The organism is Bordetella sp. 2513F2, from assembly GCF_054642735.1.
In genome coordinates, this window is sequence record NZ_CM137755.1 from 3117298 (window position 1) to 3173669 (window position 56372).

General features: G+C 69.1%; 49 protein-coding genes and 1 tRNA gene (1 of these 50 running past the window's edge). 19 read left to right on the forward strand and 31 right to left on the reverse strand.

The genetic code is table 11. The annotated features are described in order from the left end of the window. The 6 genes from ACYBYQ_RS14770 to ACYBYQ_RS14795 form a co-directional block, all read right to left on the reverse strand. Positions 1-551: the 5' portion of a mechanosensitive ion channel family protein gene (locus ACYBYQ_RS14770; RefSeq protein ID WP_459614988.1), read on the reverse strand. The gene continues 295 nt to the left of window position 1, outside the view; only the first 551 of its 846 coding nucleotides appear in the window; it begins with the start codon at positions 549-551; its stop codon lies off the left edge, out of view. Positions 552-669: 118 nt separating this feature from the next. Continuing rightward, a complete protein-coding gene (locus tag ACYBYQ_RS14775) occupies positions 670-1794 on the reverse strand; it encodes a DUF1513 domain-containing protein (RefSeq protein WP_459614989.1) in 1125 nt (374 codons plus the stop codon). Further along, positions 1784-2857 (reverse strand): imelysin family protein, encoded by a 1074-nt coding sequence (locus tag ACYBYQ_RS14780; RefSeq protein WP_459614991.1) that lies wholly within the window; start codon positions 2855-2857, stop codon positions 1784-1786. Before ACYBYQ_RS14780 ends, ACYBYQ_RS14775 begins: the two co-directional genes overlap by 11 nt. A gap of 41 nt (positions 2858-2898) precedes the next feature. After that, the gene (locus ACYBYQ_RS14785) at positions 2899-4245 is read right to left on the reverse strand and encodes a di-heme oxidoreductase family protein (protein WP_459618797.1); all 1347 of its coding nucleotides are present in this window, start codon (positions 4243-4245) and stop codon (positions 2899-2901) included. Positions 4246-4400: 155 nt separating this feature from the next. After that, positions 4401-5699, reverse strand: a complete 1299-nt coding sequence (locus ACYBYQ_RS14790; RefSeq protein WP_459614992.1) for an imelysin family protein — start codon at positions 5697-5699, stop codon at positions 4401-4403. A gap of 454 nt (positions 5700-6153) precedes the next feature. Continuing rightward, positions 6154-6729 (reverse strand): antibiotic biosynthesis monooxygenase, encoded by a 576-nt coding sequence (locus ACYBYQ_RS14795; RefSeq protein WP_459614993.1) that lies wholly within the window; start codon positions 6727-6729, stop codon positions 6154-6156. A 274-nt stretch (positions 6730-7003) separates the two neighbouring features. Here ACYBYQ_RS14795 and ACYBYQ_RS14800 point away from each other — a divergent pair, with 274 nt between their 5' ends. Next, complete coding sequence (locus ACYBYQ_RS14800) at positions 7004-7558, forward strand: NADPH-dependent FMN reductase (protein WP_459614994.1); 555 nt, start codon at positions 7004-7006, stop codon at positions 7556-7558. A 427-nt stretch (positions 7559-7985) separates the two neighbouring features. Here the strand turns inward: ACYBYQ_RS14800 and ACYBYQ_RS14805 are convergent, their stop codons facing one another. Together ACYBYQ_RS14805 and ACYBYQ_RS14810 are read right to left on the reverse strand one after the other, a co-directional pair. Then, on the reverse strand, positions 7986-8195 hold the full coding sequence (locus ACYBYQ_RS14805; protein ID WP_459614996.1) for a dodecin: 210 nt from the start codon (positions 8193-8195) through the stop codon (positions 7986-7988). A gap of 132 nt (positions 8196-8327) precedes the next feature. After that, the gene (locus tag ACYBYQ_RS14810) at positions 8328-9362 is read right to left on the reverse strand and encodes an endonuclease/exonuclease/phosphatase family protein (protein ID WP_459614997.1); all 1035 of its coding nucleotides are present in this window, start codon (positions 9360-9362) and stop codon (positions 8328-8330) included. Between the two features lie 205 nt (positions 9363-9567). Between ACYBYQ_RS14810 and ACYBYQ_RS14815 the strand changes: the two genes are divergently transcribed. Together ACYBYQ_RS14815 and ACYBYQ_RS14820 are read left to right on the forward strand one after the other, a co-directional pair. Then, positions 9568-9936, forward strand: a complete 369-nt coding sequence (locus ACYBYQ_RS14815; RefSeq protein ID WP_459614999.1) for an EF-hand domain-containing protein — start codon at positions 9568-9570, stop codon at positions 9934-9936. A 244-nt stretch (positions 9937-10180) separates the two neighbouring features. Continuing rightward, complete coding sequence (locus tag ACYBYQ_RS14820) at positions 10181-12067, forward strand: PhoX family protein (RefSeq protein WP_459615001.1); 1887 nt, start codon at positions 10181-10183, stop codon at positions 12065-12067. Between the two features lie 109 nt (positions 12068-12176). Here the strand turns inward: ACYBYQ_RS14820 and ACYBYQ_RS14825 are convergent, their stop codons facing one another. Genes ACYBYQ_RS14825 through ACYBYQ_RS14835 form a run of 3 tightly spaced genes read right to left on the reverse strand, consistent with a single transcriptional unit; the run spans position 12177 to position 16648 of the window. Further along, positions 12177-13139 carry a tripartite tricarboxylate transporter substrate binding protein gene (locus ACYBYQ_RS14825; RefSeq protein ID WP_459615002.1) on the reverse strand — a complete coding sequence of 321 codons (963 nt, stop codon included), beginning with the start codon at positions 13137-13139 and terminating at the stop codon, positions 12177-12179. Positions 13140-13167: 28 nt separating this feature from the next. Beyond that, positions 13168-14547 (reverse strand): MmgE/PrpD family protein, encoded by a 1380-nt coding sequence (locus ACYBYQ_RS14830; RefSeq protein ID WP_459615004.1) that lies wholly within the window; start codon positions 14545-14547, stop codon positions 13168-13170. A gap of 7 nt (positions 14548-14554) precedes the next feature. After that, positions 14555-16648, reverse strand: a complete 2094-nt coding sequence (locus ACYBYQ_RS14835; RefSeq protein WP_459615005.1) for a TRAP transporter large permease — start codon at positions 16646-16648, stop codon at positions 14555-14557. Positions 16649-16811: 163 nt separating this feature from the next. Here ACYBYQ_RS14835 and ACYBYQ_RS14840 point away from each other — a divergent pair, with 163 nt between their 5' ends. Both ACYBYQ_RS14840 and ACYBYQ_RS14845 read left to right on the forward strand, forming a co-directional pair. Next, complete coding sequence (locus tag ACYBYQ_RS14840; protein ID WP_459615007.1) at positions 16812-17861, forward strand: TRAP transporter substrate-binding protein; 1050 nt, start codon at positions 16812-16814, stop codon at positions 17859-17861. A gap of 75 nt (positions 17862-17936) precedes the next feature. Then, entirely contained in the window at positions 17937-18650 is a 714-nt protein-coding gene (locus tag ACYBYQ_RS14845) for a GntR family transcriptional regulator (RefSeq protein WP_459615008.1), read from the forward strand. 42 nt (positions 18651-18692) lie between these two features. On the opposite strand, the gene yihU is transcribed toward ACYBYQ_RS14845, so the two are convergent. Together yihU and ACYBYQ_RS14855 are read right to left on the reverse strand one after the other, a co-directional pair. After that, positions 18693-19640 carry a sulfolactaldehyde 3-reductase gene (gene yihU / locus ACYBYQ_RS14850; protein WP_459615009.1) on the reverse strand — a complete coding sequence of 316 codons (948 nt, stop codon included), beginning with the start codon at positions 19638-19640 and terminating at the stop codon, positions 18693-18695. Positions 19641-19702: 62 nt separating this feature from the next. Then, complete coding sequence (locus ACYBYQ_RS14855) at positions 19703-20113, reverse strand: carboxymuconolactone decarboxylase family protein (RefSeq protein WP_459615010.1); 411 nt, start codon at positions 20111-20113, stop codon at positions 19703-19705. Between the two features lie 121 nt (positions 20114-20234). Here ACYBYQ_RS14855 and ACYBYQ_RS14860 point away from each other — a divergent pair, with 121 nt between their 5' ends. The 6 genes from ACYBYQ_RS14860 to ACYBYQ_RS14885 all read left to right on the forward strand — a co-directional run bounded on the left by ACYBYQ_RS14860 (position 20235) and on the right by ACYBYQ_RS14885 (position 29441). Next, positions 20235-21032 (forward strand): SDR family oxidoreductase, encoded by a 798-nt coding sequence (locus tag ACYBYQ_RS14860; protein ID WP_459615012.1) that lies wholly within the window; start codon positions 20235-20237, stop codon positions 21030-21032. Positions 21033-21075: 43 nt separating this feature from the next. Beyond that, positions 21076-22002: an NAD(P)-dependent oxidoreductase gene (locus ACYBYQ_RS14865; protein ID WP_459615014.1), complete on the forward strand. Its 927-nt coding sequence runs from the start codon at positions 21076-21078 to the stop codon at positions 22000-22002. 32 nt (positions 22003-22034) lie between these two features. Then, entirely contained in the window at positions 22035-23036 is a 1002-nt protein-coding gene (locus ACYBYQ_RS14870; protein WP_459615015.1) for a tripartite tricarboxylate transporter substrate binding protein, read from the forward strand. Between the two features lie 178 nt (positions 23037-23214). Further along, the gene (locus ACYBYQ_RS14875; RefSeq protein ID WP_459615017.1) at positions 23215-25209 is read left to right on the forward strand and encodes a bifunctional metallophosphatase/5'-nucleotidase; all 1995 of its coding nucleotides are present in this window, start codon (positions 23215-23217) and stop codon (positions 25207-25209) included. Between the two features lie 441 nt (positions 25210-25650). Continuing rightward, positions 25651-28254, forward strand: a complete 2604-nt coding sequence (gene mutS, locus ACYBYQ_RS14880) for a DNA mismatch repair protein MutS (RefSeq protein WP_459618798.1) — start codon at positions 25651-25653, stop codon at positions 28252-28254. Next, a complete protein-coding gene (locus tag ACYBYQ_RS14885) occupies positions 28251-29441 on the forward strand; it encodes a ribosomal protein uL16 3-hydroxylase (RefSeq protein ID WP_459615018.1) in 1191 nt (396 codons plus the stop codon). The genes mutS and ACYBYQ_RS14885 overlap by 4 nt, the downstream gene beginning before the upstream one ends. Before the next feature lie 232 nt (positions 29442-29673). Here ACYBYQ_RS14885 and ACYBYQ_RS14890 read toward each other — a convergent pair whose 3' ends face one another. From ACYBYQ_RS14890 to ACYBYQ_RS14910, 5 genes are all read right to left on the reverse strand, one after another. Further along, a complete protein-coding gene (locus tag ACYBYQ_RS14890) occupies positions 29674-29988 on the reverse strand; it encodes a hypothetical protein (RefSeq protein ID WP_459615020.1) in 315 nt (104 codons plus the stop codon). 163 nt (positions 29989-30151) lie between these two features. Further along, positions 30152-31276: an NlpB/DapX family lipoprotein gene (bamC, locus tag ACYBYQ_RS14895; protein WP_459615021.1), complete on the reverse strand. Its 1125-nt coding sequence runs from the start codon at positions 31274-31276 to the stop codon at positions 30152-30154. A 16-nt stretch (positions 31277-31292) separates the two neighbouring features. Beyond that, positions 31293-32198 (reverse strand): 4-hydroxy-tetrahydrodipicolinate synthase, encoded by a 906-nt coding sequence (gene dapA, locus ACYBYQ_RS14900; RefSeq protein WP_459615023.1) that lies wholly within the window; start codon positions 32196-32198, stop codon positions 31293-31295. Positions 32199-32285: 87 nt separating this feature from the next. Further along, positions 32286-32933, reverse strand: a complete 648-nt coding sequence (locus ACYBYQ_RS14905) for a site-2 protease family protein (protein WP_459615024.1) — start codon at positions 32931-32933, stop codon at positions 32286-32288. A gap of 50 nt (positions 32934-32983) precedes the next feature. Then, positions 32984-33610, reverse strand: coding sequence for an L-threonylcarbamoyladenylate synthase (locus ACYBYQ_RS14910; RefSeq protein ID WP_459615025.1), 627 nt, complete (start codon positions 33608-33610; stop codon positions 32984-32986). 51 nt (positions 33611-33661) lie between these two features. Between ACYBYQ_RS14910 and ypfJ the strand changes: the two genes are divergently transcribed. The 3 genes from ypfJ (at position 33662) to ACYBYQ_RS14925 (ending at position 35909) form a co-directional block, all read left to right on the forward strand. After that, positions 33662-34516 carry a KPN_02809 family neutral zinc metallopeptidase gene (gene ypfJ, locus ACYBYQ_RS14915; RefSeq protein WP_459615026.1) on the forward strand — a complete coding sequence of 285 codons (855 nt, stop codon included), beginning with the start codon at positions 33662-33664 and terminating at the stop codon, positions 34514-34516. A gap of 95 nt (positions 34517-34611) precedes the next feature. After that, complete coding sequence (locus tag ACYBYQ_RS14920; RefSeq protein WP_459615028.1) at positions 34612-35148, forward strand: hypothetical protein; 537 nt, start codon at positions 34612-34614, stop codon at positions 35146-35148. Next, positions 35145-35909: a DUF1828 domain-containing protein gene (locus ACYBYQ_RS14925; protein ID WP_459615029.1), complete on the forward strand. Its 765-nt coding sequence runs from the start codon at positions 35145-35147 to the stop codon at positions 35907-35909. The genes ACYBYQ_RS14920 and ACYBYQ_RS14925 overlap by 4 nt, the downstream gene beginning before the upstream one ends. 10 nt (positions 35910-35919) lie before the next feature. Here ACYBYQ_RS14925 and ACYBYQ_RS14930 read toward each other — a convergent pair whose 3' ends face one another. The 5 genes from ACYBYQ_RS14930 to ACYBYQ_RS14950 all read right to left on the reverse strand — a co-directional run bounded on the left by ACYBYQ_RS14930 (position 35920) and on the right by ACYBYQ_RS14950 (position 42392). Further along, complete coding sequence (locus tag ACYBYQ_RS14930) at positions 35920-36198, reverse strand: hypothetical protein (protein ID WP_459615030.1); 279 nt, start codon at positions 36196-36198, stop codon at positions 35920-35922. 63 nt (positions 36199-36261) lie between these two features. Continuing rightward, positions 36262-38094, reverse strand: coding sequence for an ABC transporter ATP-binding protein (locus ACYBYQ_RS14935; RefSeq protein WP_459615032.1), 1833 nt, complete (start codon positions 38092-38094; stop codon positions 36262-36264). A 3-nt stretch (positions 38095-38097) separates the two neighbouring features. Further along, positions 38098-39261: a beta-glucosidase gene (locus ACYBYQ_RS14940; RefSeq protein WP_459615033.1), complete on the reverse strand. Its 1164-nt coding sequence runs from the start codon at positions 39259-39261 to the stop codon at positions 38098-38100. Positions 39262-39273: 12 nt separating this feature from the next. Beyond that, positions 39274-41634, reverse strand: coding sequence for a UDP-galactopyranose mutase (gene glf, locus ACYBYQ_RS14945; RefSeq protein WP_459615034.1), 2361 nt, complete (start codon positions 41632-41634; stop codon positions 39274-39276). A 682-nt stretch (positions 41635-42316) separates the two neighbouring features. Then, positions 42317-42392: transfer RNA gene (locus ACYBYQ_RS14950), tRNA-His, on the reverse strand. Positions 42393-42541: 149 nt separating this feature from the next. On the opposite strand from ACYBYQ_RS14950, the gene ACYBYQ_RS14955 reads away from it, so the two are divergent. Both ACYBYQ_RS14955 and ACYBYQ_RS14960 read left to right on the forward strand, forming a co-directional pair. Next, the gene (locus ACYBYQ_RS14955; protein WP_459615035.1) at positions 42542-43804 is read left to right on the forward strand and encodes a DDE-type integrase/transposase/recombinase; all 1263 of its coding nucleotides are present in this window, start codon (positions 42542-42544) and stop codon (positions 43802-43804) included. A gap of 143 nt (positions 43805-43947) precedes the next feature. Next, a complete protein-coding gene (locus ACYBYQ_RS14960) occupies positions 43948-45405 on the forward strand; it encodes a phospholipase D-like domain-containing protein (protein ID WP_459615037.1) in 1458 nt (485 codons plus the stop codon). Here the strand turns inward: ACYBYQ_RS14960 and ACYBYQ_RS14965 are convergent. Beyond that, entirely contained in the window at positions 45402-46028 is a 627-nt protein-coding gene (locus ACYBYQ_RS14965) for a HutD/Ves family protein (RefSeq protein ID WP_459615038.1), read from the reverse strand. The two genes, ACYBYQ_RS14960 and ACYBYQ_RS14965, sit on opposite strands and share 4 nt — an antisense overlap. A 248-nt stretch (positions 46029-46276) precedes the next feature. On the opposite strand from ACYBYQ_RS14965, the gene ACYBYQ_RS14970 reads away from it, so the two are divergent. Then, complete coding sequence (locus ACYBYQ_RS14970; RefSeq protein WP_459615039.1) at positions 46277-46969, forward strand: class I SAM-dependent methyltransferase; 693 nt, start codon at positions 46277-46279, stop codon at positions 46967-46969. Between the two features lie 29 nt (positions 46970-46998). Here ACYBYQ_RS14970 and ACYBYQ_RS14975 read toward each other — a convergent pair whose 3' ends face one another. The 7 genes from ACYBYQ_RS14975 to ACYBYQ_RS15005 all read right to left on the reverse strand — a co-directional run bounded on the left by ACYBYQ_RS14975 (position 46999) and on the right by ACYBYQ_RS15005 (position 53720). Further along, positions 46999-47997: a Bug family tripartite tricarboxylate transporter substrate binding protein gene (locus tag ACYBYQ_RS14975; protein ID WP_459615040.1), complete on the reverse strand. Its 999-nt coding sequence runs from the start codon at positions 47995-47997 to the stop codon at positions 46999-47001. Between the two features lie 91 nt (positions 47998-48088). Beyond that, complete coding sequence (locus ACYBYQ_RS14980) at positions 48089-48508, reverse strand: carboxymuconolactone decarboxylase family protein (RefSeq protein WP_459615041.1); 420 nt, start codon at positions 48506-48508, stop codon at positions 48089-48091. 26 nt (positions 48509-48534) lie between these two features. Next, the gene (locus tag ACYBYQ_RS14985; protein WP_459615043.1) at positions 48535-50145 is read right to left on the reverse strand and encodes a GMC family oxidoreductase; all 1611 of its coding nucleotides are present in this window, start codon (positions 50143-50145) and stop codon (positions 48535-48537) included. Positions 50146-50154: 9 nt separating this feature from the next. Next, on the reverse strand, positions 50155-50961 hold the full coding sequence (locus ACYBYQ_RS14990) for an SDR family NAD(P)-dependent oxidoreductase (RefSeq protein ID WP_459615044.1): 807 nt from the start codon (positions 50959-50961) through the stop codon (positions 50155-50157). Further along, entirely contained in the window at positions 50958-51782 is an 825-nt protein-coding gene (locus tag ACYBYQ_RS14995; protein ID WP_459615045.1) for a shikimate dehydrogenase family protein, read from the reverse strand. Before ACYBYQ_RS14995 ends, ACYBYQ_RS14990 begins: the two co-directional genes overlap by 4 nt. Beyond that, the gene (locus tag ACYBYQ_RS15000; protein WP_459615047.1) at positions 51779-52717 is read right to left on the reverse strand and encodes an NAD(P)-dependent oxidoreductase; all 939 of its coding nucleotides are present in this window, start codon (positions 52715-52717) and stop codon (positions 51779-51781) included. Before ACYBYQ_RS15000 ends, ACYBYQ_RS14995 begins: the two co-directional genes overlap by 4 nt. 37 nt (positions 52718-52754) lie before the next feature. Continuing rightward, the gene (locus ACYBYQ_RS15005; protein ID WP_459615048.1) at positions 52755-53720 is read right to left on the reverse strand and encodes a Bug family tripartite tricarboxylate transporter substrate binding protein; all 966 of its coding nucleotides are present in this window, start codon (positions 53718-53720) and stop codon (positions 52755-52757) included. A 136-nt stretch (positions 53721-53856) separates the two neighbouring features. Between ACYBYQ_RS15005 and ACYBYQ_RS15010 the strand changes: the two genes are divergently transcribed. Then, positions 53857-54807, forward strand: coding sequence for a LysR family transcriptional regulator (locus ACYBYQ_RS15010; RefSeq protein WP_459615049.1), 951 nt, complete (start codon positions 53857-53859; stop codon positions 54805-54807). Between the two features lie 106 nt (positions 54808-54913). Then, entirely contained in the window at positions 54914-56359 is a 1446-nt protein-coding gene (locus ACYBYQ_RS15015) for an aldehyde dehydrogenase family protein (protein WP_459615051.1), read from the forward strand. Positions 56360-56372 lie beyond the last annotated feature (13 nt).

The window sequence follows — 56372 nt, forward strand, 5'->3', positions numbered from 1 at the left end:
GTGACCGGCAGGTCCAGGCGCCGCGTCCGGTTGCGGCTGTAGTTGATGATGGTCGCGTTCCAGACGGTGCTGTTGGGCAGCGTCTGCACGATGCCGTCGAACTTCACCAGCCGGGTCAGGAACAGGCCGACCTCGTCCACCGTGCCCTCGGATCCCGAGCTCAGCGCCACGTATTCGCCGGCGCGCAGCGGACGCAGGATGATCAGCATGATGCCGGCGGCGATGTTCTGCAGCGTGCCCTGCAGCGCCAGGCCCACGGCCAGGCCGGCCGCGCCCAGCACCGCGATCAGGCTCGCGGTCTGGACGCCGAAGCGGGCCAGCACCGCGATCACGGTGAACACGCGCACCGCCCAGACCACGGTGGTCTGGAACATCGGCACGATGGTCGGATCCACGCGGGACGATCGCTGGGCCGCCCGCCGCACCCAGCGGCCCAGCAGCGCCGATACCCACCAGCCTATGACCAGGATCAGCAGGGCAACCAGCAGGTTCACCCCCATGTCGAAAAAGCGCGGCATCAGCTCCGCCACGCCGTTCCAGGCTGCGTCCATGGAATCTCCTCGTAGAAATGCCGCCGCGCAGGATGCGTGGCCGTCGCCGCGACTCTAGCAGATGCGCGTTGCCCGCCGTAAGGCAACGCCCCGCGCCGGAGGCCGACGGACGCGCGCATCAGGCCTTGCCGGCCGGCGCCGCAACCAGGCGGAAATGATTGTCCCAGGCCAGGCCCGGATCGGCGGCGAGCAGCGGGTGCGGCGCCTGGCCGGGCGCGGCCGCGATCATGGCGCCCGTGCCGCTGCTGGCCAGGAAGCCCGGCTGCGACGACCGCGCCGCCACGCCGCAGCCGTCGGGCAGCGGCGTGCGGCCCAGGCAGGCGCCGCTGCCGGCATCCCAGTACGCCACCTGGCCGCCCACGGGGCTGGAGGTGGCGATCACGCCGCCGCTGCGGTCGGCCGCCACGGAGCCCACGTAATTGCCGAAGCCGCGCAGCACTTCGGCCGGCCCTGTGTACATCTCCATGGGCCTGCCGCGGCGGTGCCGGCCCACCAGCGGCGGGCGCTCGGACGCCGGCCCCATGTGCTGGCAGCCGAACCAGACCGCGCCGTCGCCCGCCACGGCCAGGTGGCGGATGGAGAGCTGGTGCAGGGCGGGGTCGAGCGACACGCGATCCAGGAGCCGGCCGTCATGCGCATCGATGTAGGCCAGCGAGGGTTGCATCGAGTCCAGGTTGAGCTCGAGCTTGCCGTAGTCGGGGTGCGTGAGTATGCCGCCATTGGCTACGCACAGGGTGCGGCCGTCGGGCATCAGCACCACCTCGTGCGGCCCGATGCCGGCGCAGTCGTACTCGCCCAGCCGTCGGTAGCCGCCGCCCGGAGAGGCGTCATAGACGCCGAGCACGCCGCGGCCGCCTTCGTAGTCGTTCTCGGTGGCGATCAGGCGCCTGCCGTCCGGCAGGAACACGCCGTGTCCGAAGAAATGGCGGCCCGGCGCGACGGCCAGCGGCTCGGGCGCACGCCGGCCCTGCAGGTCGAAGGCCACGGCGAAGAAGCCCGGCTGGCGCCCGAACGCCACGGCCCGGCCGCGTTCCGGGTCCAGCGCAAAACTGTGGCCCCGGTCGGGCATGGGCACGACCAGCAGGTCGCGCCCGCGCTCGTCGAGCACCACGGCCTCGTAGGTCCGGCCGCGGCGGCGCGCCGTGAGATAGCGCGGCGCATCGGCGGCCATGGCCATCGCCGCCCCCGGCGCCAGGCCGAGCGCGGCCGCCAGGGCGAGGAAACGGCGGCGATCAATCTCCATCGAGCGCATTGAATCCTATGGTGACGCCCAGCGCGGGCGCGAGATCCTGGTCGACGATGTCCTTGGCGTTCTTGAGGATGAGGGCAAGCAGCTCGAGCTGGCCGCGCGGCGCCGGCTCGACCGCCGCGGTCTCGATGGTTCCGGACGCCGCCGCAACGGCCTGGCGCGCACGCGCGAGTTCGCCCGACACCGACTCGCCGGCCCAGCGCCCATCCTCGGGCAGGGCCGTGGCGGCGATCTGCTGGAACGCGGCCATGCCCTGCAGGCCCGCCTCCAGCGTGGGCAGCGTCTGGCCGCTGCGCCAGAATGCGGCCCGCCGCGGCTTTGCGTCCTGGGCCGACGCGCCCAGCACCGGCAGCAGCTTCACGTCGCGGGCGAACTGCAGGCCCGTGGACAGAGCCTTCATCGCTTCGGCGGCCACTTCCTGGCTGTTGCGATACAGGTCGTTGGCCTCGCGCGGCTGGGCAAACTGCCGCCCGAAATCGCCCTGGGCGCTCCAGGCCTGCACCAGCTCCCCGGCCACCGCGCGCACGTTGGCGGCCACCGCGCGGGCGTAGCCGCACTCGTAGACGAACCCCGCGCCGGCCGGCCGGGCCAGCACGCCGTCGTCGCGATACAGAACGAACTCCAGCGCGGGCAGGCCCTGCAGCGCCACGCTGCGCGCGGCCAGCGCGCCCTCGGCCAGCAGCTCCGGATCGCGCTGGGCCAGCGCAGCCTGCACCTGGCGCAGCACCACGCCGCGCGGATCGGGCCAGAACGCCAGCCGCTCGTAGCGATTGCCGGATACCAGCGGGCCGAAGCGCAGGAACTCCACGCCGGCCCAGGCCTGCGCCAGCTGGCCGTAGGCTTTGCGCACCTGCAGGGCGCCATCGGGCGCGTCCCGCTCGCACCAGCGCGCCACGGCCGACTCGAGCCTGCCGGCCGTGTCGAGCAGCCTGCCGAAGGCCGGCCTGGCGTACTGCTCGGCCAGGCGCTGGCCCAGGTCGGGCGGCAGCGCGGCATGGGCGGACCAGCCCGCCGCGGCCAGCAAGACCAATGAGAACCACTTGCTCAAGGTGCGCATCGAGAGAAACTCCTGGAACGGCTGCCGCGCAGCGGCGCCGGCTACAACGATTCGAGGAAGCGGACCAGGTCGGCCCGCTCTTCAGGGGTCATGGCCACGACCCGGTCGCGCGCGGCCTGCGCCTCGCCGCCGTGCCACAGAATGGCCTCCAGCAGCGTGCGTGCGCGGCCGTCGTGCAGGTACGTGGCATTGGGATTGACGGTTTTCGTCAGGCCTATGCCCCACAACGGCGGGGTACGCCATTCGCGGCCGCTGGCATCGCCTTCGGCCACGCCATCGGCCAGGCCGTCTCCCATATCGTGCACCAGCAGGTCGGTGTAGGGCCAGATCAGCTGGAAGCGGTGCTCCGGCCGGGCCGCGTCGCGCCGGGTCACGTACTTGGGCACGTGGCAGGCCACGCAATTGGCCTCGTAGAACAGCTTCTTGCCGGCCAGCACGCGCGCATCGTCGGCATCGCGCCGCTGCGGCACCGCCAGGTTGGTGGAATAGTCGCCCACGAAATCCATCAGCTCGGCCGGGACTTCGTGCTCTCCCAGGTGCGGCTGCGCGCCGTGCGGCATGTCGAAGCAGCCCCGCTGCGCCGGCGTGCACTCGCCGTGGTGGCCGGGAAACATCGGCGTGGACAGCCCCATGTCGTTGGAAAACGCCACGGAACTCTGGTGCACCACCGAGGGCTGGCTGGCCTTCCAGTTGAAGCGCCCCAGCACCGTCTTGCCGGTGACCGGATCGCGCACCCAGTTGGGCTTGCCGCTGATCCCGTCGGCCTTGTCCACCGCATGCGCCAGGATGTCGGCCTCATGGATGGCCTCCAGCAGGCCCAGGCCTATCATCGGCTGCGCCAGGCGCGGGGAAATCTGCACGTCCTCGCGCATGGGGCCGTAGCCCAGGTCCGCCACGCGATAGGTGGGGCGCATCAGGGTGGCCGTCTCACCGCCATTGAGCGCCACCGTCACGGGCTCGTACTCGATCTCCATGCGGCCTTCCGCCGGCAGGCCGGGTACCGCGAAGTTCTGCAGCTGGGAGCCATATACCGGGTCGGGGAGCAGCGGCAGCTCGCGCGAGTCGAGCCTGGCGCGCTCCGCCTCGTTGCGGGGCGGCACCGACAGACGCAGCAACAGGGCCACGGCATCGGTGCGTTCCATGGGATCGAAGCCCGGCACCGTGCCGCGCCCGTCCTTCACGTGGCAGGCCTGGCAGGAACGCGCGTTGAAGAGCGGCCCCAATCCGTCGGACGCCTGGGTGGACGAAGGCGCCGACACCCAGTCCTTGCGGAACAGGCCGTTGCCCACCAGGAAACGCTGGCGTCCCTCGAACGTGAGGTTGGCCGAGGGATGCGAAAAGATGTCGGCGTTGATCAGCTTCTTGACCGTGGCCGCCCCCGCCTGCATGGTCTCGAAGGGCTCGGCGGCCGAAAAGGCCCCGGCCGGCTTCGTGACCTCCCGTACCCGCGCCAGGTCCTCGGGCGACAGGTCGCTGCGCTGGGGCCCGGCGGCGGCGGCACATTGCGCCAGCGCCGCCAGCGCCAGGGTCAAGACGACTTGCTTCACTGGAACACGGATTCGGGATTGTCCAGGCTGTCGGAGCCTTCGAGCTGGATGTCGCCCAGGTCGAGCGCGGTGATCACGCGCTCCAGGCTGCGGGTCTGGTCGACCAGCGCGTCGATGGCCGCCTGCACCACGGCATTGCCCTCGGCGTTGCCGCTGGCGATCATCTGGTCGTAGGTTTCGACGGTTTCGGCCCGCTGCTTCATGGCCTGCATGGCCTTCAGGGTGGCGTCGAGCTTGGCGCGCATCTCGGCATCGAGCGCCGGATCCCTGGCCTTGACGAGGTCGGACAGGCTGGCGCCGGCAACCTTGCTGCCGTCCACGCGGGTGTACTCGCCCAGGTAGACATTGCGTATGCCCATCTGGTTGTAGAGGTGCGAATTGTGCGTGTTGTCGGAGAAGCAATCGTGCTCTTCCTCGGGATCGTTCAGCATCAGGCCGAGCTTCATGCGCTCGCCGGCCAGCTCGCCATAGGAGAGGCTGCCCAGGCCGGTGAGCATGGCGGCCAGGCCCGCCTTGGGATCCTGCTCGATGGCCTGGCGCGCGGCGCCCTTGGGCTGCCAGTTGCCCGACATCTCCTCGAGATCGGCCACCAGCAGGTCGGTCACGGCCTTGAGGAAGGCCACGCGGCGCTCGCAATTGCCGCCGGTGCAATGGGCCGGATCGAAGTCGGTATGCGGGCGATTGCCCGAATGGCGTTCCTGGGGCGTGCCGGTACGCCCCTCGGGCGCCGGGCCGGTGCCGTTCAGGTCCTGGCCCCACAGCATGAATTCGATGGCGTGGTAGCCGGTGGCGACATTGGCCTCGTTGCCGTCGGCCTCGTGCAGCACCTCGGACAGCAGTTCGGGCGTGATGCGCGACGCATCGATGGTCTTGCCGCCCACCGAGATCCTGGAATTGGCGATCAGGTTGACGGCATAGTAGGCGTTCTCGTCGTTTTCGGTGCCGTACGAGGCGTCGACGTAGTCGATCAGGCCTTCGTCCAGCGGCCAGGCGTTCACGCGGCCCTCCCAGTCGTCGACGATGGGATTGCCGAAGCGGAAGGCCTCCGTCTGCTGGTAGGGCACGCGGGCGGCCAGCCAGGCCTCGCGGGCGGCCTTCAGCGTGTCGGGGCCGGGCTGGGCGACGAGGGCCTCGACCGATTTCTGCAGCAGGCGCGCCGATTGCAGGGCATCTTCGTAGCCGGCCTGCGCGACGTCGGAATAAGTGCGCGCCACGGCGGCGGGCTCCACGGCGGCATTGGCCGCGACTCCGCCCAACGCGGTGAAAAGCACGGCGCCCTGCAGCAATTTACGCATCGACTCTCTCCCTATATCGGAGCTGCCCCCGCGGCAGCCCTGGTGCATGAACCATGAGGATGCAAGTGTAAACAATTTTCGTTTGTTATTCAGATAACCGTCAGGCAGGCAGGCGGGCACCGCGGCGGAGAGTGAGTGCACCACTCCGGTGCAAGTCGCCCTGCCGGAGGGCAGCGATCAGCCATGCTGGGCCGGCGTGGGCCCTGCTTGCCGGAGGGTGCCCCGGGGAAATGGAATATGGCACGGGTTTTGCTTGATGAATCGCGGACCACCGCGAATTCCGCAGCCCAAGGGGAAAAAAGGTCGGCCGCCCTGGCGCTTCGGCAGCCAGTCCGCGAAGCCGGCCACCAAGCTGAGCGCCTCGGCGCAACCGCGGCAGCCCCCATGCCTCCCGGCATGGGGGCTGCGGGTCAGCCGCGCGCCCGGGTGGAAACGCCAGGGCCTGTCAACAGACCTAGCCGCGCGCAGTGCGCAGGCCCGTGCGCGATGACGCCGGATGCAGCCAGCGGCGCAGCAGGCGGGTGATGACGGGAATGCACACGAACGACAGCACCGGGGTCATGCAGGCCGTGGTGACCAGCACGCGCCAGAACAACGGCATCGCGCTGAGCTGTTCGTTCAGCAGGCTGCTGAAGAGCAGCAGCATGGGAAAGTAGGCCAGCCAGATGCTCACCGCCTGCTTCCAGCGAGGCGGGGCGCTTTGCGCAGACCCGAACCAGCTGTCCAGCCCCTGCACCCGGCGCTCGTGGCTGGCGCGCACCAGCGATGCACCGCGCTCCAGCCACATGCGGCGCGGCAGCGAATTTTCCCAGCGCGCCAGCGACGCCTCGTCGGTAAAGCGCAGCACGATCTGGTATTGGTCGCCGCCGTCGGGGGGCTGCAGCACGCCCGAACCCAGGAACCCCGGGAAACCCGCCGCGAGGATCTCGCCCTGTCGCATCCAGGCCAGGAAGTCGCCATAGCGCTCGGGCGCGATGTGGCGCGTGACCAGCATGGTGACGGGTGCGGGAACGGGGGTGTCGGCGGACATGATGGGACTCCTGTGCAGCAGTGGACCTGGCCTGAAACTCGCCGCGATGGCGGCTCAGTACTTACCCTAGCAAGCCGCATGCCAACCTTGCAGCGCAACATCTCCCCGTCGCGAGGGCGCAATCGCCTGCAGCGCCGCAATTTTCTGCACCGCACAAAACCCCAACTTGGTGATTACCCTTAGACCAGGCACCGTAACGGTGCGCGCCGCGGACGATTGAGGCGGTAGAAGACGAGGTCTACACTGGGTCTCCCGTCACGATGGAGCATGTGCCATGAGTTCCTGCAAAATCGCCGTGTTCGTGGGCAGCCTGCGCGCCGCCTCGATCAACCTGCGCCTGGCCCGCGCCATGGAAAAGCTCGCGCCCGCCGATTTCCGGTTCGAATACGCCAATCTGGGCGACGTCCCGCTGTTCAACCAGGACCTCGAGAACGACATGCCGCCCGCCGCCGCCCGGCTCAAGCAGCTGGTCGGGGAATCCCAGGGCCTGCTGTTCGTCACGCCCGAGCACAACCGCTCCGTGCCGGCGGCGCTGAAGAACGCCATCGACTGGGGCACCCGCCCCTGGGGCACCAACGTATGGATGGGCAAGGCCGGCGGCATCGTGGGCACATCGCCCAGCGCTGCCGGCACGGCGATGGCCCAGCAGCACCTGCGCAACATCCTGGCTGCCGAAGGCGCCAACATCCTCACCACGCCCGAGGTGTTCCTGCAGATGCGCGACGGCCTCATCGACGACCAGTACGCCATCACCAGCGAGGACACCCGCAAGTTCCTCCAGGGCTGGATGGACCGCTACGCAGAGTGGGTGCGCAAGCTGGGCGCCTGACGCGCAGGTGCCGGCTGCCCGGCTTATCCCCGGCGCATGTGGAAAACGCTGAGGACAGCCTGAGGGCAGCCGGGAATTTCCCTTACCACACGGGCACTTGCGACCTGTGCTCAGGAAACGCGCAGCCCCGGCGCGGATCGTCCGAGGTTGTCCCCGTCCGATGTGGATAAGCTTGAGGACAGCCTGCGGGCATGTATAAAAAAGCCTTGCGCCTCAAGCGCTTGGCGGGGGCGGGCAGAAAAGGCGCATGCCCGTGCGGTCTAGCCCGGCCCACGGCACGGCGCGGCCGGGCAGCGCGCTCTCCGCCACCTTATCCCCCGCGGCTGTGGACAAGGCTCTGCACAGCTGCCGGACAAACGGAAAAAAAGCTTGGCCGACAATCACTTGCATGCTGCGGTCAAATCTTGGGCGCTCACTGCCTGGGGGCTCACTGCTCGAGCCGCATGCCGAGCTTGAGCCCGACCTGCCAGTGCGCCACCTTGCCGTCCTGGATATGGCCGCGCACTTCGGTGACCTCGAACCAGTCCAGGTTGCGCAAGGTCTCCGACGCCCGCGCAATGGCCCGGGCAATGGCGTCGTCCGACGACACGGTGGACGAGCCCACCAGCTCGATCTGCTTGTACACATGATCAGACATGGCACACCTCCTCTGCGATGGTTCGTGCGGAATCCTGCACGACCATTTCAGCACGGATGGACGATGCCACGGGTTGCAGCACACCACGGGGTGTTACCAGGCGCACCGCCGGCGGGCCTGCGCCGGCGGCGTTCAGTCGCGCGATGCCGGCCTGTACCGGAACGACGCCCGCACGATGCCGTGGTCGCTGGTGCCCTGGCCCTTGTGGTCCTCGAAGTTGAGGTGGTCGTTGTTGATGAGCAGACCGTCGAACATCCACAGGCGCTTGCGGCTGTGGTCGTAGAACTCCTGGCTCACCAGGATGTGGTCCAGCGATTCGCGTATGTCCTGGTGGATGTAGGTGTAGTAGACATCGCGCGTGTCGCGGTATTCCTGCAGCGTCTGCGCCGTATAGAGCGCGGTATCGCCGCCGCCCTGCGCCCCGCCCACCAGATAGCGGGGCTGGCCGGTGAGCACGTTCGCCGTGTTGCTGTGCAGGCCGTCGTTGATGTCGCCCAGCACGATCACCGGCGTGTCGTTGCCCTTCATTCTTTCATTGAGGAGGAACCGCAGCGCCGCCGCCTCGGCCGTGCGGCGTATCGTGGACAGCGCCGAGCCCAGCGCGGCGGCATGCCGGCTGTAGGTGGACTTGCGGCGCTTGTACCAGTCCTCGTCGTAGACCTGCGTCGGCGCCTTCGACTTCAGGTGGCATACGTAGACGTGCACCGCGGGATGATCCTCGCGCGGCCGGATCTTGAAGTGCAGCACCGGGCGCGAGAAGCCGCGGATGTTCACCTCGATCTCCGGCGTCTGGGGATCGTCACCCTGCGAGTGCAGGATGAACGCATCGGGGAAATCGGCCAGCCACGTGGCCCTGCCTTCCAGCAAGCCCTTGCGGACCACGGCCCCGCACACGATGCGGGACCCGTCGGCTTCCGGCGGCACGAGCATGTCGTACCGGTCCGCCAGTCCGCTGGCATCCAGAGCCCTGGCCAGGGAATCGGCGTGCCAGAGTTCCTGGAATCCGCATACGTCGGGCGCGAGCAGCCCCAGCTGTCCCGCTATCCAGTCGATCTTGATCTCGTATTCCTGCTCGCTCCAGCCGGCCTGGTCCCGGTACATGGCCCGGCCCGGCTCGTTGAGGTTGTACAGGTTGAATGTCGCGATGCTGAAGGTGGAAAGCTTCATGGGCGCCTCTCCCGCAAATATGCCGACGCTAGCCGCCTTCCATGACCGCCAGGCGTACCGCACGCGGCCATGTCGCTTCAAGTCGAACCCAGACGCTACAGACTTTTTCGGCCCCGGCCTTCCTCCCGCAAACGATGGTAGGCTCATCGAGCCCTTGCATCGCGCCGGCCGCCGCCGGCCTGCACCCGGAAACAGGAGAATCGCCATGAAAAAAACGATCACTTCCCTGGCCATCGGCTCGATGCTGTGTGCCGCGGGCGCCCAGGCGCAACAGGCTTCCGCGCCGGATACCGACGTCACGCGCCGCGCCCACATGGAACGCATGGACACCGACAGGAACGGCGCCGTCAGCCGCTCCGAATACCAGGTCTTCATGGACGACGCCTTCGTCAGGCTGGACCAGACCCGCGACGGCTACCTCGCCCAGGACGAAATGGCCAAGGTGGTCACGGCCGAGCAGTTCTCCGTCACCGATGCCAACGGTGACGGCAGGATCAGCAAGGCCGAGTTCAGCGATCGCGTGATGAGCGACTTCGCCGCATCCGATACCGACGGCGACGGCTTGCTCAGGTAAGCGCCGCCGCAGCAGGCAGGCTGTCCTGCGCGGGCGGCCTGCACCCCGCGGCCTGCCGCGCCGCCCTATCCGCCGCGCATGTCAATCTCATGACGCGCCGGGCGGCCGAAATCTTCGTTTTTCCCCCGCCAGCAATTACTTCGTCACATCGAGCTTCTATCCTCGCGGTCGGTTTTGCTGAAAAGCAACTTAAAAATTGCTTATCCGCAGCTTAACGACCGAATCCCAACATCCAGAGGCTCGAATGTCCTACCTGACAGACAAATTGCGCGCTCCGTCCCGCGAAGCGCAGGGTGAAGTTACCGTTCCCGGCCAGATGCTCGACGAGATCGTCGCGGCCAATCCCGCCCGGCGCACCGTGCTGCGAAACACCTTCGGCTTGTCGATGCTGTCCGTGTTCGGCGCAACGCTGGCGGCCTGTGGCGGCGACGACGATGACGACGACGATACGGCGCCCGGCACCGGCGGCGGCGATACCGGCGGCGGCGAGGACGGCGGCACGCCGGACCCCGTGCAGCCCGACTACTCGGTGACGTTCGAGCCCCTGGAAGACAAGATCACGGCCGACATGGTCAGCGTGCCCAACGGCTATGTGGCCGAAGTGCTGTACTCGGCGGGCGACAAGTGCATGATCGGCTCGGTTGGCTACACGGGCATCCCCCAGTCGTATCCCGCCACCGAAACCCAGGCCGGCGGCCAGCACGACGGCATGCACTATTACCCCCTGGAGGGCGTGGACCCCAACAAGGGCGGCCTGCTGGTGCTGAACCACGAGAACCTGGACAACGCCACCCTGGACCAGGACGTCGAAGGCCTGAAGACCCGCCTGTCCAACGTCGGCGTCTCGGTCATCGAGATCCAGCGCGGCGACGACGGCAAGTGGTCGGTCAAGACGGACTCGACCTACAACAAGCGCTACACCGGCAACACGGTCTACAACGTCAGCGGCCCGGCCAAGTCGGTGGTGGGCGACACGGTGGTCGGCACCCTGAACAACTGCGCCAGCGGCGACACGCCGTGGGGCACCTACCTCACGTGCGAGGAAACCACCGACAACTACCACTACACCGCTGCCGACGCCGGCAAGCCGGCCGACGAGGGCTACGGCTGGGTGGTGGAGATCGACCCCTACTCGCCCGACTCGACTGCCGTCAAGCGCACCGCCATGGGACGCTTCAGCCACGAGAACACGGCCTACATGGTGGACGAGAACAACCGCCTCGCGTTCTACATGGGCGACGACACGACTCCCGGCTGCATCTACAAGTTCGTGCCGTCCAAGGCCTACGATCCCAGCAACCGCGCCAACAACATGGGGCTGCTCGACGAAGGCACGCTGTATGTCGCGCGCTTCAACGACGACGGCAGCGGCAACTGGCTCGAGCTGACCGTGGGCAAGAACAACCTGACGGTGGGCGCCACCGATCCGGGCAACTTCACCCAGGTTGCCACCGGCGAAGTGGTCACCGGCACGATCGTCGACTTCAACACCCAGGCTGACGTGCTGATCAACGCCGCCGCCGCCGCCCGCGTGGCCGGCGCCACGCTGATGGACCGCCCCGAGTGGATCACGGTGGGCCTGGACAAGACGGTGTACTGCACCCTGACCAACAACGGCAGCCGCCAGCGCACCAGCGCGGCCAATCCCCGTCCCAACAATTCGAACGGCCACATCATCCGCTGGAAGGAGCGCAACGATTCGCCCCTGGCCACCACGTTCGAATGGGAACTGCTGCTGCTGGCCGGCCAGGACCCGGCCGACGGCGCCGCTGCCAACCTCACCGGCAACATCAACGGCGACGAGTTCTCGAGCCCCGACGGCATCCGCGTCGATCCCCAGGGCCGCCTGTGGGTGCAGACCGATGCGGGCACCGGCTCGAGCACCACCAGCATCTTCGGCAACAACTCGATGTACTACATCGACCAGGAGACCGGCGAGTCCAAGCGCTTCCTGGTGGGCCCGGTGGGCTGCGAGATCACCGGCATCGCCTACACGCCGGACCTCACCACGTTCTTCATCAACATCCAGCACCCGAACGGCGCCTGGAACACCGTGCGCGCGGGAGGCGGCGACGCCCGCTCCGCCACGGTGGTGGTGCGCCGCACCGACGGCAAGCCCGTGGGGGCCTGAACCCTGCGAGACGGCCGGGAACCCTGCCCAGGGATTTCCCGGCCAGCCAGACCGGCCCGGACGGCTTTGCCCGTCCGGGTTTTTCTTTGCACGCCCGATGCAAGCCGCATCACGGCCGCAGGTTCTGGCGCTCCACCATGCCGCCCCACTTGTCCATCTCTGCACGCAGGAAGCTGCCCGCCTGCGCCGGCGTGCCGGCCACCACGTCGACGCCGTCGTGCGCCAGCATCTCGCGCATGGCGGCCGTCTGCAACGCCTGCCCCGCGGCCTGGTTCAGGCGCTCGACGACCGGCGCCGGCGTCCCCGCGGGCGCGGCGAGCACGAACCAGTTGTGGGCCTCGAAGCCCGGCAGCGTCTCGCTGACGGTGGGCACGTCGGGCAATATGGCCATGCGGCGCGCGCCGGTGGTTGCCAGCACGCGCAGCTTGCCCGCCCTCACATGCACCAGCGAGGAAGCCGGATTGTCTATCATCAGGTCGACCTCGCCGCCGATCAGGTCCACGAAGGCCGCGCCGGCGCCCTTGTAGGGAATCCGCGCGAAGGAAACGCCGCCCTGCTCGGCCAGCATGGCGGTTGCCAGCGCCTGTATCCCGGTGCTGGCGCTGAGGGCAAAGTTGATGCTGTCGGACTGCCTGGCACGGTCGAGCACGGCGCGTACGGAATCCGCCTCGAAGTTGTTGCTCGCAACGAGTATCTGCGGCGCCGCTGCCATGATCATGACGGGCGCGAAGTCCTTCAGCGGGTCATAGGGCACCTCGGGGTAGAAGGCCGGGGTCGTCGCAAAGGCGGCGGAGCTCAGCAGCAGCGTATAGCCATCGGGAGCCGCCCGCGCGACCTCCATGGCGCCGATCTGGCCCGTGTTGCTGGGCTTGTTCTCCACCACCACGCTCTGGCCCAGTATCTGCCCCAGCTCCCTGGCGAACGGCCGGGCCAGGGCATCCACGCCGCCGCCGGGCGCGAACGGCACCACGATGCGCACCGCCCTGTCGGGGAAATCCGCCCGCGCAGCGCCGCCGGCGAACGCTGCGCACAGCAGCCACAGCAGCGCACGCCAGATTTTGTGCTTCTGCATTGTTTCCTCTCCTCGAAGTCTTGCCGTTTCAGGTCTTTCCGGTTGCGGGCGCCGCGAGCCGGACCACGGCGGCCGCATCGCCGGCATGCTCCAGCGCCCACACAGCCTCGATCAGCGGCTCCGCCCGCACGGTGCTGCCGCCATGCCGGCACAGGGCACGCAGCTTGTCCTCCAGTTCCCGGTCGCTCAGCGGCCGTGCGCGCGAACCGCGGGCCGCGTCGACGGTGTGCGCCAGCACCTTTCCGTCATCCAGCACGACGTGCAGCGCAACGCCGTCCACCGAGCGGCCGGGGTCGTCGCGGAATTGCACTTTCCCGCCCAACGCGCGCAGTGCCGGGTCGGCCACGGCCGCGTCGGAGAACTCCTCCAGGCCGGCGCGACCGCGGGTCAGGGCCACAGCCACGGCATGCTGCGCACTGACCTGCGACTGCCGCCCCGTGGCGATGCCGCGCCGGTCGGTGCGCTGGCGCAGCAAGGGGTGGCCGGACAGCTCGATGCGCGCGATGCGTGCGGCATCCAGTCGCGCCTCGGCATGCAGGGCCAGGCAGGCATCGATGACGGGATTGAGCACGACGCCGCACGGATACGGCTTGTAGGTGTTGTTGAGCAGCTCCCAGCTTTCGCCCAGCGAGGCCGCCGCCAGGCCGGGAACGGGGCTGTCCGCAGCAACGCGCAGGTAGCCGCGCTCGCCTTCCAGCGGAGCCGGCGGCCCGTCGAATCCCTCTGCGGCCAGCAGCGCGGCCAGCAGGCCATTGCGTGCCGCGTTGCCCACGCTCACGCTCTTGGCCATGGTGCCCAGCGCCTCGACCAGGCCGCCCGCCTGCACCGCGGCCGAGCCCAGCGCCCACACCATGGCCCGCGCATCCAGGCCCAGCCGCCGTCCGGCAGCGGCGGCGGCGCCGAACACCCCGCAGGTCGAGGTGATGTGCCAGCCCCGCGCATAGTGCTCCGGCGACATCGCATTGCCGATGCGGCAGGCCACTTCCACGCCGATCACAAAGGCGTGCAGCAGCTCGGCGCCGGTCATGGGCTGCGTTTCCGCCAGCGCGAAGAGCGCCGGCGCCACCGGCGCAGTGGGATGGATGATGGTGGGATGGTGGGTGTCGTCGAAATCGTAGACATTCGCCGCCATCGCATTGAGCGCGGCGGCGTTGAGCATGTCCACGCGCCCGGCGCGCCCGATTAGCGTGGCCTGCGGCCCCGCCGAATGGCGCGCGTAGGTCCGGACGGCGATGTCCAGCGTGCGGTCCCGCGCCGCGGCCAGGGCCACGGCGAAGAAGTTCAGCAGCGAGCGGCAGGCTTCGTGGCGGACGGCCGCGGGCACGTCCTCCCAGCGGCTGGCCGCCGCGAAGCCGGCCAGCGCGGCGCTGACGTCCGGCGATGCATGCGGGTAACGGTCTACGCTCATGATGCGTTCACACTTGTCGGGGAAGCCACGTGACGATCTGCGGGAACACGTAGATCAGGCACAGGAACAGCAGGATGATGAGGACGAACGGCAGCGCGCCGCGCATGATGTCCGGGAAGCGCGCCGCCGGGCTCATGCTGCGCAGCACGAACAGCACCATGCCCACCGGCGGCGTAATCAGGCCGACTTCGATCATCAGGACCAGGAACACGCCGAACCAGACGGGATCGAGGCCCAGCGAAACGGCGATCGGGTAGGTCACCGGCAGCGTCATGAGCATCATGGCGATCGACTCCACGAACATGCCCAGGACCAGGTACGCCAGCACCATGGACGCGATGACCAGTTCCGGCGCCAGGTCGGCAGCCTGGAGCAGGTTGACCATCTCGCGCGGAACGCGCAGGTAGTCGAAGACCCAGCTGAATATGCCGGCCCCCACCACGATGAGCAGCAGCAGCGCCGTCACCCGGGCAGAGTCGTAGGCAATCTCCGCCAGCGCCTTCCACGTGAGCTTGCGGCGCGCCAGGCAGAGCACGAAGGCGCTGACGGCGCCTATCGCCGCCGCCTCGGTGGGCGTGGCGATGCCTGCATACATGGAGCCCAGCACAGCCCCGATGATGGCCACGAAGGGCACCATGCCCCGGGAAGCGCGCATCTTCTCGCGCAGGGGATAGGCGCGCGCCGCGGGCGCCGCGCCCGGAACCGCCAGCGACCAGATCAGGGCGCCGAGCATGAAGCTGGCCATCAGCAGCACGCCGGGAATGATCCCCGCCAGGAACAAGTGGGTGACCGCGGCGCCTACGGTGGTGCCGTAGATGATCATCGGGATGCTGGGCGGGATCAGCACGCCCAGCGTGGCGCCCGCCGCAGCCACGCCATAGGTGAGGCGCGGACTGTAGCCGCGCCCGATCATGTCGGGACACGCCACCTTGCCCAGCGTGGCCGCCGTGGCCAGGCTGGAGCCCGACACCGCGGCAAAGACCGCCGAGGCGCCTGCCGACGCATGCGCCAGCCCCCCGGGCGCCCGGCCGAACCAGCGCACCAGGGCGTCGAACATGCCGGTGGTGATGCCGCTGCGCAGCAACAGCCCGCCCATGAAGATGAACATGGGCACGGCCGTGAGCGTGAAGGTGTTGGTGCTGCTCCACGCGCGCTCCGCCAGGAGCGAAAGCTGCGGGCGCGGCAGCAGGAAATAGACCCCGAACAAGCCCACCAGGCCCAGGGCCACGCCGATGCGCACGCCGATGAACAGCAACAGCATCAGGCTGGCCACCAGCAGGGTGGCCACCCAGCCCAGCGGCTGGCCGCGCGCCAATGCATACAGCACGGCGCAGGCGCCCACGATCGCCGCCAGCGCCGCCAGCGTCCGGGTCCCGCTCCAGGCCCAGACGCTCACTGCCAGCACCGCCGCCACGGCCGCCATGCCCCAGTCGAACCGGCTGCCGCCCAGGGCCACCGTGTTCGGTCCCAGCAGGACCAGGACGACCGCCAGGCCCGCCAGCGAGACCGGCGTCAGCCAGCGCCGCCACGCAGCGGCTGGCGGTCCGAGACGATAGATGTCGACCAGGATCGACATGCAGAAGACCACCATCCCGAGCGACGCCGGCACCTGGGGCAGCCACTGCGGCGTCGAAAGCAGGCCCCAGTCGCGCGTGTCGTTGACATACTCGCGCACGTTGAAGCTGGCCATCTGCCAGGCCAGCACGATGGCGAACGCCAGCGCCAGCCATTGGCAGACCCGTTCCACGCTGCGGCGCGGATCCGCCCCCAGGCGGTCGATCCAGATCTCCACCTGCACGTGGGCATTCGAAGCCTGCGCGGCGGCCAGGCCGAAGAACACGGTGGCCACCAGCAGGTAGCCGGAGATCTCGGTGGCCCAGGCCGTGGGGGCATTGAATACGTAGCGCGAAAAAATCTCGTAGCACATGGACAGCGCCATGCCGAGCAGGGCGGCGGTGGCCAGGGCTCCCGAGAGACGGCATGCCCGGGCCATGCCGCGGATCACGACGAAGTCCTGTGCGTCGGACAGGGGATAGGGAGAATCGGGCGATGGGCCGGGCTCGGCCGGCCCTGCCCTTCCCGGCAATCCGATGCTGCTCATGAAACGTCTCCTCGACAGCCGGCGCGGCCGCGCGATGCTGTGGTTGTTCCGATGCCGCTCTGCCGGCGGGTTTCGGAGTGCTACGACGATAATATGTGCATATTGTATTATTGAATGCTCGATTTTTCACCCGCGACATGCAACAACACCAAGGAGGAGCATCATGTCCCAGCAATCCAATGCGTTGCCACGCGCCGGGGGGCCGCGCGCCGTCCTGGCCGCCGCCCTGTGCGCCTTCGGCTGCATGAACGCCGCATCCGCCCAGACGTATGACCTGACCATGGCAGTGATCGTGTCCCCGGGGGATGGCTACTCCATCCTCACCGCTTCGGTCCCGGAACGGGTCGCCAAGGCCACCGGCGGCAAGGTCAAGGTCACCGTGAGCGATTCCCTCGTGCCGCCGGCGCAGATGGCCACGGCGGTCCGCGAAGGCCGTGTCGACCTGAGCGCGGCCCTGCACACCTACCTGGCCGCCGACGAGCCCCGCATGGGCATCTTCAACCTGCCCGGCCTGATCAACGACATCAAGGAATACAAGCAGGTATGCGATGCCTTCTGGTGCGAAGACACGCGCCGGATCTGGAAGGAGAAATGGAACGCCGTGGTGCTGGCCGAGGGAGCCTGGTGCACCCAGCAGCTGTTCTCCAAGGACCCGATACACCGGATCGAGGATTTCAAGGGCAAGCGGCTGCGCGTGCACAATCCCCAGACCGCCGAGGTGGTGAACGCACTCGGCGGCAAGCCGGTGGCTATGCCCACCACGGAGATCTTCCCCGCGCTCGAACGCGGGGTCATCGACGGCCTGTTCATCTCCACCTGCGTGGGCGGCGCACTGGAATTCTGGCGCATCGCCAGGAACGTGCAGAACTGGAGCCTCGGCCCGATCAACGGCTGGGCCATACTGGCCAATCCGGACAGCTGGGAGAAGCTGCCGGCCGACGTGCGGTCGCAGGTCCAGGGCGCCATGGACGAACTCCAGAAGGAGGCCTTCGGCAACTACGAGCAGTTCGTCGACAACGCCAGGCAGAACATGATCCGCAACGGCGTAACCTTCTGGGTCGCGCCGCAAGAGGAACGGGCTAAACTAATGCAGCAGCAGTACATCGGGCCTTCCTATGCCGCCTGGAACCGGCGCGCCAAGGAAGTCGGGTTCGATGGGCCGGCGTATCTCGAGCGCGTGCGCAAGGTACTCGGCAAGGCCGACCCCAGCTGATCCAGCGGCTGCTCCAACGGTGTCCGGGGCGCCGCCCCGCACCGGACACCTTCTACCCTCCACAATATGAACCGCATGGCTACTCCCGCTGAACTGACCGGTGATTTCAAGGTTCAACGTGTCGCCTCGGTACTGCGGCACAGCGTGACCGAAAGCATACGCAACGCCATCCTGGTCGGCCGCTTCCGCCCCGGCGAGCGCCTGCCCGAACGCGAATTGTGCGAAATGACCGGGGTCAGCCGCACGCTGGTGCGCGAAGCGCTGCGTCAGCTGGAATCCGAAGGGCTGATACACGTGATCCCGCATCGCGGCCCCGTGGTGGAGCGCCTGTCGCCGGAGCAGGCCCGCGGGATCTACCAGGTGCGCGAGGAACTCGAAGGCCTGGCCTGTCAGCTGTTCGCCGAGCACGCCACCGACCAACAACTGGCCGAGCTGCAGGAATCGTTCCAGGCGCTCAAGCGCGCACTGGCACGCGGCACGGCGCTCGAGCAGCTTACGGCCAAGAACGCCTTTTATCAGCACCTGCTCGATGGCGCGGGCAACGAGGCACTGACCACCACGCTGCGCCTGCTGAATTCGCGCGTGATGCTATTGCGCTCGACCTCGATGCAGGCGCCGGGCAGGGCCCGGCAAAGCGTGGCCGAGCTGTCGGAACTGCTGCAGGCGCTGGTTGCGCGCGATGGCAAGGCGGCGCGCAAGGCCGGCAGCCTGCACGTGCGCAATGCCGCGCGCGTCGCGATCAAGATACTCCAGGGCTCCGAAGACCCGGCGCCCGTGGCGGCCGACTAGCCGCCGGCCCAAGGGGCCCGTGCCCGGCGGCCCGGCGCAGCCTTATCGCCCGCCGCCGAACGGGTCGGCGTTCAGCGGGCCTTCCTCCCGGTAGGGCAATGCCTCGGGCAACCCCGAAAGCGCGCGCATCACCGGATATATGGCGCTGTAGTCCTGCGCGCCGCGCCCCTGCGAGCGTGCCACCGTGTACGCCTGGAAGGCGGCGGCGCCCATGGGCACGCAGGCGCGGCTGCGCGCGGCGAGCTCCAGGGCCAGCCCCAGATCCTTGTGGGCCAGGTCGACCTGGAAGCCGGGCGACAGATCGCCGCGCAGCACCTTGTTGGGATAGGTGATGTTCATGTGCCCGAGTCCGGCGATCGTTCCGCGCATGACCTGCAGCGCCAGCCCCACGCTCAGCCCGCAGGCCTCGGCCAGCGTGAGCGCCTCCGCGGTCAGGGCGTTGAGCGAAATGCCCATGAAGTTGTTCACCACCTTCACCCGCGAACCGCCGCCCACCTCGCCGCAATCGACGATTTCGTTGCCCATGCAGCGCAGCGCGTCGCGGGCGCGTGCCTTGTCTGCGGCCGTGCCGCTGGCCAGGATCAGCAAGGCGCCACGCTCTGCCTCCATGGCCGAGCGGCCTACCGGGGAATCCAGCATGCGCAGGCCCCGCTCGCGCAGGCGCCCGGCGATCTCATCGGTTTCCTGGGGCAGGATGGTCGACATGTTGATGAACAGCGCCTGATCGTCCATCGACTGCAATGCGCCCTGCGGCCCCTCCAGGACCGCACGGACGTGCGCGGCGGCGGGCAGCATGGCGATGACGAGCTCGGCGCCCGCCGCCGCCTCGCCGGGGCTCGCGGCGCCCCGGCCGCCGGCCCGGCACAACGCCTCGACCGCCTGCGGGTTCAGGTCGCAGCCCGTCACGGCGTGCCCTCCCCTGACCAGGTTGCGCGCCATGGGCAGGCCCATGGCGCCGAGCCCGATGAAACCGATCCTGTATGTCTGCATGATGTCTCCGTCGCTCTGCCGGCCGGCCGCGCCGCGGCCATGCCGGCGCGCACGCCCTGCGCTCAGGCGGGCTTGCCGTGGTTTTCGAATTCCGCCAGCACTTCGCGGACGGCTTTCATGGAATCGAGCGCCGCGGGCACGCCGCAATAGATCGCGGCCTGCAGCACCACCTCCACCAGCTCGTCCCGGGTGACGCCATTGTTCAGGGCCCCGCGTATGTGCAGGCGCAGTTCGTGCGGACGGTTCAGGGCAATGAGCATCGCCAGGTTGAGGAAGCTGCGGGTCTTGCGCTCCAGGCCGGGCCGGGTCCAGACCTCCCCCCAGCAATACTCGGTGACCAGTTTCTGCAATGGCGCCGTCAGGTCGTCCGCGCCATCGAGCGACTTGTCCACGTAGGTGTCGCCCACCACTGCGCGACGGACCGCCAGGCCCTTCTGAAACTGCTCGGTTTGAAACTCAGGCCGCAATGCCATGGTGATGTCTCCGGTGAAAAGCGGGAGGGGTGGAATATCCACTTGATGCCGCAACACGTATTACTATAATACAATCCTATTGTATTCATAAGATCACGAACTCCCGCCACGGAGGAGACACTTGGACCTCACGCCACAATTGCGCGGCAGGAACGCCCTCGTCACCGGCGCCACGGCCGGCCTGGGCCATGCCATTGCCGACGCGCTGGCCGGCGCGGGCGCCACGGTGGTCCTGCACAGCCAGCATGCCGACGATGCGGCGCGCGCGGCCCAACGCGCCCTTGCGCAGAAACATGGCGCACGCGTGCTCCTGCTGCAGGCCGACCTGCGCGACGCGGACCAGATCGAGACCCTGGTCGGGCAGGCGCTGAACGAGTTGCCCCGGCTCGACATCCTGGTGAACAACGCGGTGATACGCCATTTCGAACCTGCGCACGAATTGCCGCGGGCGCACTGGGACGAGTCCCTGGCCGTCAACCTGTCGGCGGCCTTCCATCTGGCGCGCCTGGCCCTGCCCGGCATGCTGGCCCAGCAGTGGGGGCGCATCGTGAATCTCTCATCGGTATACGGCTCGGGCGCCACGGCCAACAGGGTCGGGTATGTCACCACCAAGACCGCGCTGCTCGGGCTCACCCGGGCGCTCGCCATCGAGACGGCAGCCCGTGGCGTCACCTGCAATGCCGTTGCGCCCGGCACCGCGCCGACGCCCGCCATACTCGCGCGCATCGGCGAGATCGCGCGCCGGCAGGGCATCCCCATGGAACAGGCGGAACACGGCTACCTCGCAGCGCGCCAGCCCACGGGGCGCTTCGTGGCCATGGAGAACGTGGCCGCGCTGATCCTGTTCCTGTGCAGCGAGGCCGGGCGCGACATCACCGGCGCGGCCCTGCCCATCGACGGAGGCTGGACCGCCGCCTAGCGGCCCGCCCCCCGTTCCCATTCCAACCAGCGAGAGACGAATCATGACCAGAGAACACGACAGGCATCTGGGCTTCGTAGGCATAGGCCGCATGGGCGCACCCATGGCCGAGCGCCTGCTCGAAGCCGGCTATGCGCTGACGATCCACGATGCGCAGCCCTCCGCGCTCCAGGCATTGGCCGCCAGGGGGGCGCACATCGCCGATACGCCCAGGGCCGTGGCCGACAGGGCCGGCACGGTGTTGGTGTCCCTGCCGACCCCCGACATCGTGCTGTCGGTGGCGCTGGGCGAGCACGGGCTGGCCGCGGGCAGCGCCGTGCATACGGTGGTAGACCTCTCGACCAGCGGGTCGGCGGCCGCCCGCGAACTCGCCGCAGGCCTGGCGGACCACGGCATCGAGAGCCTGGACTGCCCCGTCAGCGGCGGCGTGACGGGCGCCAGGCGCGGCACGCTGGCCCTCATGGTTTCAGGGCCCCGAGCACGCCACGACGCGCTGCAGGACGTGTTCGCGGTACTCGGCCGCGCCACGTACGTGGGCGAACGCGCCGGCATGGCCCAGACCATGAAGGTCATCAACAACCTGATCTCGGTCACCGCGCTGAGCATCACGTCGGAACTCATGGTGATGGGCGTGAAGGCAGGCCTGGACCCGGACACCATGCTGCAGGTCATCAACTCGGGATCGGGCCGCACCAATGCCTCCGAAGACAAGATTCCCCGCTTCGTGCTGAGCCGCAGCTTCGACTTCGGCTTCGCGATCGGCCTGTCGGCCAAGGACGTCAGGCTGTGCCTGGAAGAAAGCGAGCAGCTGGGCGTACCCCTGCGGGTGGGCGACGCAGCGCGCCGGCTGGTCGACGACGTGCGCGACAGGTTCGGCGACGGCGCCGACCTGACGGAGATCATCCGCTACATCGAAGCGGACGCAGGCGTGCAGGTGCGCGGCCGGGCCGCGGATGCGGGGGCGCCATGAAGCCATCTCCTTCCCCCGCCCGTCGATACCCCATGCCCCGGTCTCCCCGCCCGGCTGCGGCGCTGGCCCGCCGCGTGGCGGCCCTGGCTGTCGCGCTGTCCGGTCTGGCGCTGGCCGGCGCGCCAGCCGCAGCAGCCTACCCCGAGCGGCCCGTGCGCGTCATCGTGCCCTTTGCCGCCGGAGGCGGCGCCGACATCGTGGCCCGCCTGGTTTTCAAGGGGGTCGCCGAGCGGCTCGGCCAGCCCTTCATCATCGACAACCGAGGCGGCGCGGGCGGCATCATCGGCACGGACGCCGTGGCCAAGTCCGCGCCCGACGGCTATACCCTGCTGCTGGGGCAGAGCGGCCCCAACGCCATCAATCCTGCCACCTACAAGAACCTGCCCTACGACGCACGCCGGGATTTCGTGCCCGTCACGCAGCTCACCCGCTACCCTTATGTGGTGGCGGTCAAGCGGGATCTCCCCGTTGACAGCCTGCAGGCGCTGCTCCAGCTTGCCCGGCGCGAGCCGGGCAAGCTGAGCCTCTCCACGGCAGGCCATGGAAGTTCCGCGCACCTCGCCGTGGTGCTGTTCATGCGCCAGACCGGCGTCGTCGTGACGCCCGTGCCATACAAGGGCGCCGGCCCTGCGCTGATGGACGTCGTGGGCGGCGTGGTCGACATGACGTTCGGCGACGCCGCCTCCGCGTCCAAGCAGGCGCAGGCGGGCAGCGTCAAGGCGCTGGCCGTCACCGGGGCCGCGCGTTCCCCCCTGCTGCCCGAGGTGCCGACAGTCCAGGAAGCCGGCGTGCCGGGCTACGAGGCCTCCGCCTGGCACGCCGTGCTGGCGCCCCGCGGCACGCCGCGACCCGTCATCGACGCCCTGCATGAAGCCATCTCCGGCGTCCTGGCAGACCCGCAGCTGCAGCAGCGCCTGGCCCAGGACGGCATAGAGGTGGTCGCCAGCCGGCCCGAGGCTTTCGAGCAGGCCCTGCAGGCGGAAATCGCCAAGTGGCAGAAGCTCGTGGAAGAAGCCGGCATCCGCCTGGATTGAAGAAGCGCGCAGGCGTCGGTCCGCCGCGGCTCGTGGCGGACCGGCAGGGCAGGCCGGATGACCCGGCCGGTCCTGCGTCAGGATTCATAAAAAATTCATCGGCCGCCATCGGACTGTCACGGCGCTGTTACCGTTGGTGAACAACATGACGCCTTCCTGAATGAATCCGGGAGGGATCATGCACACCAAGACAGAACAAGGCGGCGAGGCGCGCCGTTTCTCGCGCTCGCGGCTGTTTGCCGCCACGCTGCTGGCGGCCACGATGCTGGCCGCCTGCGGCGGCGACGACGATGACGACGACCACGCCGGCACGCCGCCGGAAACGCCGGAGGAGCCCAGCCCCGCCGCGCCGCTGGATGTGACGCTGCTGCACATCAACGACCATCACTCCAATCTCGACAGCAAGACGCTCGCGCTGAACCTCGCCAACGCGGCAGGGCAGACCGTGGAGGCCGAAGTGGAGTCGGCCGGATTCGCCCGGGTCACCGCCGCCATGCGCGAACTTTCCCAGGGCAGCGACAACGTCATCAAGCTGCACGCGGGCGACGCGCTGACCGGCACGCTGTACTTCAACCGCGCGGGCGAGATCGGCGAGGCCGATGCCGCGATGATGAACACGGTCTGCTTCGATGCGTTCACGCTGGGCAACCACGAGTTCGACAAGGGCGACACCGAGCTGAAGAACTTCATCGACCGGCTGCATGCCGGCGACTGCAAGACCCCGGTGATCAGCGCCAACGTGCACTTCGGCGCCGGCTCGGCGCTGAACCCCGCCACTGCCGCCGGCTACGTGCAACCCTACACCGTGGTCGAGCGCGGCGGGCAGAAGCTCGGCATCGTCGGCCTGACGGTGGCCGGCAAGACCAAGCAGTCTTCGAGCCCCGACCCCGACACCACCTTCGAGGACGAGGCCGCCGCGGCACAGCGGGCCATCGACGCGCTCCAGGCGGAGGGCATCAACAAGATCATCGTGAGCAGCCACATCGGCTACCAGCTCGACCGCCAGATCATTCCCCTGCTGAGCGGCGTGGACGTCGTCATCGGCGGCGACTCGCACACCCTGCTGGGCCCCGACGCCATGGCGGACGTGGGCGTGGGCAGCCCGGCCGGTCCGTATGCCGAACAGCTGACCAACCGCGACGGCCAGCCCGTGTGCCTGGGCCAGGCCTGGGAGTATTCCCAGGTGGTCGGTGAAATGAAGGTGAGCTTCGACGCAGAAGGCGTGGTCACCGCCTGCGCCGGCACGCCGCACGTGCTGATCGGCGACAGCTTCACCGTGGCGGATGCCGACGGCAACGCTGCGCCGGCGTCTGCCGCCGACAATGCCGCGCTGCTGGCCAGCGCCGCGGCCACCGGCTTCCTGCGGCCCACGACGCCGGACGCCGAGGCGCTCGAGGTGCTGGCCCCGTTCAAGGAGAAGGTGGCGGAGTACAGCCGGCAGGTCGTCGCAACCGCGCCCGACGAGATCTGCTCGCGCCGCGTGCCGGGCGGCCCGGGCAGCGTCGACTACAGCCGTTCCAGCGCGGCCTGCAACGCGCTCGGCCAGGTGGACGAGCGCGGCGGCGACATCCAGCAGCTGGTGGCCCAGGCCTATCTCGAGGTGGCCAACGCCAGCTATGGCGGCGCCGACATCACGCTGCAGAGCGGCGGCGGCGTGCGCGTTCCGCTGCAGGGAGAGGTTACCGCCGCGAACGTGATCGAAGTCCTGCCATTCGGCAACATGCTCTGGCGCCTCGACATCACGGGCGCCGAAGCCAAGGCCATGGTGGAGGACGGACTGGAGGCGGTGTTCGGACCGGGCGGTTCCACGGGGCCCTATCCCTACACGGGCGGCCTGCGCTTCGACGTCGACGCGACCCAGCCGGCAGGCAGTCGCGCCACCAACCTGGAAGTGCTGGACCAGGCCACCGGCAACTGGAATCCGATCGACCCCGCGGCCACGTATCGCCTCTTCGTGCTGAGCTTCAACGCGACCGGCGGCGACGGCTACGAGACGCTGGCCAATGTGCCGGCAGAGCGGCGCACCGACATCGGCGTGCTGGACGCCGACGTGTTCCAGGCCTACATCGATGCCCTGCCGACGCGTGACGCCGTGACCGGCCTGCCCATCATCCAGAAGCTGGACGGCGTCTACTACAGCACCAAGAGCTTCGTCGGCCCGGTCACCCCCTGAGCCACCGCGTGCGGGGCGGGCCCCTCCGGCCCGTCCCCGCATGTTCCTGCACTCGCCGGCCTGCATGCATGCAGGCGCCCACCGGCGACGCCCCGGCAGCGGCCCGTTGGCCGCTGCCGATCCGCACCCGTCCCCCTGCTCTTCCACGCGCCATCAGGACCCCGGACCGCCTTCAATGTTAAGGTGCTCGCCTCTGCCCCGATGGCGATGCGCCCTGGTCTGCCGCGCCCGCGATGCGCCGGCGCCCGACCCGCCGGTCCGTGCCGGCTGCCTCGCAGGCCCGCGCCCGCCCTCGTCCGCGCGCAGGTATAAACCCGTGTTTTGTCAGGTCCGGAAGTGTCGATGAGCAAGTCCCCTATGTCCAAGAACAGCGAGAACGATCAGCAGGCCGGCGCGGAAGGCCGCGCCGCCCCGGCAGGCGGCCTTGCCGGCCACACGCCCATGATGCAGCAGTATCTGCGCCTCAAGGCGGAGGCCGGGCCGCTGCTGCTTTTCTACCGCATGGGCGACTTCTACGAGATGTTCTATGAAGATGCCGAGCGGGCCGCGCGGCTGCTGAACCTCACGCTGACCAAGCGCGGCGCCTCCAATGGCACGCCCATCCCCATGGCGGGCGTGCCGGTGCATGCGATGGAGCAGTACCTGGCCCGGCTGGTGGCCCAGGGGGAATCGGTGGCCATCTGCGAACAGACCGGCGATCCGGCCGCCGCCAAGGGGCCGGTGGAACGCCGCATCGTGCGCATCGTCACGCCCGGCACCCTGACCGACGACGCGCTGCTGCCCGCCAAGGCGGACCGCGCGCTGGCCGCCGTGCACATCGGCGGCAAGGCGCGCGAGCCCCGCATCGGCCTCGCCTGGCTCAACCTCGCCAGCGGCGAGTTCCGCCTCACCGAGTGCGCGCCGGCCCAGCTCGAATCCGAGCTGCACCGCATCGCGCCGGCCGAGCTCGTGCACGCCGAAGGCGCGGCGCTGCCGCCGTCGTTCGACGGCGCGCGCGCCGGCGTGCCGGACTGGCACTTCGAGGGCGACGGCGCGCGCGGCCAGCTGCTGGCCCACTTCAAGACCGACACCCTGGCGGGCTTCGACGTGGAAGACATGCCGGCCGCCGTGTGCGCTGCGGGCGCGCTGCTGCGCTACGCCGCCCGCACGCAGTCGCAGACCCTGGCACACGTGCAGCAACTCACCGCCGAGCGCCCCGGCCAATACGTGCTGCTGGACCCCGTGACGCGCCGCAACCTGGAACTCACCCAGACGCTGTCTGGCGAAGACGCGCCCACCCTGTTCTCGCTGCTGGACGGCTGCGGCACGCCCATGGGCAGCCGCCTGCTGCGCCGCTGGCTGCACCATCCGCTGCGCGACAACGCGCCGGCCCAGGCACGCCAGCAGGCCATTGCCACGCTGCTCGGGGCCCAGGCGCCGTCGGCCTCGGCCTTCGCCCCCACGGACATGCTGGACGACCTGCGCCAGGCCCTGTCCCGCCTGCCGGATATCGAGCGCATCGCCGCGCGCCTGGCGCTGCGCTCGGTGCGCCCGCGCGAGCTGGCCAGCCTGCGCGATGCCCTGGCCGAACTGCCCGCGCTGCAGGCGCTGCTTTCCGGCATGGCGGGCGGCAGCGCCCGCCTGGCGGAGCTGGCCGCGCTCATGCGGCCCGATCCGGAGATCGGGGCGCTGCTGGCACGCGCCATCGCCGAAGAGCCCGCGATTGCGATACGCGACGGCGGCGTCATCGCCCCCGGCTACGATGCCGAGCTCGACGAACTGCGGGCCCTGGCTGCCGATGGCGGCGACTTCCTCGTGCAGCTCGAGGCGCGCGAACGCGAACGCACCGGCATCGCCAACCTGCGCGTGGAATTCAACCGGGTGCACGGGTTCTACATCGAAGTCACCAAGGGCCAGGCCGGCAAGGTGCCCGACGACTACCGGCGCCGGCAGACCCTGAAGAATGCCGAACGCTACATCACGCCCGAGCTCAAGTCGTGGGAAGATCGCGTGCTCTCCGCACAGGACCGCTCGCTGGCGCGCGAGAAGTGGCTGTACGAGCAAGTGCTGGACGCGCTGGGCGGGCATGTGCGCCCGCTGTCGAACTGCGCCGCCGCGCTGGCGGAACTGGACACGCTGGCCGCGCTGGCCGACCATGCCCGCCGCCACGACTGGACGGCGCCCGAACTCAGCGAAGCGCCGGAGATCGACATCGAGGCCGGGCGCCATCCGGTGGTGGAACGCGCCATCGAACGTTTCACGCCCAACGGCTGCCGCCTCGACGCGATGCGGCGCATGCTGCTGATCACCGGCCCCAACATGGGCGGCAAATCCACCTACATGCGCCAGACGGCGCTCATCGCCCTGCTCGCGCGCGTCGGCAGCTTCGTGCCGGCAGCGCGTGCACGGATCGGCACGCTGGACCGCATCTTCACCCGCATCGGCGCCGCCGACGACCTGGCCGGCGGACGCTCCACCTTCATGATGGAGATGACGGAGGCCGCCGCCATCCTGGCGGCCAGCACGCCCCACAGCCTGGTGCTGATGGACGAGATCGGCCGCGGCACTTCCACCTACGACGGACTGGCCCTGGCGTGGGCCATCGCCTGCCGGCTGCTGACCCACAACCGGGCGCTCACGCTGTTCGCCACGCACTACTTCGAGCTCACCCGGCTGCCGGCGGAGCAGCCCACGGCGGCCAACGTGCACCTGGCCGCCGCCGAGTCGGCCGGCGGCATCGTATTCCTGCACGAAGTGCGTGACGGCCCCGCCAGCCGCAGCTACGGCATCCAGGTCGCCCAGCGCGCCGGCGTGCCGCCCGCGGTGATCCGCCAGGCCACCCGCGAGCTCGAGCGCCTCGAAGCGCAGGGCGCGCCCACCCCGCAGCTGGGCCTGTTCGCCGCCGCCATCGACGCCGAGGCGCAGGCCCAGCAGGCCGCCGAACGCGGCGCCGCCGACGAAGCCCTGGCCGCCCTGCGCGACGAACTCGTCGCCATCGACCCCGACAGCCTGGCCCCGCGCGAAGCGCTGGATGCCCTCTACCGACTCAAGGCCCTGCTGGCATGATCCCCGCTCCCGATCTCCCCACGCCGCTGTTGGGCGGCCTCACACCGGCGGCGTTCATGCGCCGGCACTGGCAGCGCAAGCCGCTGCTGGTCCGCCAGGCCATCCCGGGCCTGCGCCCGCCCCTGTCCGTGGCGGCGCTCAAGCGCCTGGCGCGCCGCGACGACGTGGAGTCGCGCCTGATCTGGCGCGAACACGGGCAATGGCAGATGGAAACCGGCCCCTTCTCCCGCCTGCCGCGTGCCGGCGAGCCCGACTGGACGGTGCTGGTGCAGAGCGTGGACCTGCACGACGACGCCGCCGCCGAGCTGATGCAGCGTTTCCGCTTCGTACCCGACGCGCGCCTGGACGACATCATGATCAGCGTTGCCTCGCGCGGCGGCGGCGTGGGCGCCCATTTCGACAGCTACGACGTCTTTCTCCTGCAGGCCTGCGGCCGGCGCCGGTGGCGCTATGGCCGCCAGCGCGACCTGAGCCTGCAACCGGACCTGCCGCTGAAGATCCTGCAGCGCTTCGAACCCGAGGAAGAGCACGTGCTGGAGCCGGGCGACATGCTGTACCTGCCTCCGCAGGCCGCGCACGATGGCGTGGCCCTGGACGACGACTGCATGACGATCTCCGTGGGATTCCGCTCCCCGAGCCGCGCGGCCCTGCTGCGCGGGCTGCTCGAGGCCGCGTCGGACCAGGCGCTGGCGCGGCTCGGCCAGCCGTCGGGCCCCTACGGCGAACCGCCGCTGCCGGGCCCGCGGCCCGCAGGCCTGTACCGCGATCCGGGCCAGCCGGCGGTGGACCGGCCTGCCGCCCTGCCGGAGAGCCTCGTGCAGGCCACCCTGGATACGCTGCGCGAGGTACGCTTCGACGCCAGCCTCGCGGCACGCTTCCTGGGCTGCTGGCTGACCGAGCCCAATGCGCTGAGCGTATTCAGCGCCGAGTCGGACCTGGACCTGGAAGACGAATGGCCCGCACAGGGCCGGCTGGTGCTGGATCGCCGCACCCGCATGCTGTATCGCGACCGGGCCTTGTTCATCAACGGCGAAGCCGCTCCCGTTCCTGCCGGCACAGCCTTGCGTGCGCTGGCCGACGAGCGCAGCCTGGATTGCGCCGACCCGCGCTGCCGGCGCCTATCAGGACAAGCCCGGGCTTGCCTGGCCGACTGGCTGCTGGCAGGCTGGTTGCATTATCGCAACTGAGGCGGTACGGCGCGGGGCCGCGCCGTACCATCCCGACACCTGCATGTGTCGAGATCGCACAGAACGCTAGCAACTCTGTGCGCCTTGTCACAACCCGACATCGAAAACACGGTTGGGCAAAGTTTGTTGCGCCTGGGATGCGACCGCTTTAACTTCCACACGCCAGCATCTGACGGATTCCTGTAGCCTGACTCATGGTTTCCCCTAGTAGGAAGAGGGGTCCATACATTCATCAGTCAAAGAGGAGTCTCGCCATGATGAGCAAATCGCTGATTCTCGCCTCCATGCTTGCCGTCGCCCTGACCGCGTGCAACAAGAGCGAAGAAGCGGAAGCCCCCGCCGACAGCACCACGCCGTCGACGACCGAACCGGCGCCTGCCGCTCCCAGCTCGCCCGCGCCCACCACCCCGGCGCCCTCGAGCCCCAGCACGCCGTCGGATACTGCTCCCGGCACCACTCCGGGTGGCGGTTCCACCACCCCTGGCGGCGGCGCGACGACCCCGTCCTCGTAAAACCGGCAGCCGCCCCCGCAGGGCGGTTCCAGCATCCCCGAAAGCCCTCCCGGGCAGCGCCGCAGCCGCGGCCTCCCGAGGGGGCTTCGCTTTTTCCGGGGCCGGGAAGTCCCGGTCCGCAAAACAGAAAGCAGAAAGGCCGGCCCCAGGGGCCGGCCTTTCTGCGTGCGCGCCGCCTGCCGGGCGGCGCGGTGCGCCTTACATCTTGTCCTTCAGGACGCCGAGCAGGCGCTGGGCGGTGGTGCTGTTGTCGCGCACCCCGTTGGCATCGAGCACCGTGACCTGGCTCTGCCCGGCGCTCTCGGCCACGTGCACGCGGTACTGCGGCGCCGAGGCGGGCTTGCTGCCGAAGAGCCGACCGAAGAAGCCAGGCTGGTCCCGCTTGGCGCCGGTGTCGGTGTCCACGTAGCGCACGTAGTAGTCGCCGGCGCTGCGGTCGCGATCGTCCACCGCGAAGCCGCCGGAATCCAGGGCCACCCCGACGCGACGCCAGGCGCGGTCGAAGGACTCGTCGATGACCAGCATGGCGCCTTCGGCGCGCACGCTCTGCTGCGCCACCGGCGATTGCGGATTGGCTTCGGCCTGGGCCACCAGCTGGCGGGCGCGATCGGTGTCGGTGCCCAGGTAGACCATGAGGCGCGCCAGCATCGCAGCGTTCAGGCCGGGATCTTCCCGGCCGTGCTGCCATTCGACCTGGCCCTCGTCCTCGCCGTAGCGCTTCTCGATCATCTGCTGGTGGCTGATGTAGACCTCGGTGTGGTTGCCCACCCGTTCCACCCGCGTGCGGAATTTCTCGCGCTCGCCGCTGTCCCAGGCCTGGTCGATCACCGTGCCCAGCAGCTGACGCAGCCAGCTCTCGGGAATCTTGGCGCGGTTCTCGGCCCAGGCGGTCTCGATCAGGCCCGCCTGCGGCGTGTTGACCGCCACGGTGAAGCCGGTGTCGGTCCAGAAGTCGACGATCTTGGGAAAGACCTCTTCGGGGGGGCGCTCGACCACCAGCCAGCGCAGGTCGCCATCGCGCTCGACCCGCATGTCGTCGCGCTGCGGCAGCACGTTGCTGCCGCGCGCCGTTGCCGCCGCGGCCTGCTGCGCCTGCCCCTGCTGCTGGAACTCAGAGTAGGTGGTGGTGCCCGAAGCCGGCGCGCGGTAGCGCGGGTCGGACGCCGCCTGGGTCAGGTCCGGCGGGATGCTCAGGGGCTCGCCGCGGCGCGTGCTCTTGTAGTCGATGGAATCCTCGTTGCCCAGGAAGTCATTGACCTGGCTGCAACCAGACAACAGCGTCAAAGCGATCACTGCCGACAAACCGGCATGACGTTTGTTCATACACGTCCTCACGTAATTAGATCAGGCCCACTTCCTGGAGAGCCTGGCGCACCGTGTCGTGATGCGCCTGGCCCAGCTCCACCAGGGGTAGCCGGTAGCCCAGCGCGGTGCGGCCCATTTGCGCCAGCGCCCACTTGACCGGGATGGGATTGGCCTCGACGAACAAGGCCTTGTTGAGACGGGCGAGACGGGTATTGAGTTCACGGACCCGCGGCAGGTCGCCAGCCGTTGCGGCAACGCACAAGTCGTGCATCAGCCGGGGCGCCACGTTGGCGGTGACGGAAATATTGCCGCGCGCGCCCAGCAGCATCAGGGCCGCGGCCGTGGGATCGTCGCCGCTGAACACCTGGAAGCCCTGCGGCGCCTCGCGCATCAGCAGCACGCCGCGCCCGATGTCGCCGGTGGCATCCTTGATGCCGATGATGCCGGGCACTTCGGCCAGGCGCAGCACGGTTTCGTTGGACATGTCGGCCACCGTGCGGCCGGGCACGTTGTAGAGCAGCGTGGGGAGGTCGACCGCCTCGGCCACCGCCCGGAAATGGCGATAGAGGCCTTCCTGGGACGGCTTGTTGTAGTACGGAACCACCGACAGGCCAGCCGTGGCCCCCACGGCCCGCGCGTGGCGCGCCAGGTGGATGGCTTCGTCGGTGGAGTTGGCGCCGACGCCGGCGATCACGGGGATCCGGCCGGCCGCGTGCTCGACGGCCACGCGGATCAGTTCCGCGTGTTCTTCCATGGAAACGGTGGGCGATTCGCCGGTCGTGCCGACCACCACCAGGGCGTCGGTGCCCTCGGCGACGTGCCAGTCGATCAGCGCGCGATAGGCGTCGTAGTCGAGGCTGCCGTCGGGTTGCATGGGCGTGACGAGCGCCACCATGCTTCCCTGGAAGACCGGGTCTGCGGCGCGAGCATTAGAGGCCATGAGTGAGGCTCCGCGTACGGGGAAGACGTGGCTTCCCCGAGCTTGAATCGATCAAACCGCTGAGTTTACCGGATATTGGCCGGCACTCTATAAAAAGGCCCCCACCACCAGGCGGCCCAGCGCCAGTATGGGATTGAGCAGCACCCACAGCACCCCGGTGAACAGCAGCACCAGCACGATGACCAGCCCGTAGGGCTCTATGCGGGCGTACTGGTAGGCCGCGCGGTGGGGCAGCAGGCTGAAGACGATGCGGCCGCCGTCCAGCGGCGGCACCGGCAGCAGGTTCAGCGCCATCAGCACCAGGTTGACGTTGACCCCGGCCAGCGCCATCTCGAACCAGAAGCCCTCCTGCACGCCGGCGGAAAAGTACAGGCGCAGCGAGAACGCCCACAGCACCGCCATGACCAGGTTGGCCGCGGGGCCGGCCAGCGCCACCCACAGCATGTCCTTCTTGGGCCGGCGCAGCCGCGCGAAGTCCACCGGCACCGGCTTGGCCCAGCCGAACAGCAGCCCGGCGCCGCCCATCAGCTTGGAAACCAGCAGGATCGCCGCCGGCACCAGCAAGGTCCCGACCGGGTCGATGTGGCGCATGGGATTGAGGCTGATGCGCCCGGCCTGGTGGGCCGTGTGATCCCCGAACATGCGCGCCACGTAGCCATGTGCGGCTTCGTGCAGCGTGATGGCGAAGATCACGGGCAGGGCATAGACCGCGATGGTCTGGATGATGTCGTTCATGGCCTTGGACTAGGTGAGAGGAACGGGCTGGCGCGGCGCAGGGCGCCTCCTCATGCCAGCCCCAGCACGGCGGGATCGCCGCGGCCGCGGCGCACCACCACGGGCGCCTCGCCGGTGAGATCCAGCACCGAGGTGGGCGAATGCGGGCAGGCGCCGGCGTCGAGCACGGCGGCCAGTTCGTGAGCATAGCGTCCGGATATTTCTTCCGCGTCGTTCAGCGCATCTTCCTCGCCGCGCGGAATCAGGGTGGTGGACAGCAGCGGCGCTCCGAACTCTTCGAGCAGCGCCAGCACCACCTTGTGGTCGGGTATGCGTATGCCTATGGTCTTGCGCGAAGGGTGCGACACGCGCCGGGGCACTTCCCGCGTGGCCTCGAGTATGAATGTCCAGGGCCCCGGCGTGGCGGCCTTGAGCAGCCGGTACTGCCGGTTGTCGACCCGGGCGAAGTGCCCGATCTCGGCAAGGTCGCGGCACAGCAGGGTGAGATGGTGGCGTTCGTCGAGGCCCCGCAGGCGCCGCAGGCCATCGGCGGCGGCCTTGTCGTCCAGGCGCGCCGCCACCGCATAGCTCGAATCGGTGGGCACGGCCACCAGGCCGCCATCGCGCAACCACTGGGCAGTCTGCTTGAGCAGGCGCGGCTGCGGGTTGTCGGGATGGATGGAAATGAGCAGTGCCATGCGATTATCCTAACACTGCCATGGGGCATCCGCCCCGCCGGAGAAACAATCATGCGCTTGGACGACTCGCGGGAAAGCCGCAATATCGAAGACCGCCGCCGCTCGGGGCCCCGGCTGGGCCGCGCCGGCGGCGGAATCGGCCTGGGCACCATCGTGCTGGCCCTGGTCGCCATGTATTTCGGCGTGGACCCGTCCGTGGTGCTGCAGATGGCCGAGGGGCCCGCGCCGCAGGAACAGCAGGTTCCCGCCGGCGCGCCTGCGGCCAACGATCCGCAGGCGCAGTTCGTCGCCCGCGTGCTCGGCGAAACCGAGGACGTCTGGGGCGCCGTCTTCCAGCAGCTGGGCCGCTCCTACGTGCCGCCCACCCTGGTGCTGTTCCGCGGCGCCACCCCCACCGCATGCGGCACCGGCCAGTCGGCCATGGGCCCTTTCTATTGCCCCGCCGACAGCAAGGTCTACATCGACCTCTCCTTCTTCGACGAGATGTCCCGGCAGCTCGATGCGCCGGGCGACTTCGCGCAGGCCTACGTGATCGCGCACGAGGTCGGACACCACGTCCAGCACCTGGTGGGCACCGCCGAACAGGTGGACAAGCTGCGGCGGCGCGATCCGGCCCAGGCCAACAGCCTCTCGGTGCGCATGGAACTGCAGGCCGACTGCTACGCCGGCCTGTGGGCGCGGCATGCCGACCAGGCGCGCAACATCCTGGAAGACGGCGACATCGAAGAAGGCCTGAACGCGGCCACCGCCATCGGCGACGACACCCTGCAGCGCAAGAGCCAGGGCTACGTGGTGCCCGACGCGTTCACCCACGGCTCGTCGGCGCAGCGCGTGCGCTGGTTCCGTCGCGGATACGAAGGGGGCAGCCTCGAGCAGTGCAACACCTTCGCCACCGGGTCGCTGTAGGCCGCACAGCGGCGCAGCGACTTCCTGTAAGATTACGCCCCCTCGCAACGCGCCGCACCGCGCGCGCCGTTCCTACAAAGCCTAACCGAGGGCCCATGGCCAATCACGTCGAACCGCTCATCACCCCCGACGAAGTGCAGGAAATCCTTGCCGATCCCAAGGAAACCGTGACCCCCATCCAGTGGAAACCGCGGCCGGCCGCCGGCAGCGCCCAGTGGGTGGAGTTTTCATCGGCCTGCCGCGTCAAGGGCGAAGTGCGCGAGGACGTGATCTTCCGGGCCACCTACCGCAGCGCCCGCACGGCGGTCCAGGGCCAGGCGGCCATCATGCTGGCCGAGACCTTCGGCGCCAGCCTCTTCGTGGGCCCGCATCGCGTCTTCGGCGTCGACACCGGCGACACCTTCCACACCAGCCTGGTGGGTGCGGGCCGCCCGCAGCATCGCAAGGTGCTGGCCGACCGCACGCATGCGCACGTCTGGGTCGACGAAGGCGAAGGCTATGCCGAGCCGGTGGTGCCCGCCCTGCACGACATCGGCGCGCTGATGGATTATTTCCTGCCGCGCGCCAACCTCACGCTGGCCGGTGGATTCGCCCATCCCCTGAAGGGCCGGCAGATCGAGCTGATGCTATGACTCAATTCCTGGAAGCCGCGGGCTGGACCGTCCTGCCCGCCGGCGAGCGCGCCGTGCGCGCGATCTCGCCCATGACCCTGGGCCTGGACGGCCAGCATGCCGCCTTCTTCATCGCCCGCCCCGACGACCACAGTTTCTATCTCACCGACGCCGGCGAGACGGCCATGCATGCGGCCACCTACGGCATCGACCTGCCGCCCAAGCGGCTCGAAATCCTCAACCAGACGCCCGGCGTCAACTTCGCCCGCTTCGACAAGAGCGGCGAAATCGTGGCGCAGGGCCCCGGCGACCAGCTGCAGGAAGCGCTCTGGGACGCCATGAAGCTGGCCATGGCGCTGTCGTTCCAGTGCGCCAAATGGATGCCCAAGTTCAACCGCCTGCGCTTTCGCAGCCAGGTGGGCCGCACGCTGGCCGATGCCGTGGGCGCCAACCGGATGGTCAAGGGCGCCAAGGCCCATGGCAGCAGCGGCCACACCGCCGATTTCGCCTTTGCCGTGCGGGCCGCGCGCTCCACCTCGCTGACCTACGTCGAGCCCATCGCCCTCAAGGCAGGCAGGAAGATCGACTGGACCCAGGTGTACCAGACGCACGGCAAGATGTCCGACGTGAAGATGGCCGATGCCCGCAACGGCCGCCTGGTGATCCTGGAGGATGGCGCCCCGGCCGAGGAGTTCCAGAAAGCGGTGGCCATCCTGGAACAGTCGGCCGTGGTGCGGCCGCTGGCCAGGACGCGGGACTGGGCCGAGCTGTTCGCCGACTGAAACCGCCGGGTCAGCCCTGCGGCGGCGTGCCGGTCAGGCTGTCGACGATCTCGCGGCCGTGGCTCACTGCCGCGTGCACGGCCTCGCGGGGGCTGTAGACCACCCCGCCGTCGGCAAAGTACGGCACGGGATATTCATGGCCGGGATCCTGCACGCCATTGACCGGCGCCACCCAGACGGTGGCGGCGAACACCGGCCCGCTGGGTGCCGAAGCGCCCTCGGAGACGGCAGCCCGGACGACCTTGGCCGTCAGGCGATAGCCTTTGTAGACGAAATTGTTCTGGTGCACGCAGAGCCCTCACTGCCCGCCAGCATAACGCGAGCCATCCGCCCGCGTACGAAATAAATTCATTTATTGTGTGGCGTGCGTGCCGCGCTGGCAACCCGGCGTGCCGCCGGCAAGCGGAGCGGCCGTGGCTATCCGGGGGGAACCCTGCCCGGCCTGGTTCGCCTGGATGTCCCACAGCTTGCGGAACAGCCCATCGGCCTGCAGCAGTTCCTCCAGGCGTCCGTCTTCGACGATCCTGCCGGCCTCGATGACCACGATGCGGTCGTAGCGGGTCAGGGATGACAGCCGGTGCGCAGCGGCCACCACGGTGCGGTTGCGCATCAGCTCGATCAGGGCTTGCTTCACCAGCAGTTCCGAGCGGCTATCCAGCGCAGAGGTGGCTTCGTCCAGCAACAGGATCGGCGCATTCTTCAGGAATGCCCGCGCAATGCCGATGCGCTGCCGCTGGCCTCCCGACAGCATGGCGCCGCGCTCGCCGACCTGCGTGGCATAGCCATGCGGCAGCCGCCGGATGAACGTGTCGCAGTGGGCCTGGCGGGCGGCGGCGTAGACCTCGGCGTCGCTGGCCTCCGGACGGCTGTAGCGGATGTTCTCCATGATCGACCGGCGGAACAGGCTGATGTCCTGAGGCACGACGGCAATGGCGGCGCGCAGGCTGTCGGCGGTCACGTCCCGGATGTCCTGGCCGTCGATGAGGATGGCGCCGCTGCTGGGCGCGTCGGCGCGCTGCAGCAAGGACAGCAGGGTCGACTTCCCCGCGCCCGAGGCGCCGACCAGCCCCACTTTCTGGCCCGGCGCTATCACCAGGTCGATGCCCTGGATGGCCGCATTGCCGTCCGGGTACACGTACCGCACCTGCCTCAGTTCCAGCCTGCCCTCGCGGCACACCAGCGGGCGGGAATGGGGGCTGTCGGGCGCGGCGTGCGGCCGGGCCACCACGGCCAGCATTTCGGCGATCACGCCGAATTGCTGCGCGGTGCCCACCAGGGCCAGCGCCAGGTCGCGCGAGCCGTGCAGAATGCGGAACGTCAACGCGCTGACGACCACCACATCCCCCGCGCTGGCCTGGCCCGCCTGCCAGGCCAGCAGCGCCCAGACCAGCATGGCGCCGGCCATGAGCCACAGGAAGATGTCATGGATGACCCGGGCCTTTTCCACATACATCCAGCTGCGTCGCTGCGCCTGCGCTTCCGCGCCCAGTTCGCGCGCCAGGCGGGCGCGTTCGCGTTGCTGCGCGGAAAACGCCTGCACCGCCCATATGTTGGAGATGGCGTCGACCAGTTCGCCCCCCACGCGGGCCGCCTGTTCGCCGTACTGCCGGTGCAGGCCCCGGCCGCGGGCCCCGAACACGACAATGACCGAGCCCACGATGGCCACGAAGACCAGCAGGGCTGCCGCCATGCGCCAGTCCACCACGGTGAGCACGACGACGGCGCCGATGAAGTCGACGCAAGGCGGCACGATGCTCCAGGTCAATGCCCCGTAGATCGCGCCGGCCGCGCCGGCCGTGGACGATATGCGGTTTCCCAGCGCGCCCGAATGGTGCTGGCGGAAGTAGCCCGGCGCATGATGGCTGAGATGCTCGAACAGGTCCACGCGCATGTCCGCGCACGCCCCGACAATGCTGCGGCAGCCTTGCCAGCCGCCCAGCCGCCACAGCACCGACTCGACGGCGATCAGGCCCAGGAACAGGCCCAGCGGCGTCCATACCGCCGCATCGGCACGCGAGCCTTGCGCCATCGCATCGACGATCAGCTTCATGGCGTACTGCACCGCCACGGAGCACGACCCGGCCACCACCACGATCAGCAGCAGGCTCGAGAATGCCCAGGGCCGGGCCCTGGCGTAGCGCCACAGGAAAGCCGCCGGACGCTGTGGAAGCTCACGGGCAGCCATGCATCATTCCCCGCCCGCGGCCACATTGGCCGGCGCCGGCCCGAGGTCCGGCACCCCCGCGCCCAGCGCGGCAAAGCGGCGGACCTGCCGCTGCACTTCGTCCGCGTAGGCGGCGTGCACCGGACGCGTGCCGTCGGCCGACGGCACGCCGAACAGGCCCGTGGGACAGGGACGGTCGTCCTCCCAGCCGGGATAGTCCGTTACCGGATAAAGGCAGATGCCCATCAGCGGCGCCCCGGCCTGCAGCGCGCAGGCGACCTCGTCGGCGACATAGCGCAGCCAGGGCGCGCGCGCCTCGCCCTCGGCGCCCGTCTCGGCGATGAGCAGGGGCCTGCCGTAGCGCTGCGCGACATCTGCCAGCAGCCCGCGCAACGGCCGATATCCCGGATCATCCCGCAGCACGGTCGGGCCGCCCATCCGCCATTGGTTGTGCGGGTAGTAGTTCAGCCCCACGATATCGAGGTATCGCGGGTCGCCGCCCAATTCCGGTTCCCGCCGCCCGCTGAGCATGTCCCAGGCCTCGAACTGGGCGGCATCGGCCCGGCGCGCTTCCTCGTCGCTGCCGGCATCGCCGGGATGGACGGCGATGAGCGGATCCGCCGCCATCAGCCGCGCTCCGGGGTCGGCGTCCAGGATCGCATCGGTGGCCTGGATGGCGGCGCGCACCAGCTGCCGCTTCAGTTCCGGGCCCCGCCCGGTGGCGCAAGGCCCGAAATGCGCCATGTCGCCCCCCGCCCAGGCCCAGTACGATATCTCGTTCACCGGGCAATACACGGGAGGCAGCGCCGACTCGTTGCTCAGCAGACGCGCCGCGGCAGCGGCATAGCGGGCGAACGCTTCGGGGAAACGCGCCGACCAGATGTCCAGCCAGTCCGGCCAGCCGTAATGGCACAGGTCCCAGATCACCTGTACCCCCTGCGCATTCGCCGCATCGACCTGCGCGCGCAGGCTGGACCAGTCGTAGCTGCGGGGTGCCTGGCCCACCAGGTGCCAGCGCACGCCGTCGCGCACGGTTCGCATGCCGTGCCTCGCGGCAGCCGCGTAGTCATGGCCCGCCCAGCGGTCATGGCCGGTCGAGGCGATCAGGTCCAGCCGCCGCCCATCCGGGAAGCGGTGGCATGAACATTCGAACCCGGCCTGCATGAAGCTCAGGAAAGGGTTTCGCATATGCGGTTCGCCTCAGGCTGCCAGGGCCGCTCCGCCCTGCGGCCGGGCTTCGTGGTGCTGGCCGGTCATGGCGGCATACTTGGCCAGCGCCTGCGCCACGACCTGGTCCATGTTGTAGTACCGGTACGTCGCCAGGCGGCCCACGAAGTGCACGCCGGGCGTGCTGTCGGCCAGTTCCTGGTAGCGCCGGTACAGCTCGGCATTCTCCGGCCGCGGGATGGGATAGTAGGGATCGCCCGTGGCGCTGGGGTATTCATACGTGACCGCCGTGCGCGGGTGCTGCTGGCCGGTCAGGTGCTTGTATTCGGTGATGCGCGTGTAGGGCACGGAGGGCGCCGGATAGTTCACCACGGCCACTTCCTGCAGCCACTCGCGATCCAGCGTCTCGTGCCTGAATTCCAGCGACCGGTACGGCAGGCGGCCATAGCAATAGCCGAAGTATTCGTCGACGGGGCCGGTATAGACCAGCGCGTCGTAGCGGAACTGGCGCCGCGCCTGCTCGAAGCTCATGCCCAGGGCCAGCGCAATGTTGGGATGGTCGAGCATGCGCGCGAACATGCGGGTATAGCCCTGCTCCGGCATCTGCTGGAAGGTGTCGGTGAAGTACCGGTCGTCGTGCGACAGCCGGGCCGGCACGCGCGCGGCCACCGAGCTGTCCAGCTCCGACGGGTCCAGTCCCCACTGCTTGCGGGTGTAGCCGCGGAAGAACTTCTCGTACAGCTCGCGCCCCACCTTCGACACGACGATGTCTTCCGACGTGCGGACCACGTCCAGGCGCTGCGCCCGCGCCTGCAGGAACGCCTCGGCCTCGGCGGGCGTGAAGGGGCGGCCATACAGGCGCGCCAGGGTCGTAAGATTGATGGGCATGGGCACGAGCCTGCCGTCCACGTGCGCGAGCACGCGGTGCTCATAGGGGCGCCACCGGGTGAAGCCCGACAGATAGTCCACTACCTTGCTGGAATTGGTGTGGAAAATATGCGGCCCGTAGCGGTGCACCAGCAAGCCATGCTCGTTTTCGTAATCGTAGGCATTGCCCCCGATGTGCGGACGCTTGTCGATCAGCAGCACCCGCTTGCCGCTGCCCGCCGCCAGCCGTTCGGCCAGCACCGAGCCGGCAAAGCCCGCCCCGACGATCAGGAAGTCGTAGACCGGGTTGCGGTCGCCGCCGGCGCGCGCGGCCGCCAGCGGGACGTCCTCGCCGCCCGCGACGCGCTGCCCTCGGCCACGGCGGCCATCGCGCGCGCTTCCCACCGCCTCGTACATGCCCTGCCAGGTGTCGTCCCACGACATGCCCTGAAGCGCCCTGTCGGCCTGGCGCGACACCAGCCCGGGCTCGGCCATGTCCTGCAGGCTGGCCTCGGCGGCGGCGACGAAGGCCGCAGCGTCGCCGGCTATGCGCACCACGCCAGAGGCCCCGTAGGTGCGTTCGACGTCCACGATGGGCGTGGACACCACCGGACGCCCTCCCGCCAGGTACTCCGGCGTCTTGGTCGGGCTGATGTACCGGGTGGACTCGTTCAACGCAAAAGGCATGAGCGCCACCTGCCAGCCGGCAAGGTAGGCCGGCAGCTCCTGATAGCTGCGCGCACCCAGGTAATGGATGTTGGTCGCCTGCGGGAGGGTGGCCGGGTCGATCTTGACCACCGGGCCGATGAACACGAACTGCCATTGCGGCCTGAGGCGGGCCGCCTCCTGCACCAACGCGGTATCGAAGCGCTCGTCCAGCACGCCGAAAAAGCCCAGGCGGGGGCCCGGAATGCAGGCCTGGTCGGGCGCCGTTGCGGCCAGCGTGCGCGCCGCCTTGAAATGCGCCACGTCGACGCTGCTGGGCGCCGCGTGTACGTTGGGGTGCAGCTTCCGCTTGGCTTCGTACAGGCTGTATCCGCCGGTGAACACCACATCGGCCCGCGCCAGCAGTTCGCGCTCGCGCTCCAGCAGCTCCGGCGGCGCTCCCCGGAAGGCGGAGAGTTCGTCCATGCAGTCGTACACCACCAGCGCCGCCTGCAGATGCCGGGAATACGCCAGGCTCATGGGCGTGTAGTACCACAGCACCGGCAGGTGCACGCCGTGCTCCCGCAACAGGGCGTCCAGCAGTGCGCGCTGGCGAGCCTCCGCGCCCTCGGGCGCGACGTGCGGCGTCACCACATTGATTCCTTCCGGCGAGCGGCGCAGCTCCAGCCGGTCGCCATCCGTGGCCCACACGGGCTCCTCCACGTAATAGACCTCATGATGGCGCGCCCAGCGCGCCATCAGGTGCTGCGGCCGCTGGTACACGAAGTTCCAGCGCAAATGCGAAAAGCACAGGATGGGCGGGCATTCGCGATCCAGCCAGCCGGCGCCCTTGGCGCGGGGCTGCAGCTCATTGGGGGTCATTTGGCGTCTCCAGCCGTTGCGATGTAGAAACAGGGAACCGGGCGGACAGCCGGCGGCGCGCCGGCCTGCGGGCGATGTGCGGGGATGGTCGGGGAGCTATGGCATCGGCGGTCGGGTGCGCCCGTACCGCCGGGCGGCGCCGCAGGCAGGCTTGCACATGACGCGGCGGCATGGCGCCGCATCGAGGCAATGTGGCCTGGACCGCCTGTCATCACTGCGCCACGCATGGGACGCTCCTTGCACAAGCGGCCCTACGCCGCGGCAGCCCCTACCGCAATTGCCGTGCCGCCCAGCATCCGTGCGGCCCTGGAGGCCGATGCACGCCGGCATGAGCGGAAAAACGAGGCGCCGGATGTAGATACTTCATCCGCCATATCGGATACGGGCGCGATGGCCCGGGCCGGCGTGCTGGCCCGAAGCGAGCGGGACGGCCCATGCCCGGGTGGCCTCGCGAGGCCGGAATGCGCGGGGATGCGCGGCGGTGCGGGGCCGGGGAGACTTGCGTGCCGCGTGGTTGCATCCACGCCCGGGGACTGTTGCGTGGACAGCCCGCAGACGAAGCAGCCAATGAAGCACCAACGCAGCCAATGAGAACGATACGGCGAGCGCTTCGAAACTGCGCCGGCAGAAACGAAAAAAGGCACCGGGCTTTCGCCTAAGTGCCTGATTCATTGAATTCTTTTGGGGTGGCTGATGGGACTCGAACCCACGACAACCGGAATCACAATCCGGGACTCTACCAACTGAGCTACAGCCACCGCTGCAAAGAGGTCGAATTCTAGCATGAAAATTTCGGGCGGCGCCAGTGGGAGCCTTGTCCAATATGACATGAGTCTGGAGCGGGGGGTCTGATTCCAACATGAGATGAGTCTGGAGCGGGGTTGAGCAGGACGTCGATCATCAGGAGATGATGTTGACCCTGCAAGATGATCGGCTCACCAGCCTAGAGAGCCTGGAGGCGTTTGTCGCCGGTACTGCCGGCCTGGCGCCGCAGGCTTCGGGCAGCGAGGCCGAACGCCACGCCCACGTCCAGGACGTGCTCCAGCGCTTCAGATACGCCAAGTTGTCTCGACGCCACAAGGGCGTGGTGTTGCGTTATCTATTGCACACCAGCGGCTACTCGCGCCAGCACCTCACCCGGCTGGTGGGCCGGTTTGTGTCGCACGCCCCGCTGGGTCAGCGCAAGTCGCCCGCGCAGGGGTTTCGGCGCCGCTACACCGAGGACGATGCCCGGCTGCTGGCGTACACCGATGCCGTGCACGACACGCTCAGCGGGGCGGCAACCTGCCACCTGTTGCGCCGCGCCTGGCTGGTCTATGGAGATGCCCACTACCGGTGCCTGGCCACGCTCTCGGTGTCACACCTGTACAACCTGCGCAAGAGCCGCGCCTACCGCAACGCCCGTGGCCACTGGGACGGCACTCGCCCCAGCAAGGCGGTCTCCATTGGACTGCGACAGCCACCGCGCCCCGAAGGCCGGGCGGGCTTCATCCGCATCGACAGCGTGCACCAAGGCGAGGTCGACGGCGCCAAGGGGGTCTACTACATCAACGCCGTGGACTGCGTCACCCAGTGGCAGGTCCTGGCCTGCTGCCAGCGCATCTCCGAGGCCTTTTTACTGCCCGTGCTCGAAGAACTGCTCGCCGGCTTCCCCTTCCAGATCCTCGGGGTGCACGCCGACAACGGCAGCGAATACATCAATCACCGCGTCGCCGAGCTACTGCACAAGCTCAATGTCGAGTTCACCAAGTCCCGGCCCCGACACAGCAATGACAACGCCCTGGTCGAGTCCAAGAATGGCAGCGTCGTACGCAAAACCTTCGGCTACGCCCACATCCCGCAAAAGCACGCCCAGGCCGTCAACGCCTTCTGCCAGCAACACCTCAACCCGTACCTGAACTTCCACAGGCCCTGCCTGTTCGGCAGGCAACGAAGCGATAACCGAGGAAAGATCAAGATCGACTACCCCGCCAAACTGGTCAAGACGCCCTTGGAAAAACTCCTCAGCCTGGCCCCCGAACTGCGTAACCTCAAAGACGGCATCTCCGAGCAAGACCTCCTCTGGCAGGCCCGCGTCATGAGCGATAATCAGGCCGCCGAGCAGCTACAAAAACACCGTTCGGCGTTGTTCGATTCCATTATCCGACGTCGGGCTGAACTGGCCGCTTAAAACCCTCTCGGCGGCCTCCGTTCAGACTCATCTCCGAATTGGAAACGACTGTGGGCCGCCCCCGAAACGAACGGGTCCTTGCTATTCTTGCGGCTCCCGCCGGCATCGCGGCGGGGTGTCAGCGATTCCCTTGCGCATTGCCCATGGACCGATTCGAAGAACTCGTGAATGCGTACTGGCCGCATGTGGTCTTCGGCCTCAGCGTGGTGGCCGGAACCGGCGCCGCGGTGCATGCCGCCATGACCAAGGCCGACGTGCGGGCGGCCATAGGCTGGGTTGCCGTCACGCTGTTCTCGCCGCTGTTCGGCGCGCTGTTCTATGTAGTGGCAGGGATCAACCGCACCCGGCACACCCGCGTTTCGCAGCAGCGCGACGAGACCATGCTGGCCTACACCGGCCACCTCGACGCGCATGTGATCGACGTGGTGCCGTACAGCGCGCCGCAGTTCGCCTCGCTGCGGCTGCTGGGCGACAAGGTCAGCCGCTTCCGCCTCATGGGCGGCAACGCGGTGCGGCCCCTGGCGGGCGGCGACGAGGCCTACCCCGCCATGCTGGAGGCCATACGCTCGGCGCGCCACAGCATCGCGATGCAGACCTACATCTTCGACAACGACGCCATCGGCCGCGACATGGCGCAGGCGCTGATCGACGCGCATGCGCGCGGGGTGCAGGTGCGCTTCCTCATCGATGCCGTGGGCAGCAGGTATTCGCGTCCGCCCATCGTGGGCCGGCTGCGCCGGGCCGGCGTGCCCACCGCGCGCTTCATGACCAATCCCCTGGGCGTGCTGCGCATGCCCTACGCCAACCTGCGCAGCCACCGCAAGGTGCTGGTGGTGGACGGCCTGCAGGGCTTTACCGGCGGCATGAACGTGCGCGCCGGCTTCGTCCGCGCGCTGGCGGGCGAGCGCATGGCCCACGACACGCACTTCGCCCTGCGCGGCCCGGTGGTGGGCCAGCTGATGTCGGTCTTCGCGCACGACTGGAACTTCACCACGCGCGAGACGCTGGAAGGTGACATCTGGTTCCCGCCGGAACTCGCCCGCGGCGCCGGCACGGTGCCCATGCGCTGCGTGCCTTCGGGCCCGGACCGGTCCCTGGGCAGCACGCACAACATATTGCTCGGCGCACTGGCCGTGGCGCAGCGCCACGTGCGCATCCAGTCGCCCTACTTCCTGCCCGACCAGACGCTGATCGGGGCGCTGGCCACGGCCGCCCGGCGCGGCGTGGTGGTGGACGTGGTCATCCCGGGCCGGAACAACCTGCGCCTGGTGGACTATGCCATGACGGCACAGCTCGACCAGATCGTGCGCACGGGCTGCCGCGTGTGGCGCGCGCGCGGCGCCTTCGACCACTCCAAGCTGCTGACGGTGGACGACGCGTGGTCCTATGTGGGCTCGTCCAACCTCGACCCGCGCAGCCTGCGGCTGAACTTCGAGCTGGACACGGAAATATACGACCACGAGCTGGCGCGCTGGATCGCCGACCGCATCGACGCGCGCATCGCCGACTCGCGCCGCGTCACGCTGCAGTCGCTGCGCAGCATGTCCTTCGCGCGCCGCCTGCGCAACAAGGTGATCTGGCTGGCCTCGCCGTACCTCTAGAGTCTGTCAACGCTAAATCGCCGGGCGTCGCGCAGCGTCAGCACCAGCAGCGCGCCTGACGGGGCGCCGCCTGCCTGCAGCGCAGGCAGCTCGCCGGCATCCAGCCACGCCATGCCTTCCCCTTCGGCCAGGGCGTGCAGGCCCTGCTGCCCCGGGGCCGTGAGCGTCCATCCGCCCCGGTGGGCGATCAGTACGCAGGCACGCGCCCCGGCCGTTTCCAGCCGCTGCGGCCGGGAAACTACATGCACGGCCGAACCTAGCGCCGCATCCCGGCGCGTCATGAGGTTCAGCACGCGGCAGGCGCCGCCCAGGGGCTGCCCGTCGAGCCGCGCCGCGCCATCGAACTCGTGCACCTGGTAGGGCTGCGCCAGCCGCGCCGCCGCGCCCGGGTCGGGCCCGTCCAGCACCAGCCCTTCCCCCTCCAGCAGCATCAGCTGGCGCCAGATCCCGGGAAACGCCGAGAACGGCCCCGGCCTTTCGATGCGGGCCAGGCTTATCCGCCACAGGACTTCGCCGCCGGAAACCATGCGGGCGATTTCCCGGGTGGTGCCGCCGCCGTTCTTCCATGGGGTGTCGGGCAGGCCCTCGAGGGTGAAGCGCAAAGTCGGGCAGGAAACGGACATGGCGGGGAGTGGGGCAGGATAATAAAGGGCCGCATCATAGGCGGGGGGCCGAGCGCCGGCAATCCGCGTGCCCGCGTGCCTTCCTGGACACGTGCAATTACACACCGTCGCGTTTGCATGCACGACATGCCGGCTTGCCGATGGCAAGCTCTATGCCATGCGTGGCGCGATGGAACTTTAATACGCCTGTCACGCTCTGCATGGATGCCGCCCCTGGCGGCATTTTCGCATTCGCTCAGGAAGACTCGATGCTCTACCGAACCCGCCAGCACGTGGCGCCCCTGCTGGGGCGCTTCGGCAATGCCTGGCAGCAGATCCACGAAGACCCCCGCGGCGACGCGACGATGCAGCGCCCGTACGCGTGGTTGTCGGACCACCTGAACTTCTACCGCGCCTGGCGCGCCAATCCGCGCAGCATCGGGGCCGTGCTGCCCTCCAGCCCGGCGCTGGCGGCGGCCATCACGCGCGAGATCGACCCCGCTCGCGGGCCGGTGCTCGAGCTCGGCAGCGGCACCGGCGCGTTCACGCGCGCGCTGCGCGCACGCGGCGTGGCCGAACACGACCTCGCCTTGATCGAGATGGACCCGGCCTTCGCGCGCCGGCTCGAAGAACGCTACCCCATGGCGCAGGTATGCCAGGTCGACGCCGCCAAACTGGCCGAGGCCACCCTGCTGGATGGCCGCCAGGCTGCCGCCGCCGTATGCGGCCTGCCGCTGCTGAACATGCCGCTGCGCCAGCAGGTCTACATCCTGCGTGGCACGTTCTCGCACCTGCAGCCCGACGGTGCCTGCTACCTCTTCACCTACGGCTGGCGCTGCCCCATCCCGCCGCGCGTGCTGGCGCGCCTGGGCCTGCGCGCCCGGCGCATCGACCGCGTCTACCTCAACGTGCCGCCGGCGCAGGTATGGAAGCTGACGCGGCGCAGGCGGTGGATGGGGTGAGACCCATGCCGCAGGCATGGGCTGCGGCCTCAGCCCTGCGGCTTGACGCCGGCCTTGGCCAGCAGGTCGCGCCAACGGGCGACTTCCTTGCGCAGCAGCTCGGCGGCGCCTTCGGGCGACAGATGCGGCTTCGCGGGCACCGCTAGGCCCATCTGGGCGTAGCGCGCCTGTATGGCGGGGCTGGCCAGCACCCGGTTGATGGCGGCGTTCAGCGCCTGCACCACCGGCTGCGGCACGCCCTTGGGCACCAGCATCATGTTCCAGATGTCGTAGTGCAGGTCGGGATAGGCCGTCTCGCTGGCGGCGGGCACGTCGGGCAGCACGGGCACGCGCTCGCCGCGCATCACCACCAGACCCTTGATTTTCCCGGACGCAATGGAGCTGACCGCGGTGCTGCTGCTCTCGATGGTGTAGTCGATATGGCCTGCCATCACGTCCGACGTGGCCTGGGCCGCGCCGCGATACTGGATGGGCTCCACCTTGATGCCGAGCGCGGCATCCAGCAGCACCCCGCCCAGGAAGGACCCCGAGCCCAGGCCTGCCGCCCCGGAATTCATGCTGTCGCCATGGGACTTCGCATACTTGGCGAAGGCGTCGAGGTCGTCCGCCGGGAAGTCCGCCCGCACCGATAGCACCTGGGGAGCATCGCCCACCGAGGCGAGCGGCGTGAAGTCCCGGAGCACGTCATAGGGCAGGTTGAGATACAGGGAAGCGTTGGCGGCCAGCGTGCCCACATTGCCCAGCAGCATGGTGTAGCCGTCGGGTGTCGCGCGCGCGGCGCGGCCCTGGCCCACGGATCCGCCCGCGCCGGGCACGTTCTCGACGATCACCGGCTGCTTCAGGTCCTTGGCCAGTTCCTCGGCCACGGTGCGCGCCAGGACGTCGGTGGCCCCGCCCGCCGTGAACGGCACCAGCAGGGTCAGCGGGCGGGAGGGAAAGTTCTCTGCATGCGCGGGCCCGGCCCACGCCGCGATGATCGCCAGGGATGCGCCTGCCAGGCGGCAGGCGGCGCTCAGGAAATGCTTCATGATGAGTCTCCTCGGTTTTCTTCCGGGCGCAAGGCATCCGCGCCTGCGGCAGGCACAAGCACCCGTGTTGGTGGAACGGCGCCGGCGCCGCCTACTTGCCGGCCTTGGCTCTTTCGTCCAGCACTTCCTTGGCGATGCGGAATCCGTCCACTGCGGCGGGCATGCCGCAGTAGCAGGCCGCGTGCAGCAGGATTTCCTGCAGCTCGGCGCGCGTCCAGCCGTTGTTCAGCGCGCCATTGATATGCAGGGCCAATTCATGCCTGCGGCCCGTCGCGATCAGCACGCTGACGGTCACCAGGCTGCGCTCCTTCATGCCCAGGCCGGGCCGGCCCCATATTCCCCCCCAGGCCAGGCCCGTGACGGCCTCCTGCAGGGGAGCGAAGAAATCGTCTTCCTGCGCGCGGGCGATCGAGCGGTCGACGTAATCGTCGCCCAGCGTCGCGCGGCGGTTGCGATGGCCCAGCTCCACCGTCTCGGGCTTGACCGGATCGAATTTCTCAGTAGTTGCCATGTCATTGCTCTCCTTGGTTTGATCGTTCAGCCCCGGCGGGCATCCTCGAGCAGGATGTCCGAGGCCTTTTCTGCCACCATCATTACTGCGGCTTGCGTATTGCCCGACACCATGGCCGGCATCACGGAAGCGTCGACCACGCGCAGGCCTTGCAGGCCATGCACGCGCAGCCGGGGGTCGACCACGGCGCCCGCGTCGGCTCCCATCCGGCAGGTGCCGATGGGGTGGTAGATGGTCTGGCCCGTGCGGCGCGCGAATTCGAGCCACTGCGCATCGGACTGCACATCGGGGCCCGGGTTGAGCTCGGCCTGCACATAGCGCGCCATGGCCGGCTGCTGCACGATGCGCCGGGCGATGCGCATGCCCGCCACCAGGCATGCCTGGTCGCCGGGATCCGACAGCAGGTTCGGCCGGATGCGCGGCGGCGCAGCGGGATCGGCGCTCGCGGCATGTATGCTGCCCACCGAGCGCGGACGCAGCTGCGCCACGCCGATGGTCATGCCGGGCAGCGTATCCAGCTTGCGCACCGAGGCGTCGGCATAGCTGGCATGCATGAAGAAGTACTGCACGTCCGGCGCGGGCAGCGAGGGATCCGTCTTGACGAAGCCGAACACCAGCCCCGTGCCGAGGGTGAGGATGCCCTTGCGCCGCAGGAAATAGCGCAGCACCGCAGCGCCCAGCGGCAGCCCGCGCGTGGTCTCGTTGAGCGTGGCCAGGCCCTGGATCCGCCAGTTCATGCGCGTGGCGTAATGGTCGATATAGTTCTCGCCCACGCCCGGCAGGACGTGCCGCACGGGCAGGCCGGCACCCTGCAGCACGTCGGGCCGCCCGATGCCGGAAAGCTCGAGCAGGTGAGGCGACTGGACCGCTCCGGCAGCGAGGATCACCTCGCGCCGCGCATGCGCCTCCTGCTCGCTGCCGTCGTCGCGCCGATAGCGCACGCCGGTGCAGCGCCGCCCGTCCAGCACGATCTGCGTCACGTGGGCCCGCGCCAGGACCTGCAGGTTGGCCCGCCGGCGGGCCGGCGCGAGATAGCCGTCGACGGCGCTCCAGCGGCGCCCGTGGCGCTGGCACACCTGGTAATAGCCGAAGCCGGTCTGCTCCGGTCCGTTGTAATCGGGGTTGCGACGGTGTCCATCCTGCGCGGCGGCGGCCAGGAACGCTTCCGAGATGGGAAAGCGCTCGGCAACTTCCTCGATGTGCATGGGGCCGCTGCGCCCCCGGCCGCTTCCGCCGACGCGGGTATTCTCGACACGCTCGAAATAGGGCGCCACGTCGGCATACGCCCAGCCTGCCGCGCCGAGGCCGGCCCAGGCGTCATAGTCGGCCGGCTGCCCGCGCACGTAGATCATGCCGTTGATCAGCGTGGAGCCGCCCAGGCCCTTGCCCCGCGGGATGGCGATGCTGCGCCCATACGTGCTCTCCTCCGGTTCGGAGCGGAATCCCCAGTTGTGTCCGGGGTGGGTCAGCAGCTTGCTGAAACCGGCCGGAATGGACACCCACGGACTGCGGGCCTCGGCGCCCGCTTCCAGCATGAGCACCGAATGGCGCCCGTCCGCACTCAGGCGGTTGGCCAGGATGCAGCCGGCGGTGCCGCCACCCACGATCACGTAGTCGTACGTTTGCCTCGAAGGCATGCTGGCTCCCTAGCGGACGATGTTCACCAGGGCGCCGCCATCGACAGGCAGCTCCACACCCGTGATGAAGCCGGCCTCGTCCGATGCCAGGAACACGGCGGCATTGGCCACGTCCCATGCCGTGCCCATGCGCGCGCGCAGCGGCACGCGGGCGTCGCGCTCGGCGACGACTTCGGCGCGCGGGCGCCCGAAGGTAGTGGCCCGCGTGTCGACGGCCATGGGCGTATCCAGCAGGCCGGGCAGGATCGCGTTGGCCCGTATGCCATGGGCTGCGTTCTCGATGGCCAATTGCTTGGTATAGGCGATCATGCCGGCCTTGGATGCCTTGTAGGCCACCCAGGGATAGCGCTGCCAGGCCGATACCGAAGCGATATTGAGCACCACGCCGCCACCCTGCTCGCGCATGATGGGCAGCACATGCTTGCCGGCCATCACGCAGCCGCGCAGGTTGATGGCGCAGATGCGGTCGAAGGCCTCCTCGGTGATCTCGGTGGGACTCGCATCGCCGCCGGAAACGCTGATGCCGACGTTGTAGTGCATCACGTCGATACGCCCCCATCGCCGGCGCGCCTCCTCGAACGCCGCGGCAATCTCGGCCTCGCGCACTACGTCGGCCCGCCAGGGCTCGCACACCGCGCCGGGCGTGGCGCGCGCCAGGCGACAGGTTTCTTCGGCCGACGCCAGGTCGCGATCGACGGCCAGCACGATGGCGCCTTCCTGCACGAAGCGCAGCACCGTCGCCCGGCCATTTCCCAGCGTTTCGCCGGCGCTCTGGCCGGCGCCGATCACGACGGCCACCTTGTCTTTCAATCTCATTGCCCGCTCCCTCGTGGTGCGAAAGGCACCGTTGCATCGAAGAACGCCACCATGTCGGCGATCTGCGCCTCCAGCATCCCCAAGCCGCCGTACAGGCGGCAGCCGCGCTCGCGCGCCTGCGCCAGCAATGCCGTTTCGGCCGGGTCCATGATGATGTCGGCCACCCACTGCTGCGCCTGCAGCCTCGACGCATCCAGCGGCAGCGGATCGGCGGCGTCCATGCCCAGCGACGTGGCGTTGATCACCACGTCATGCCCTGAAGGGTCCCGCGTGCCGGCACGCACCGACAGGTCGGGATAGCGCATGCGCAGCCGCCCCGCCAGCGCGTCGATGCGGTCCCGGCTGCGGTTGGCGATCGTGAGCGTGGCGATGCCTGCGCCAGCCATCGCGAATGCAATGGCATGGGCTGCCCCGCCGGCGCCCGCCAGATAGACCGATGCGCCGGCCAGTTCAGCGCCCAGGGACTGCAGGCCGCGCCGGAAGCCCAGGCCATCGAGCATCCCGCCGACGAGGCGCCCGTCGGGTTCGCGCCGGACCACGTTGACGGCGCCGATCTCGGCAGCATCGCCCTCGAGCGCGTCGCACAGGGACACCATGGCCATCTTGTGCGGCACGGTGACCACCATGCCCTTGAAATTCCTGACGTGCCGCAGCGCCCGCACGGCATCGGCCAGGTGCGCCGGCGGCACGTGCACCGGCACCATGACGCCGTCGCTGCCGCGCTCGCGCAGGAGCCGGTTCACCCGTTGCGGCGTGCGCACCTGGGAAATCGGATCGGCCAGGATGCAGTAGAGGCCGGTCCTGCCTGTGATTTCGCTCATGCGCCCTCTCCGTCTGCGGCGCCGCAGGCCGGCTTGCGGCTGCGCACGGTCGTGCCCGCCCAATCCTCCATGTAGCGGATGAGCGCAGTGAAGTCCTGGTCCTCGCCGCCCTGGGTGATGGCGAACTCCCATGCCTGGCGCACGCTCTGGCCGAGCCACATGGGCACGCGCAGCGCCTCGGCCTCCGCCAGCCCCAGCGTCACGTCCTTGTGGATGGTGCGGATGCTGGCGCCGTAGTCGAAGGTGCCCGTGAGGATGGACTTCGGCACCTTGTCGAGCGTGGCGCTGTTGCGGCCCGTGCTCACATTGATGATGTCCACCATCTGGTCCGGATCCAGTCCGGCCTTGGCGCCCAGCACCAGCGCCTCGTAGGCGGACACCATGTTGGCCGCCGAGATCAGGTTGTTGACCAGCTTCATCATCTGGGCCTGGCCCGGATCGGCCCCGACCTCGAACACGCTCCTGCCCATGGCCTGCACGTGCGGGCGGATGCGGGCCAGCGCCTCGGCCCGGCCGGCCATGATGATGGCGAGCGTGCCGGCATCCGCGCCGCGCGGGCCGCCGCTCACGGGGGCATCGACCACGGCCACGCCCTCCGCCTCCAGCGCCGCGGCGATGTCGCGCACCGGCGTCCGTCCGATCGTGGACATCTCCACATAGACCTGCAGGGCCTTCCCGCCCCGCACGCCGCGCTCGCCCAGGGCAACCTCGCGGCTCACCGCGGCACCGGGCAGGCAGGCATACACCAGCGCAGCCGCGTCCGCGACGGCACGCGGATCTGCCGCCGGCATGGCGCCCAGCGCCTGCAAAGCCTCCATGCGGCGGACATCCGGGTCATAGACGTGCAGGGCGACGCCGGCGCCGAGCAGCCGCCGCGCGATGGCGGAGCCCATTGCGCCCAGGCCCACGAATCCTGCCGTTTCTTCTCGGGACATGTACGTTTCCTCGTCGTGTGCTCGGGTCATGCGCGGCTCATTGCGCGCTCATGTTCAGGTCTTTCATCTGCGCGGCCAGCTGCTCGTAGTCTTCGCGGAACAGCTTGTCGAAATCGGCCGGAGAGCCGGTCTTGGTCTGCATGCCCTGCTCGGCGAGGATGCGCTGCATCTCCGGCGTCTCCAGCACCTTGTTGGTGGCGGCATTGATCTTCTGCACCACTTCGGGCGGCATGCCCTTGGGGCCGAAGAATCCATACCAGGTCACCACGTTGAAGCCGTCGTAGCCCAGTTCCGCGATCGTCGGCACGTCCGCGAGCGCCGGCACGCGCTGCAGCGACGAGACCGCCAGCGGCGTGATCCGCTTGCCGTCGATGAAGGACTTGGCCGAAGCAATGGAACCGCCCACCAGTTCGACATGCCCTCCCACCAGGTCGGTGAGCGCGGGATTGGAGCCCTTGTAGGGCACGTGGATCATGCTCACGCCGGCCTGCTTGCCGAGCAGGGCCAGCAGCAGATGCGACATGCTGCCCTGCCCCGAGGTACCGAAGCGCAACGAGCCGGGCTTGGCCTTGGCGGCCTCCAGGACCTGCTTCATGCTGGCGTACTCCGACTTGGGTCCGCCCGCCACGACCATGGGGGCATCGGCAACGTGCACGATGGACGTGAAGTCGTTCAGCGGGTCGAACATGCCGGCGCCTTTCTGCAGCAGGGGGGCGATCACGATGTTCTCGCGCAGCGCCAGGACGACCTGATAGCCATCCGCCGGCGCGCGGGCCACGGCGCCCAGCGCCACGGCGCCGTTGCCGCCCGGCCGGTTCTCCACCACGACGTTCCATTTCTCGGACGCCGACAGGGCCTCGGCGACCTGGCGCGCCAGGATGTCGGTGCCGCCGCCCGGGCTGAACGGCACGACGATGCGGATGGGTTTGTCGGGGAAGGCCTGGGCGGCGGGGGCGAGGAACGCCAGCGCGCAGGCCAGCACGCGGAGGAAGCGCTTGCTCATTGTTTGTCTCCGTTCAGTTGATCGAAACGTTTTTTCGAGTTAGGGTCGAGAGGCCAGATGATGCCCGCGGCACCTGCGTTTGGATAGCGGCAGGCCGGCACAGTGGCTATGAAAAAAATTCACAGGAGACACGACCTTGAACCAACTTGCCGAACTCGAGGTGTTCATCGCGGTGGTCGAGACGGGCAGTTTCTCGGCGGCGGCACGGCGCCTGGCCCGATCCCCGTCCGCCATCAGCAAGCTGATTTCGCGCATGGAGGCCCGCCTCGGCACCCTGCTCTTCGAGCGCAGCTCGCGCGAGGTGCGGCTCACCGAGGCGGGGCATACCCTGCACCGCGAAGGCCAGCGCGTGCTGGAGACGCTGACGGAAGCCGAGAATGCGCTGCAGCACCATACCGAGGGCACGCGCGGAACCATTCGCGTGCATTCGATCTTCACGTTTGCCAAGTACCAGCTGGCGCCGGTCATCCCGGAATTCCTCGAAGCCCACCCGGCGGTACGCATCGAATTCCTGCTCAACAACGACCCGATGGACATGGTCGAGAACAATATCGACGTGGCCATCCACAGCGGCTCCCTGCCCGATTCCTCGCTGATCGCGCGCCGCCTGCTGAGCAGCCGCTGGATCGTCTGCGCGTCGCCCGCCTATCTGCGCCGCCACGGCGCGCCCGCCACGCCCGACGACCTGGCGCAGCACAACTGCCTGAACTTCACGCATCGCACGCACTGGAACAACTGGCCCTTCACCAATTCCCCGCGGGGCATCAAGGCCACCGGATCGCTCGGCGCCGACCAGGGCGACATGCTGCTGCAGCTGGCCCTGCAGGGCGCGGGCGTGGCGCGGCTGGCCGAGTTCCACATCCATGCCGAGCTGGCCGCAGGACGGCTGGTGCCGGTGCTGGAGCCATTCCAGCCGTTGCGCGAGGAGCCGCTGTTCGTGGTCTACAAGAGCCGCAAGTACCTCAGCCCCAAGGTGCGCGCATTCCTCGATTTCCTGGACGCCAAGTTCCGCAACGGGCCGCTGCGCTGCCGGGCCGGCAGCGCAGCGGGGCCGGCAGCGGCCGCCACCTATGACCATTCTTCATAGCCTCCGGAATATCTCCGGGCCGATGCCAAACGCTTCTTGACAGGCCGCGCTTACCCTCGGATCATAAAAAACGTTTTTTCACCTTCCCCATTCCACGACGACTTCCATGAGCTCATCCCGGCACCCGGCAGGCCTTCCCAATACCGGCACCCTGATCGACGGCCAGTGGCACTCCGCCGCCACGCGTTTTCCCGTCCACGACAAATACAGCGGCGAAGTCATCGCCGAAGTCGCCCAGGCCGACGGCGAACAGGTCGCGGCAGCGGTCCGCGTTGCGCGGGCGGCGGCAGATTCCGGTGCGCCGGCGCCGCACGACCGGGCCATGGTGTTGCGGCGCGCGGCCCAGCTGCTCGATACCCATCGGCAGCGGCTGGTGGATGTGATGGTCGCCGAAGCCGGCTTCACCCTGGGCGATGCCAGCGGCGAAGTCGACCGCGCCAAGGTCACGCTGGATCTGTCCGCGGAAGAAGGGCTGCGCCTGACCGGCGAGATGGTGCCGTTCGCGGCCAGCCCCGGCGCGCACCAGCGGCTGGGCTTCACCCAGCGCTTCCCGGTGGGCGTGGTATGCGCGATCACGCCGTTCAATTCGCCGCTCAACACGGTGCTGCACAAGGTGGCGCCCGCCTATGCCGGCGGCAATGCCGTGGTGCTGAAGCCTTCTGCGCTCACGCCGCTGACGGGCGCCCTGCTCGGCGAGATCCTGCTCGAGGCCGGCATGCCGCCGGGCTTCCTGGCCATCGTGCAGGGCGACGGCGATGCCGTCGGTTCCGCGCTGCTCGCCGAACCCGGCATCGATTTCTACACCTTCACCGGCAGCACGCGGGTGGGCCGCATCATCCAGCAGGCTGCGGGCCTGCGCAGAACGCAGATGGAGCTGGGCAGCATCGCCAGTACCATCGTCTGCGCCGACGCCGACCTGGACCGCGCCGTCCCGCGCATTGCCAATGCGGCCCTGCGCAAGGCCGGGCAGGTCTGCACGTCGGTCCAGCGCCTGTACGTCGAACGCGCCATTGCTGCGGAACTTGCCGAACGCCTGGTGGCGTATGCCCGCACCCTCAAGGCCGGCGATCCCCGGGACCCGGACACGCGTGTCGGCCCCCTGATCAGCGAGGCTGCCGCCATCCGCGCCGAGCAGTGGCTGCGCCAGGCGCAAGCGGCCGGCGCAACGGTGCTGTGCGGCGGGCAGCGTCGTGGATCCGTGGTCGAGCCGGCCATCCTGGCCGACGTCCCGGAAGACACGCAGGTATGGTGCCAGGAAGCGTTCGCGCCCCTGCTGGCGATCCGCCCCTACGATGATTTCGAAGCCGCGCTCGACAGCGCGAACAGCACCCCCTACGGCCTGTCGGCGGGGGTGTTCACCCGGAATATCGAGCGCGCCATGCTGGCCGCGCGGCGCCTGCGCTTCGGCACCGTCCAGATCAACGAGACCTCGAGTGCGCGCTCCGACGTCATGCCGTTCGGCGGCGTCAAGGACAGCGGCTTCGGCAAGGAAGGGCCGGCTTACGCCATCCGGGAAATGACCGAAGAGCGCCTGCTGGTCTTCAACCCCTGAGCCCCCGAAACGC

Coding starts and splice junctions, on each gene's coding strand:
- ACYBYQ_RS14775 (WP_459614989.1), bottom strand. CDS start 1,794: ATGGAGATTGATCGCCGCCGTTTCCTCGCCCTGGCGGCCGCGCTCGGC.
- ACYBYQ_RS14780 (WP_459614991.1), bottom strand. CDS start 2,857: ATGCGCACCTTGAGCAAGTGGTTCTCATTGGTCTTGCTGGCCGCGGCG.
- ACYBYQ_RS14785 (WP_459618797.1), bottom strand. CDS start 4,245: ATGCAGGCGGGGGCGGCCACGGTCAAGAAGCTGATCAACGCCGACATC.
- ACYBYQ_RS14790 (WP_459614992.1), bottom strand. CDS start 5,699: ATGCGTAAATTGCTGCAGGGCGCCGTGCTTTTCACCGCGTTGGGCGGA.
- ACYBYQ_RS14795 (WP_459614993.1), bottom strand. CDS start 6,729: ATGTCCGCCGACACCCCCGTTCCCGCACCCGTCACCATGCTGGTCACG.
- ACYBYQ_RS14800 (WP_459614994.1), top strand. CDS start 7,004: ATGAGTTCCTGCAAAATCGCCGTGTTCGTGGGCAGCCTGCGCGCCGCC.
- ACYBYQ_RS14805 (WP_459614996.1), bottom strand. CDS start 8,195: ATGTCTGATCATGTGTACAAGCAGATCGAGCTGGTGGGCTCGTCCACC.
- ACYBYQ_RS14810 (WP_459614997.1), bottom strand. CDS start 9,362: ATGAAGCTTTCCACCTTCAGCATCGCGACATTCAACCTGTACAACCTC.
- ACYBYQ_RS14815 (WP_459614999.1), top strand. CDS start 9,568: ATGAAAAAAACGATCACTTCCCTGGCCATCGGCTCGATGCTGTGTGCC.
- ACYBYQ_RS14820 (WP_459615001.1), top strand. CDS start 10,181: ATGTCCTACCTGACAGACAAATTGCGCGCTCCGTCCCGCGAAGCGCAG.
- ACYBYQ_RS14825 (WP_459615002.1), bottom strand. CDS start 13,139: ATGCAGAAGCACAAAATCTGGCGTGCGCTGCTGTGGCTGCTGTGCGCA.
- ACYBYQ_RS14830 (WP_459615004.1), bottom strand. CDS start 14,547: ATGAGCGTAGACCGTTACCCGCATGCATCGCCGGACGTCAGCGCCGCG.
- ACYBYQ_RS14835 (WP_459615005.1), bottom strand. CDS start 16,648: ATGAGCAGCATCGGATTGCCGGGAAGGGCAGGGCCGGCCGAGCCCGGC.
- ACYBYQ_RS14840 (WP_459615007.1), top strand. CDS start 16,812: ATGTCCCAGCAATCCAATGCGTTGCCACGCGCCGGGGGGCCGCGCGCC.
- ACYBYQ_RS14845 (WP_459615008.1), top strand. CDS start 17,937: ATGGCTACTCCCGCTGAACTGACCGGTGATTTCAAGGTTCAACGTGTC.
- yihU (WP_459615009.1), bottom strand. CDS start 19,640: ATGCAGACATACAGGATCGGTTTCATCGGGCTCGGCGCCATGGGCCTG.
- ACYBYQ_RS14855 (WP_459615010.1), bottom strand. CDS start 20,113: ATGGCATTGCGGCCTGAGTTTCAAACCGAGCAGTTTCAGAAGGGCCTG.
- ACYBYQ_RS14865 (WP_459615014.1), top strand. CDS start 21,076: ATGACCAGAGAACACGACAGGCATCTGGGCTTCGTAGGCATAGGCCGC.
- ACYBYQ_RS14870 (WP_459615015.1), top strand. CDS start 22,035: ATGCCCCGGTCTCCCCGCCCGGCTGCGGCGCTGGCCCGCCGCGTGGCG.
- ACYBYQ_RS14875 (WP_459615017.1), top strand. CDS start 23,215: ATGCACACCAAGACAGAACAAGGCGGCGAGGCGCGCCGTTTCTCGCGC.
- mutS (WP_459618798.1), top strand. CDS start 25,651: ATGATGCAGCAGTATCTGCGCCTCAAGGCGGAGGCCGGGCCGCTGCTG.
- ACYBYQ_RS14885 (WP_459615018.1), top strand. CDS start 28,251: ATGATCCCCGCTCCCGATCTCCCCACGCCGCTGTTGGGCGGCCTCACA.
- ACYBYQ_RS14890 (WP_459615020.1), bottom strand. CDS start 29,988: ATGCTGGAACCGCCCTGCGGGGGCGGCTGCCGGTTTTACGAGGACGGG.
- bamC (WP_459615021.1), bottom strand. CDS start 31,276: ATGAACAAACGTCATGCCGGTTTGTCGGCAGTGATCGCTTTGACGCTG.
- dapA (WP_459615023.1), bottom strand. CDS start 32,198: ATGGCCTCTAATGCTCGCGCCGCAGACCCGGTCTTCCAGGGAAGCATG.
- ACYBYQ_RS14905 (WP_459615024.1), bottom strand. CDS start 32,933: ATGAACGACATCATCCAGACCATCGCGGTCTATGCCCTGCCCGTGATC.
- ACYBYQ_RS14910 (WP_459615025.1), bottom strand. CDS start 33,610: ATGGCACTGCTCATTTCCATCCATCCCGACAACCCGCAGCCGCGCCTG.
- ypfJ (WP_459615026.1), top strand. CDS start 33,662: ATGCGCTTGGACGACTCGCGGGAAAGCCGCAATATCGAAGACCGCCGC.
- ACYBYQ_RS14920 (WP_459615028.1), top strand. CDS start 34,612: ATGGCCAATCACGTCGAACCGCTCATCACCCCCGACGAAGTGCAGGAA.
- ACYBYQ_RS14925 (WP_459615029.1), top strand. CDS start 35,145: ATGACTCAATTCCTGGAAGCCGCGGGCTGGACCGTCCTGCCCGCCGGC.
- ACYBYQ_RS14935 (WP_459615032.1), bottom strand. CDS start 38,094: ATGGCTGCCCGTGAGCTTCCACAGCGTCCGGCGGCTTTCCTGTGGCGC.
- ACYBYQ_RS14940 (WP_459615033.1), bottom strand. CDS start 39,261: ATGCGAAACCCTTTCCTGAGCTTCATGCAGGCCGGGTTCGAATGTTCA.
- glf (WP_459615034.1), bottom strand. CDS start 41,634: ATGACCCCCAATGAGCTGCAGCCCCGCGCCAAGGGCGCCGGCTGGCTG.
- ACYBYQ_RS14955 (WP_459615035.1), top strand. CDS start 42,542: ATGATGTTGACCCTGCAAGATGATCGGCTCACCAGCCTAGAGAGCCTG.
- ACYBYQ_RS14960 (WP_459615037.1), top strand. CDS start 43,948: ATGGACCGATTCGAAGAACTCGTGAATGCGTACTGGCCGCATGTGGTC.
- ACYBYQ_RS14965 (WP_459615038.1), bottom strand. CDS start 46,028: ATGTCCGTTTCCTGCCCGACTTTGCGCTTCACCCTCGAGGGCCTGCCC.
- ACYBYQ_RS14970 (WP_459615039.1), top strand. CDS start 46,277: ATGCTCTACCGAACCCGCCAGCACGTGGCGCCCCTGCTGGGGCGCTTC.
- ACYBYQ_RS14975 (WP_459615040.1), bottom strand. CDS start 47,997: ATGAAGCATTTCCTGAGCGCCGCCTGCCGCCTGGCAGGCGCATCCCTG.
- ACYBYQ_RS14980 (WP_459615041.1), bottom strand. CDS start 48,508: ATGGCAACTACTGAGAAATTCGATCCGGTCAAGCCCGAGACGGTGGAG.
- ACYBYQ_RS14985 (WP_459615043.1), bottom strand. CDS start 50,145: ATGCCTTCGAGGCAAACGTACGACTACGTGATCGTGGGTGGCGGCACC.
- ACYBYQ_RS14990 (WP_459615044.1), bottom strand. CDS start 50,961: ATGAGATTGAAAGACAAGGTGGCCGTCGTGATCGGCGCCGGCCAGAGC.
- ACYBYQ_RS14995 (WP_459615045.1), bottom strand. CDS start 51,782: ATGAGCGAAATCACAGGCAGGACCGGCCTCTACTGCATCCTGGCCGAT.
- ACYBYQ_RS15000 (WP_459615047.1), bottom strand. CDS start 52,717: ATGTCCCGAGAAGAAACGGCAGGATTCGTGGGCCTGGGCGCAATGGGC.
- ACYBYQ_RS15005 (WP_459615048.1), bottom strand. CDS start 53,720: ATGAGCAAGCGCTTCCTCCGCGTGCTGGCCTGCGCGCTGGCGTTCCTC.
- ACYBYQ_RS15015 (WP_459615051.1), top strand. CDS start 54,914: ATGAGCTCATCCCGGCACCCGGCAGGCCTTCCCAATACCGGCACCCTG.